The organism is Amycolatopsis sp. NPDC043887 (assembly GCF_056435665.1).
In genome coordinates, this window is record NZ_JBWKEB010000003.1 from 1 (window position 1) to 56932 (window position 56932).

The 56932-nt window shown below is 69.2% G+C and carries 50 protein-coding genes and 2 pseudogenes (1 of these 52 cut by a window edge); 32 read left to right on the forward strand and 20 right to left on the reverse strand.

Features of this window, described 5'->3' with window-relative positions; genetic code table 11:
• On the reverse strand, positions 1 to 906 hold a 906-nt coding region (locus tag AC069H_RS09550; RefSeq protein ID WP_478231949.1), incomplete at its 3' end, for a DUF222 domain-containing protein.
• A gap of 243 nt (positions 907 to 1149) precedes the next feature.
• Between AC069H_RS09550 and AC069H_RS09555 the strand changes: the two genes are divergently transcribed.
• From AC069H_RS09555 to AC069H_RS09565, 3 genes are all read left to right on the forward strand, one after another.
• Positions 1150 to 1938 (forward strand): tyrosine-protein phosphatase, encoded by a 789-nt coding sequence (locus tag AC069H_RS09555; protein WP_478231950.1) that lies wholly within the window; start codon positions 1150 to 1152, stop codon positions 1936 to 1938.
• A gap of 85 nt (positions 1939 to 2023) precedes the next feature.
• On the forward strand, positions 2024 to 2800 hold the full coding sequence (locus tag AC069H_RS09560; protein WP_478224801.1) for a cyclase family protein: 777 nt from the start codon (positions 2024 to 2026) through the stop codon (positions 2798 to 2800).
• On the forward strand, positions 2797 to 4407 hold the full coding sequence (locus AC069H_RS09565) for a thiamine pyrophosphate-binding protein (protein WP_478231951.1): 1611 nt from the start codon (positions 2797 to 2799) through the stop codon (positions 4405 to 4407). Before AC069H_RS09560 ends, AC069H_RS09565 begins: the two co-directional genes overlap by 4 nt.
• A 5-nt stretch (positions 4408 to 4412) precedes the next feature.
• Here the strand turns inward: AC069H_RS09565 and AC069H_RS09570 are convergent, their stop codons facing one another.
• Genes AC069H_RS09570 through AC069H_RS09580 form a run of 3 tightly spaced genes read right to left on the reverse strand, consistent with a single transcriptional unit; the run spans position 4413 to position 8334 of the window.
• Positions 4413 to 5675: a class I SAM-dependent methyltransferase gene (locus AC069H_RS09570; protein WP_478224799.1), complete on the reverse strand. Its 1263-nt coding sequence runs from the start codon at positions 5673 to 5675 to the stop codon at positions 4413 to 4415.
• A gap of 26 nt (positions 5676 to 5701) precedes the next feature.
• On the reverse strand, positions 5702 to 7087 hold the full coding sequence (locus AC069H_RS09575; protein ID WP_478231952.1) for an FAD-binding oxidoreductase: 1386 nt from the start codon (positions 7085 to 7087) through the stop codon (positions 5702 to 5704).
• Positions 7088 to 7125: 38 nt separating this feature from the next.
• Positions 7126 to 8334 (reverse strand): SGNH/GDSL hydrolase family protein, encoded by a 1209-nt coding sequence (locus AC069H_RS09580; RefSeq protein ID WP_478224797.1) that lies wholly within the window; start codon positions 8332 to 8334, stop codon positions 7126 to 7128.
• A gap of 114 nt (positions 8335 to 8448) precedes the next feature.
• Between AC069H_RS09580 and AC069H_RS09585 the strand changes: the two genes are divergently transcribed.
• The 4 genes from AC069H_RS09585 to AC069H_RS09600 all read left to right on the forward strand — a co-directional run bounded on the left by AC069H_RS09585 (position 8449) and on the right by AC069H_RS09600 (position 13668).
• Positions 8449 to 8820, forward strand: a complete 372-nt coding sequence (locus AC069H_RS09585; protein WP_478224796.1) for an MmcQ/YjbR family DNA-binding protein — start codon at positions 8449 to 8451, stop codon at positions 8818 to 8820.
• 119 nt (positions 8821 to 8939) lie between these two features.
• On the forward strand, positions 8940 to 10106 hold the full coding sequence (locus AC069H_RS09590) for a sensor histidine kinase (protein ID WP_340685656.1): 1167 nt from the start codon (positions 8940 to 8942) through the stop codon (positions 10104 to 10106).
• Positions 10103 to 10765, forward strand: coding sequence for a response regulator transcription factor (locus tag AC069H_RS09595; protein WP_340685655.1), 663 nt, complete (start codon positions 10103 to 10105; stop codon positions 10763 to 10765). Before AC069H_RS09590 ends, AC069H_RS09595 begins: the two co-directional genes overlap by 4 nt.
• Positions 10765 to 13668, forward strand: a complete 2904-nt coding sequence (locus AC069H_RS09600) for an AfsR/SARP family transcriptional regulator (RefSeq protein WP_478224794.1) — start codon at positions 10765 to 10767, stop codon at positions 13666 to 13668. The genes AC069H_RS09595 and AC069H_RS09600 overlap by 1 nt, the downstream gene beginning before the upstream one ends.
• Here AC069H_RS09600 and AC069H_RS09605 read toward each other — a convergent pair.
• Together AC069H_RS09605 and AC069H_RS09610 are read right to left on the reverse strand one after the other, a co-directional pair.
• Positions 13640 to 14080, reverse strand: coding sequence for a hypothetical protein (locus tag AC069H_RS09605; RefSeq protein ID WP_478231953.1), 441 nt, complete (start codon positions 14078 to 14080; stop codon positions 13640 to 13642). The genes AC069H_RS09600 and AC069H_RS09605 overlap by 29 nt on opposite strands.
• A 190-nt stretch (positions 14081 to 14270) precedes the next feature.
• Positions 14271 to 15002, reverse strand: a complete 732-nt coding sequence (locus tag AC069H_RS09610) for a carbonic anhydrase family protein (protein WP_478231954.1) — start codon at positions 15000 to 15002, stop codon at positions 14271 to 14273.
• Between the two features lie 243 nt (positions 15003 to 15245).
• Here AC069H_RS09610 and AC069H_RS09615 point away from each other — a divergent pair, with 243 nt between their 5' ends.
• Positions 15246 to 15731 carry a hypothetical protein gene (locus AC069H_RS09615; protein ID WP_478231955.1) on the forward strand — a complete coding sequence of 162 codons (486 nt, stop codon included), beginning with the start codon at positions 15246 to 15248 and terminating at the stop codon, positions 15729 to 15731.
• A gap of 4 nt (positions 15732 to 15735) precedes the next feature.
• Here the strand turns inward: AC069H_RS09615 and AC069H_RS09620 are convergent, their stop codons facing one another.
• Positions 15736 to 16389: a TetR/AcrR family transcriptional regulator gene (locus AC069H_RS09620; protein WP_478231956.1), complete on the reverse strand. Its 654-nt coding sequence runs from the start codon at positions 16387 to 16389 to the stop codon at positions 15736 to 15738.
• A 116-nt stretch (positions 16390 to 16505) separates the two neighbouring features.
• Here AC069H_RS09620 and AC069H_RS09625 point away from each other — a divergent pair, with 116 nt between their 5' ends.
• The 5 genes from AC069H_RS09625 to AC069H_RS09645 all read left to right on the forward strand — a co-directional run bounded on the left by AC069H_RS09625 (position 16506) and on the right by AC069H_RS09645 (position 23542).
• Positions 16506 to 19202, forward strand: a complete 2697-nt coding sequence (locus AC069H_RS09625) for an MMPL family transporter (protein WP_478231957.1) — start codon at positions 16506 to 16508, stop codon at positions 19200 to 19202.
• On the forward strand, positions 19202 to 21319 hold the full coding sequence (locus AC069H_RS09630) for a YhgE/Pip family protein (RefSeq protein WP_478231958.1): 2118 nt from the start codon (positions 19202 to 19204) through the stop codon (positions 21317 to 21319). Before AC069H_RS09625 ends, AC069H_RS09630 begins: the two co-directional genes overlap by 1 nt.
• A 214-nt stretch (positions 21320 to 21533) precedes the next feature.
• A complete protein-coding gene (locus AC069H_RS09635) occupies positions 21534 to 22367 on the forward strand; it encodes a class I SAM-dependent methyltransferase (RefSeq protein WP_478231959.1) in 834 nt (277 codons plus the stop codon).
• Positions 22367 to 22978, forward strand: coding sequence for a TetR/AcrR family transcriptional regulator (locus AC069H_RS09640; protein ID WP_478231960.1), 612 nt, complete (start codon positions 22367 to 22369; stop codon positions 22976 to 22978). Before AC069H_RS09635 ends, AC069H_RS09640 begins: the two co-directional genes overlap by 1 nt.
• A 102-nt stretch (positions 22979 to 23080) precedes the next feature.
• Positions 23081 to 23542, forward strand: coding sequence for an ATP-binding protein (locus tag AC069H_RS09645; protein WP_340685645.1), 462 nt, complete (start codon positions 23081 to 23083; stop codon positions 23540 to 23542).
• Positions 23543 to 23548: 6 nt separating this feature from the next.
• Here AC069H_RS09645 and AC069H_RS09650 read toward each other — a convergent pair whose 3' ends face one another.
• The gene (locus AC069H_RS09650) at positions 23549 to 24904 is read right to left on the reverse strand and encodes an MFS transporter (RefSeq protein WP_478231961.1); all 1356 of its coding nucleotides are present in this window, start codon (positions 24902 to 24904) and stop codon (positions 23549 to 23551) included.
• 90 nt (positions 24905 to 24994) lie between these two features.
• A complete protein-coding gene (locus AC069H_RS09655) occupies positions 24995 to 25597 on the reverse strand; it encodes a TetR/AcrR family transcriptional regulator (protein ID WP_478231962.1) in 603 nt (200 codons plus the stop codon).
• Between the two features lie 88 nt (positions 25598 to 25685).
• Between AC069H_RS09655 and AC069H_RS09660 the strand changes: the two genes are divergently transcribed.
• Positions 25686 to 26735 (forward strand): NAD(P)-dependent alcohol dehydrogenase, encoded by a 1050-nt coding sequence (locus tag AC069H_RS09660; protein ID WP_478224781.1) that lies wholly within the window; start codon positions 25686 to 25688, stop codon positions 26733 to 26735.
• A gap of 69 nt (positions 26736 to 26804) precedes the next feature.
• On the opposite strand, the gene AC069H_RS09665 is transcribed toward AC069H_RS09660, so the two are convergent.
• Positions 26805 to 27674, reverse strand: coding sequence for a lysostaphin resistance A-like protein (locus AC069H_RS09665; protein WP_478231963.1), 870 nt, complete (start codon positions 27672 to 27674; stop codon positions 26805 to 26807).
• Positions 27675 to 27726: 52 nt separating this feature from the next.
• Positions 27727 to 28296: a TetR/AcrR family transcriptional regulator gene (locus tag AC069H_RS09670; RefSeq protein ID WP_378443468.1), complete on the reverse strand. Its 570-nt coding sequence runs from the start codon at positions 28294 to 28296 to the stop codon at positions 27727 to 27729.
• Positions 28297 to 28370: 74 nt separating this feature from the next.
• Here AC069H_RS09670 and AC069H_RS09675 point away from each other — a divergent pair, with 74 nt between their 5' ends.
• Positions 28371 to 30110: an ABC transporter ATP-binding protein gene (locus AC069H_RS09675; RefSeq protein WP_478231964.1), complete on the forward strand. Its 1740-nt coding sequence runs from the start codon at positions 28371 to 28373 to the stop codon at positions 30108 to 30110.
• 6 nt (positions 30111 to 30116) lie between these two features.
• Here the strand turns inward: AC069H_RS09675 and AC069H_RS09680 are convergent, their stop codons facing one another.
• Positions 30117 to 30872 (reverse strand): sigma-70 family RNA polymerase sigma factor, encoded by a 756-nt coding sequence (locus tag AC069H_RS09680; protein WP_478231965.1) that lies wholly within the window; start codon positions 30870 to 30872, stop codon positions 30117 to 30119.
• Between the two features lie 88 nt (positions 30873 to 30960).
• Between AC069H_RS09680 and AC069H_RS09685 the strand changes: the two genes are divergently transcribed.
• From AC069H_RS09685 to AC069H_RS09710, 6 genes are all read left to right on the forward strand, one after another.
• Entirely contained in the window at positions 30961 to 31641 is a 681-nt protein-coding gene (locus tag AC069H_RS09685; RefSeq protein ID WP_478231966.1) for a TetR/AcrR family transcriptional regulator, read from the forward strand.
• A gap of 55 nt (positions 31642 to 31696) precedes the next feature.
• Positions 31697 to 32377 carry a GNAT family N-acetyltransferase gene (locus AC069H_RS09690; protein WP_478231967.1) on the forward strand — a complete coding sequence of 227 codons (681 nt, stop codon included), beginning with the start codon at positions 31697 to 31699 and terminating at the stop codon, positions 32375 to 32377.
• A gap of 70 nt (positions 32378 to 32447) precedes the next feature.
• On the forward strand, positions 32448 to 33479 hold the full coding sequence (gene tdh / locus AC069H_RS09695) for an L-threonine 3-dehydrogenase (protein WP_478231968.1): 1032 nt from the start codon (positions 32448 to 32450) through the stop codon (positions 33477 to 33479).
• On the forward strand, positions 33479 to 34660 hold the full coding sequence (locus tag AC069H_RS09700) for a glycine C-acetyltransferase (RefSeq protein ID WP_478231969.1): 1182 nt from the start codon (positions 33479 to 33481) through the stop codon (positions 34658 to 34660). Before tdh ends, AC069H_RS09700 begins: the two co-directional genes overlap by 1 nt.
• Positions 34657 to 35571, forward strand: coding sequence for a LysR family transcriptional regulator (locus AC069H_RS09705; protein ID WP_478231970.1), 915 nt, complete (start codon positions 34657 to 34659; stop codon positions 35569 to 35571). Before AC069H_RS09700 ends, AC069H_RS09705 begins: the two co-directional genes overlap by 4 nt.
• A gap of 39 nt (positions 35572 to 35610) precedes the next feature.
• Positions 35611 to 36606 (forward strand): TerC/Alx family metal homeostasis membrane protein, encoded by a 996-nt coding sequence (locus tag AC069H_RS09710; RefSeq protein WP_478224772.1) that lies wholly within the window; start codon positions 35611 to 35613, stop codon positions 36604 to 36606.
• On the opposite strand, the gene AC069H_RS09715 is transcribed toward AC069H_RS09710, so the two are convergent.
• Complete coding sequence (locus AC069H_RS09715; protein ID WP_478231971.1) at positions 36603 to 37166, reverse strand: TetR/AcrR family transcriptional regulator; 564 nt, start codon at positions 37164 to 37166, stop codon at positions 36603 to 36605. The genes AC069H_RS09710 and AC069H_RS09715 overlap by 4 nt on opposite strands.
• A gap of 81 nt (positions 37167 to 37247) precedes the next feature.
• Between AC069H_RS09715 and AC069H_RS09720 the strand changes: the two genes are divergently transcribed.
• Both AC069H_RS09720 and AC069H_RS09725 read left to right on the forward strand, forming a co-directional pair.
• Positions 37248 to 38300 carry an FAD-dependent oxidoreductase gene (locus tag AC069H_RS09720; protein ID WP_478231972.1) on the forward strand — a complete coding sequence of 351 codons (1053 nt, stop codon included), beginning with the start codon at positions 37248 to 37250 and terminating at the stop codon, positions 38298 to 38300.
• Between the two features lie 286 nt (positions 38301 to 38586).
• Positions 38587 to 39804, forward strand: coding sequence for an HNH endonuclease signature motif containing protein (locus AC069H_RS09725; protein ID WP_478232269.1), 1218 nt, complete (start codon positions 38587 to 38589; stop codon positions 39802 to 39804).
• 567 nt (positions 39805 to 40371) lie between these two features.
• Here the strand turns inward: AC069H_RS09725 and AC069H_RS09730 are convergent.
• From AC069H_RS09730 to AC069H_RS09740, 3 genes and pseudogenes are all read right to left on the reverse strand, one after another.
• A pseudogene (locus tag AC069H_RS09730) lies at positions 40372 to 41587 on the reverse strand (MFS transporter).
• A 64-nt stretch (positions 41588 to 41651) separates the two neighbouring features.
• Entirely contained in the window at positions 41652 to 42434 is a 783-nt protein-coding gene (locus AC069H_RS09735) for an alpha/beta fold hydrolase (protein ID WP_478224768.1), read from the reverse strand.
• Positions 42431 to 43378: a LysR family transcriptional regulator gene (locus AC069H_RS09740; RefSeq protein ID WP_478232270.1), complete on the reverse strand. Its 948-nt coding sequence runs from the start codon at positions 43376 to 43378 to the stop codon at positions 42431 to 42433. Before AC069H_RS09740 ends, AC069H_RS09735 begins: the two co-directional genes overlap by 4 nt.
• An 86-nt stretch (positions 43379 to 43464) precedes the next feature.
• On the opposite strand from AC069H_RS09740, the gene AC069H_RS09745 reads away from it, so the two are divergent.
• The 4 genes and pseudogenes from AC069H_RS09745 to AC069H_RS09760 all read left to right on the forward strand — a co-directional run bounded on the left by AC069H_RS09745 (position 43465) and on the right by AC069H_RS09760 (position 47145).
• Entirely contained in the window at positions 43465 to 44613 is a 1149-nt protein-coding gene (locus AC069H_RS09745) for an acyl-CoA dehydrogenase family protein (protein WP_478224767.1), read from the forward strand.
• 17 nt (positions 44614 to 44630) lie between these two features.
• Positions 44631 to 45750: pseudogene (locus AC069H_RS09750) on the forward strand (CaiB/BaiF CoA transferase family protein); the annotation flags it as partial.
• On the forward strand, positions 45745 to 46098 hold the full coding sequence (locus tag AC069H_RS09755) for an HpcH/HpaI aldolase/citrate lyase family protein (protein WP_478232271.1): 354 nt from the start codon (positions 45745 to 45747) through the stop codon (positions 46096 to 46098). The pseudogene AC069H_RS09750 and the gene AC069H_RS09755, both read left to right, overlap by 6 nt.
• A 93-nt stretch (positions 46099 to 46191) precedes the next feature.
• Complete coding sequence (locus AC069H_RS09760) at positions 46192 to 47145, forward strand: helix-turn-helix transcriptional regulator (RefSeq protein WP_478224766.1); 954 nt, start codon at positions 46192 to 46194, stop codon at positions 47143 to 47145.
• A gap of 138 nt (positions 47146 to 47283) precedes the next feature.
• On the opposite strand, the gene AC069H_RS09765 is transcribed toward AC069H_RS09760, so the two are convergent.
• On the reverse strand, positions 47284 to 47916 hold the full coding sequence (locus AC069H_RS09765) for a TetR/AcrR family transcriptional regulator (protein ID WP_478224764.1): 633 nt from the start codon (positions 47914 to 47916) through the stop codon (positions 47284 to 47286).
• Between the two features lie 48 nt (positions 47917 to 47964).
• Here AC069H_RS09765 and AC069H_RS09770 point away from each other — a divergent pair, with 48 nt between their 5' ends.
• The 3 genes from AC069H_RS09770 to AC069H_RS09780 are packed head-to-tail and all read left to right on the forward strand — an operon-like array spanning position 47965 to position 51145.
• Complete coding sequence (locus AC069H_RS09770) at positions 47965 to 48912, forward strand: patatin-like phospholipase family protein (protein ID WP_478231973.1); 948 nt, start codon at positions 47965 to 47967, stop codon at positions 48910 to 48912.
• A complete protein-coding gene (locus AC069H_RS09775; protein ID WP_478231974.1) occupies positions 48909 to 49667 on the forward strand; it encodes an SDR family NAD(P)-dependent oxidoreductase in 759 nt (252 codons plus the stop codon). Before AC069H_RS09770 ends, AC069H_RS09775 begins: the two co-directional genes overlap by 4 nt.
• Complete coding sequence (locus tag AC069H_RS09780; protein WP_478231975.1) at positions 49664 to 51145, forward strand: flavin-containing monooxygenase; 1482 nt, start codon at positions 49664 to 49666, stop codon at positions 51143 to 51145. Before AC069H_RS09775 ends, AC069H_RS09780 begins: the two co-directional genes overlap by 4 nt.
• On the opposite strand, the gene AC069H_RS09785 is transcribed toward AC069H_RS09780, so the two are convergent.
• The 3 genes from AC069H_RS09785 to AC069H_RS09795 all read right to left on the reverse strand — a co-directional run bounded on the left by AC069H_RS09785 (position 51130) and on the right by AC069H_RS09795 (position 53444).
• Positions 51130 to 52008, reverse strand: a complete 879-nt coding sequence (locus AC069H_RS09785; RefSeq protein ID WP_478231976.1) for an alpha/beta fold hydrolase — start codon at positions 52006 to 52008, stop codon at positions 51130 to 51132. The two genes, AC069H_RS09780 and AC069H_RS09785, sit on opposite strands and share 16 nt — an antisense overlap.
• An 88-nt stretch (positions 52009 to 52096) precedes the next feature.
• A complete protein-coding gene (locus AC069H_RS09790) occupies positions 52097 to 52849 on the reverse strand; it encodes a hypothetical protein (RefSeq protein ID WP_478224759.1) in 753 nt (250 codons plus the stop codon).
• Between the two features lie 4 nt (positions 52850 to 52853).
• Positions 52854 to 53444, reverse strand: coding sequence for a papain-like cysteine protease family protein (locus AC069H_RS09795; protein WP_034316771.1), 591 nt, complete (start codon positions 53442 to 53444; stop codon positions 52854 to 52856).
• Between the two features lie 385 nt (positions 53445 to 53829).
• Here AC069H_RS09795 and AC069H_RS09800 point away from each other — a divergent pair, with 385 nt between their 5' ends.
• Together AC069H_RS09800 and AC069H_RS09805 are read left to right on the forward strand one after the other, a co-directional pair.
• Positions 53830 to 56661, forward strand: a complete 2832-nt coding sequence (locus AC069H_RS09800) for an ATP-binding protein (RefSeq protein WP_478231977.1) — start codon at positions 53830 to 53832, stop codon at positions 56659 to 56661.
• Between the two features lie 159 nt (positions 56662 to 56820).
• Positions 56821 to 56932: the 5' portion of a trypsin-like serine protease gene (locus AC069H_RS09805; RefSeq protein ID WP_478231978.1), read on the forward strand. Its footprint extends 1346 nt past the window's final position; the window shows 112 of its 1458 coding nt (coding positions 1-112); its start codon is at positions 56821 to 56823; its stop codon lies beyond the right edge, outside the window.

Here is a 56932-nt window from a genome sequence, read left to right on the forward strand (position 1 = left end):
GATTTTGGCGTCGCAGGCGAGCATGCGGGCGTGGCGGGCGGTGATCTGGGAGATCTCGTCCACGCAGGCGGATCCCAGTCCGGAGGTCAGGGTCTCCAGGGGGATGGTGACCACGATGGTGGTGCGGTCTCCGGAGAGGGTGGGTGCTTTGTCGTTGGTCATGGCGTAGTGGATGGCGTCGAACAAGGCGTCGCCGTGGCGTTCGCCGGGGGTGCGGGGGTCGCGGTTGCCGTCTTGGTCGGCGGGTCTTCGTTGTCCCCAGGTTTCGAACAGGGCGTTGGCTCTCGCGCCGAATTCGGGGTCCAGGAGGCCGTTGAGCCGCCACCAGCCGTCGTCGCGTTTCCGGAGATGGACCTCACGCGACGGCGGCTTCAGGTCTTCGTCTTTGGGCTCGTTGCCGTCGGGATCCAGGTGCGCCATGAGTTCGGCGCCGCCGTTGACGATCTGCTGCGGCCCGGCGTGGCGGGCCAGGTTCACCAGGATCTGTTCTGCGCCGGAGCGGTCTTCGGCGGATGCGTCGGCGGGGATTTTCTTCAGTACCACCAGGAGTGGGTCGAGTTGCTGGTGCCCGAGGTCCCCGTCGGCCGCGGCGGCTCCGGCGATGGGGGCGAAAGCGGGGGCGGGGGTGCCGTCCAGGTTCCGGCTTTCGTTCAGTGCCAGCGCGCGGGTCACGGTGTCGCGGGCTTCTTTGGGGCTGATGCGGGCGGTTTCGGCGAACCAGCCCGCGGTCGATCCGTGCCCGAACAACTCCATCGGACCGCGGGACTCGATCTCGGCCAGGAACTGCCCGACCTCGGCCAAAGCCTGTCGTGCCACCGACAACCGCTCGACCACGCCGTGCGCGAGTTCGCGCGCACCGGCATGCCACAGCTCCTGCGGCGGTTCGAGGATTCGTTGGCTGGACACCCCGCAAGAATACCAGTGTTCGAACAGGTGTGCGAATGTGAAAGGTGCTCCAGAATTGCATTCGCATTCTGTGGTGTGACGTGCCGGTGATTGCTAACTGGCCCCTCGGTCCGCGGCTCAGGTTTGATTCGCTTGAGCCCGGTCGGGGTCGTGGCCGACCCACTGTGACGCTGCTCTGCACGAGTGGTCTGGTCAGGTCACGGGCGTGTTCTAACCGGCGGGCCGAGGGAAGAATGCTCGACCATGAGCACGAGCAGAGCAGTGACCTGGGAAGGCTTCTACAACACCAGAGATCTTGGCGGCTTGCCGACCAGGTCGGGCCATGCGACGCGCTACGGCGCCTTCTTCAGGGCGGCTGATCTTCGTTTTGTCACCGACGAGGGCTGGTCCCAGGCGCGACAATCCGGTGTCCGCACCATCGTCGACCTGCGCAATGCCGACGAGATCCGGCCCGCGACGGCAAAGTCCCCGACAGCGCTGGCGGGCTCGGCGCACTTCGCCGCCACCACCGCAGGCGCGACCACACCGACCGGCGTCGACCGCATCGAGGTACCCCTCGACGATGTCGAGGACATCGAGTTCTGGCAGCACATCAACAGTGAGCAACTCAACGGCAGTCCGCTCTACTACCGTCTCTTCCTCGAACGGAAAGCCAGCCGGTGCGCCGCTGTCATCACCGCGCTCGCCCACTGCAGACCCGGCGGTGTCCTGTTCCACTGTGGCGCGGGCCGAGACCGCACCGGCCTGATCACCCTCCTGCTGCTGGCGCTGGCCGACGTCCGACCGGAGGCCATCGCAACGGACTACGACCTGTCCACCGAGGCCCTGAAACCCCTGTTCGCCGTGATGGGCACCGAGGACCAAGGACCGATCATCCAGTCCGTCCTCACCCATCGCGGCACCACGACCCAAGCCACCATCCTCGGCACCCTCGAGGACCTCGACGTCGAGCACTATCTCCTCGCTGCCGGTGTCAGCAACACCGACCTCGACGGCATCCGCGGCAGACTCCTGGGATCACGCTCCCGCTGACACCGATCGAGAACGAGCCATCCCGCCACCCCCGAAACCCGCCTAAAGTGACCCAGGACGCCGCAGTCACTCCCGGGAGGCACGCATGTCGTTGTTGGCCCAGCTGAACACCGCGATCACCACGGGCACGATCGAGGTCGTCGACCTCACCGCCCCGTTGAGCGCGAGCACCCCGATCCTCCAGCTGCCGGAGCCGTTCGCGAACACGATCCCGTTCGGCCTGGAGGAGATCAGCCGGTACGACGAACGCGGGCCGCGCTGGTACTGGAACAACATCCACACCGGCGAGCACACCGGGACCCATCTCGACGTTCCCGTGCACTGGGTGTCGGGAAAGGACGGCCACGACGTCTCCGAGGTGCCGCTGCGCACGCTGGTCGCCCCGGCCGTGGTGCTCGACGCGACGGCCCGCGCGGCCGAGGATCCGGATTTCCTGCTCTCCACGGAAGACATCCGCGAGTGGGAACGTGAGAACGGGCCGCTGCCCGAAGGTGGTTGGCTGCTCTACCGCACGGGCTGGGACGCCCGTTCGCATGATCAGGAAGCCTTCCTCAACAACGACGAGAACGGTCCGCATTCGCCGGGCGTCTCCGCGGAATGCGCTCGCTGGCTCGCGGAGGAGGCACCGATCACCGGGTTCGGGGTGGAGACCGTGGGCACCGACGCGGGGCAGGCGCTGGCACTCGAACCGGCCTTCCCCTGCCATGAACTCCTTCTGGGCGCGGGAAAACACGGCCTGACCCAGTTGCGGAACCTGGCGAGCCTGCCGCCCACCGGATCGCTGCTCGTCGTCAGCCCGCTCCCGATCGTCGGCGGTTCCGGCAGCCCCGCCAGGGTGTACGCGCTGGTCGAACGGGCATGAACGTCGCGGAGCTGGTCGGACGCACGCTGGCGGAACTCGGCGCGGGTGCCGCGTTCGGGGTGGTGGGCAGCGGCAATTTCGAGGCCACCAACGGATTACGTTCCGGCGGGGTGCGGTTCGTCGCCGCTCGGCACGAGGGCGGCGCGGCGAACATGGCCGACGCGTACGCGCGGATGAGCGGCCGCGTGTCGGTGCTGAGCCTCCATCAGGGGTGCGGGCTCACCAACGCGCTCACCGGGATCACCGAGGCCGCCAAGAGCCGGACACCGATGGTAGTCCTCGCCGGGGACACCGCGGCGTCGGCGGTGCTGTCGAACTTCCGGGTGGACCAGGACGCGCTCGCGGCCGCCGTCGGCGCCGTGCCGGAGCGCGTGCACGGCTCGGCCACCGCGGTCGCCGACACGGTCCGCGCCTACCGGACGGCGGTGCAACAGCGCCGCACCGTCCTGCTCAACCTGCCGCTCGACGTCCAGGCCCAAGAAGCGCCAGAAGCGGTCCCGGTCCCGAAGATTCCTGGCCCGGCGCCGATCCGGCCTAACGCCGAGGCGGTCGCGAAACTGGCGGACCTTCTCGTCGAAGCACGGCGGCCGGTATTCATCGCCGGCCGTGGTGCCCGGGCCGGTTCTGCACCGCTCAAAGAACTCGCGGAGGTTTCCGGGGCGCTGCTGGCGACTTCGGCGGTGGCGCACGGCCTCTTCCACGACGATCCCTACTCGATCGGGATCGCGGGCGGCTTTTCGTCGCCACAGGCGGCGGAACTCATCAGGGACGCCGACCTCGTGATCGGCTGGGGCTGCGCGCTGAACATGTGGACCACCCGGCACGGCACGCTCCTCTGCCCGGAGGCCCGGCTCGTCCAGGTCGACGTCGACCAGGCCGCGCTCGGCGCGCACCGGCCGATCGACCTCGGCGTCGTCGCCGACGTCGCCAGCACGGCCGTGGACGTTCACGCCGAACTCGAGAGGCGTGGCCACCGAAGGAGCCGCGAAGCCCTCAAAAGCACACGGTGGAACGACGTGCCGTATAACGACCTATCCGGCGACGGGAGGATCGATCCGCGCACGCTCAGCCGGCGTCTCGACGAGATCCTGCCCGCCGAACGCGTGGTCTCGATCGACTCCGGCAATTTCATGGGCTACCCGAGTGCGTACCTGTCCGTCCCCGACGAGAACGGCTTCTGCTTCACCCAGGCGTTCCAAAGCATCGGGCTCGGCCTCGGGACGGCGATCGGCGCGGCGCTGGCCCGTCCGGAGCGCCTGCCGGTAGTCGGGGTCGGTGACGGTGGCTTCCACATGGCCGTTTCCGAGCTGGAAACCGCCGTGCGACTGGGTATCCCGCTCGTCGTCATCGTCTACAACGACGCGGCGTATGGCGCTGAGATCCACCATTTCGGCGACGCGGACATGAGCACGGTCAGGTTCCCCGACACCGATATCGCGGCGATCGGACGAGGTTTCGGCTGCGCCGGGATCACCGTGCGGTCGGTCGAGGATCTGGCCGCCGTCACGGAATGGCTCGGCGGGCCACGGGACGCGCCGCTCGTCGTCGACGCCAAGATCGCCGACGACGGCGGCTCGTGGTGGCTCGCCGAAGCCTTCCGGCATTGAGCCCGCTAAACGCCCCAGTCCGGCCTCAAGGGCATGCCCGAGTCACCGTCCGGGCCGACTTTCACCCCGAGCACCTGGTGCAGTTCGATCTCTCGCCGCTCGAAGGCGAGACGGCACGCGGCCATGTACAGCGCCCAGACGCGGCTTCGCCCGGCGCCCGCTTCGGCGACGGCCGCGTCCCAGTTCGCGTCGAGGTTGGCGCACCACGCGCCGAGGGTGGTGGCGTAGTGCTCGCGGAGGTTCTCCGAATGCCGCACCTCCAGCCCGCTGTCGTGCATCGCGGTGGCGATCTCCCCGACGGACTCCAGCTCCCCGTCGGGGAAGACGTATCGGTCGATGAACCCGCGTGACCGGTGCGCGACGGAGGTGTCCGGGTTGGTGATGCAGTGGTTCAGCAGACGCCCGTGCGGCTTCAGTTTCCCGGCGAGGAAACGGAAGTACGACGGCAGGTTGCGGGCGCCGATATGCTCGGTGAGCCCGATCGACGACACCGCGTCGAAACCCGTTTCTGTGACGTCGCGGTAGTCGAGATGCCGTACTTCGGCCTTGTCCGCGAGCCCCTTGGCCACGATGTCCTTCTGCGCCCATTGCGCCTGCTCACGCGAAAGGGTCACGCCCAGCGCCTCGACGCCGTAGTTCGCGACGGCGTGCTCCACCATCCCGCCCCAGCCGCAGCCGACGTCCAGCAGTCGCATCCCCGGCCGGAGGCCGAGTTTCCGGCACACCAGGTCGAATTTGTGTGCCTGCGCCTCTTCCAATGACGCGTCGGCGGACGGATACGCGGCGCAGGTGTAGGCCATCGACGGCCCGAGCACCATTTCGTAGAACCGGTTCGAGACGTCGTAGTGGTTGGAGATCGCGTTGCTGTCCCGCGCTTTCGAGTGCCGCAGCCCGTCGACCGTGCGCTTGAGGCGGCTCGGCAGTTCCTCCGCGGGCGGGGCGACGCGGCGCAGATGCGTGGGACCGAGTTTGCGCAGCAGCCACAGCCGGTCGGCGGCGCTGAGCTGATCGACCTGGGAGACGAGCGCGCGCAACGCCGTGTAGAGATCGCCGTCGACGTCGAGCGCGCCGGCGACGTAGGCACGCGCGAGACCGAGGTCCCCTGGGGACGACATCAGGTACGTCAACGCCAGCGGCGACCGCACCTCGATCGACACGGGTGCGCCCGCGGGCCCGCTCGTGCTGCCGTCATAGGCGGTGATGGACACTTCGGTGCTCGGGCCGAGCAACCGCTCGAAGATCTCGCCGACGGTCGTCGTCTCAGCCATGGTCGTCTCTCTTCTCCAGGCCCGGGTCACCGCCGCCGCACGCATTTCGCGTACAGGTCGAGCAGGCGGCCGTCGGGGTCGTAGGCCGTCTTCAGTTTCCGGTAGGCGTCGCCGTTGTACAGCCGCCAGAACTCGTCTTCGGTATAGAAACTGTCGGAATACAGAGACTTCCGCCCGCCGAGCCGGGTCACTTCGGCCTCGATCAGCCGATTGTGCGTATCCGGCGCCTCGCCGGGGTCCAGCGGGACCGCGGACCAGAACCCGAAGTTGACGTACAGCGTTTCGGGGTCCATTTCGTACAGCGGCGAGTTCACGCCGCCCGGCCGTTGCTTCAGCGGGCAGATCCACACCGGGCTGATCGGGATCTCGCGGCGGAAGAAGTCCAGGAACTCCGCCGCCCGCGAGAGTGGTACTTCGATGTCCTGGACGATGGTCTCTTCAGGGGGAAGCCCGCGCAGCTTGATCAGTTTCGCGGCGATCCCGAACCGGCGGTCGAGCGCCACGACCTTCCAATAGACCGAAGACCGCAGCAGCCGCCTTCCCAGCAGCAGCCTGGGGAGCCGGTGCTGCACGCCGAACGCCCGCGAGCACCAGAACCAGTCCGTGTCCCAGCGCCACAGGTAGTCGCGGACGCTCAGATGATCCGTCTCGCGGGAGCGGATCGACTTGTAGTAGATGTCGAGCCAGGTGTAGTCGCTGGTCGCGGGCGCCGAGGCGGTGAACGTGCCGAGCGTCAGGTACTGCTCGCCCGGCCCGAAGACCGTTCCGTCGACGAAGTCGGCCGACCCGTTACGACAGGCTTCGCCGAGTGCCGCGAAGTACTCCTCGGTGTCTTCGTAGCGGACGTGGTCGAGCCGCACATACGGTTTGACCGGCTCCAGTTCGATCTTCAGCCGCAGCGCGTAGCCGAGCGTCCCGTACGAGTTCGGGAAGCCGTGGAACAGGTCGCTGTGCTCGTTGTCCGGCCGCGCGACGACGATCCTGCCGTCACCGGTGAGCAACTCCATCTCCAGCACCGACTCGTGCACGAGCCCGTTGCGGAACGAGGACGACTCGATGCCGAGGCCGGTGACCGCGCCGCCGAGCGTGATCGTCTTGAGCTGCGGCACGACCAGCGGCATCAGCCCGTGGAGCAGGGTCGCGTCCACCAGTTGCTCGTAGGTGACCATGCCTTCGACGTCGGCCGTACGCGCCAAGGGATCGACGTCGAGGACATGCGTGAATCCCGAGACGTCCAGCCCCGGAGTGCTGGTCGCCTTCCGTGCCCGGAACAGGTTCGACGTCCGCTTCGCCAGCCGGATCGTGCCGTGGAGATCGGCGAGCTGCGCGCGGAGCGTTTCCGCCCGCGCTTCGTGTTCGGCGAACCGGACCAGCCGCGCCGTCTCCCGGATACCGCTGTCGCCGCTCGCCATCTGTTCATCGTGCCCCACGGAACCGCCTGGCGCAGCCCTTATTCGTGCCGGAGCCGGTGCAGCGGGACGGCGTCCGCCATGGCGGTGAAGCCCTTGTCACCGGGATGGAGGTGATCGCCGGAGTCGTACTCGGGTTTCATCCGCTGCGGATCGGCGGGGTCGCGGATCGCCGCGTCGAAGTCGATGTATCCGTCGAAGTGCCTGCTGGTCCGGATGAACCGGTTCACCGCCTGCCGGGTCTCTTCGAGCTGCGGAGTGTACGAACCCCAGCCCTTCCACGGCGTGATCGTCGCGCCCAGCACCCGCAGGCCGCGGTCGTGCGCCCTCGTCGCGATCTGTTTCAGCGCCGAGATGATCTTGTTCGGATCGGCCTGGTGCGGGGTCTGCTGGATGTCGTTGATGCCCTCGAACACGATCGCCGTCCGCACGCCGGACTGGTTCAGGACGTCCCGGTCGAGCCTGGCCAGCGCGTTGACCCCGTAGTTGCCGCCGTCGAGCAGCAGGCGGTTCCCGCTGATCCCGGCGTTGAGCACGCCGAGGCGCGCGCTGATCTTGTCGGCGAGCTGGTCGGGCCAGCGCAGGTTCGCGCCCCAGGTCGAATTCGCCCCGTCGGTGATCGAGTCGCCGATCGCCACGACGCTGCCCCGCAACCCGGTGCCGCGGACGTCCACACCGGACACGTAGTGCCAGACCGCGGTCTTCTCCGGGAACGCCGCCGCCGACTCGTCGGCCGCCTTGTCGCCGTTCCGGGTGAAGTACGAGTTCTGCATCGCGAGCGGATGGTAGGTGACCGGACCCGACGGCGTCGGGGTGTAGGTGGTCACCAGGAGGTCGCCGTCCCTCGGCACGGTCAGCGCCGCGCCGTCGCTGACGATGTCGGCGCCCGGCGGCACGGTGACCTCGCGATCTCCGCCGAAGGTCAGCGTGCGCATCGTGCCGGGCACGGCCTGCGGGGTGTCCGGGCCCGCGGCGACCGCGACCGTCACGCGGCCGAACAGCACCGGAGTCCGGCCGAAGGCGTTGGACAGCCGCACGCGGACCTCGTGCCCGCCGGCGCTGGTGTGGACGATGTTGCGGATCGAGAAGTTCGGGTAGCCGTTGTCGGTCCCGGCGACCCCGGCCGCGGGCGCCGCCGCCCAGGTGCCCACCCAGCCGCTGCCGGCGGGGCTCCGCACTTGGGCTGCCGCGGCACCCGGCATCAAGCCCAGCACCAGGATTCCCGCGATGGCGAGATACTTCACGCGCATGTCGGTTCCGCCTCCACCCAGTCGGCTCCACTCATCGTCAAGGAATCACCGACAACCGGTCAACGCCCTGGACAGGACAGGTTTCTGTCGGAGGGGGCGGTTAGCCTGAACGCCATGACACCTGCCGCTCTCCGGAAGATCTGCCTCGGCTTCCCCGGCGCCCGGGAGGAGTTCCCCTTCGGCGAGGACATCAGCGTGTTCAAAGTCGCGGGCAAGATCTTCGCGCTCGGCCCGCTCAAGGCGAAGCCGCTGCGGATCAGCCTCAAATGCGAGCCGGATCTGGCGGTCCGGCTGCGTGCCGAGCATCCGGCCATCGTCCCCGGCTACCACCTGAACAAACGGCACTGGAACACCGTCGAGCTGGACGGCTCGCTGACCGACGACTTCGTACGGGAGCTGACCGAGGACTCCTACGACCTCGTCGTCGCGGGCCTGCCGAAACGAGAACAGGAGAAACTGAACTGGGTCGCGCTCAGCCAGGAATGAGTGCCGGGGTTTCATCCGGATTTCATCCGACCGTGCTCGTCCGGCCTCCTACCGTGGGCGGAGACGGGTGCCGCCCGCCGCACGATGACGCGCTCAGCGGGACTTCCTAGGCTGATGCCGTGCTGGAGATCTTGCGGGACCGGTTCCGGGCACGGGTGCAGGCGAGTCTCACCCGGGCCGGGCTGACCCTGCCGTGGTGGGGGGCGTTGTGCGCGAGCGCCGTGAGCTTCGTGTTCACGGTGGTCGCGTTGGTGCAACGGGACGCCCTGCTACCGCCCGAGCCGATCGCGCTGGCCGGTCTGATCGTGATCGCGCCGTCGGTGATCTGGGTGGTCACCGACTGGATCATGCCGTGGGTGCGGATGACGGCGCTGATCATCGCCGCCTCGGTGCTGCTCATCGAGCCCGTGCTGCCGGATTTCGCGCCGTTGCTGCTGCTGGTCGCGGCCACCGAAGCGGGCAGTGTCCTGCGGACGACGTGGGGCATCGCCCTCGTCACCATCGTGGGCGAAGCGGTCTTGGTCGTGGCGGGGATCTGGGGCGGGCTGATCGGCGGGCCGGTGTACATGGTCGCGATCCTGCTCGGCCTCAGCGGCGGGCTCATGGTCCGCTGGTACACCAGGGTGCTCGACGCCGAACGCGGCAACCGTGACGCTTCCCGTGACAAGGCCCTGCTCGCCGAACGCCAGCGGATCGCGCGTGAGGTGCACGACGTCGTCGGCCATTCGCTCAGCATCACGCTGCTGCATCTGACCGGCGCCCGGCACGCGCTGCAGCAGGACCGCGACGTCGACGAGGCGATCGAAGCGCTCACCGAAGCCGAGCAGGTGGGACGGGCCGCGATGGCCGACATCCGCCGCACGGTCGGTCTGCTCGCCGATTCCCCGTCCGGCAGCGCCCCGCTGCCGGGGGTGGAGGACATCGCGACGCTGGTGGAACGCACTCGCAGCGCCGGACTGGCGGTGCGCTATACACAGGAAGGCGACCTCGGCCGGGTAGGCGCCTCGGAAGGATTGGGCCTCTACCGGATCGTGCAGGAATCACTTGTCAACGTCGTCAAGCATGCCCCCGGCGCGACCGCGGAGGTCCGGCTGAACGCCGGCCGTTCGGGGTTGAAGCTCATCGTCAGCAACACCCTCCCCGCGACCGTCCGGCGCGCGGCGGAGGACGGTTCGGGACTGGCGGGGATGGCCGTCCGCGCGGCCCAGCTCGGCGCCGATCTCAGTGCCGGGCCCAGCGGCAGGCAGTGGATCGTGCAGGTCACCGTGCCGGGCGGCAAGCCGTGACCGCCGCCGAGATCCAGGTGCTGCTGGTCGACGACCAGGAGCTGGTCCGGTCCGGGCTGCGGCGCATCCTGCGGCGCCGCGACGGGTTCGTCATCGCGGGGGAATGCGGCGACGGTTCGGAAGTTCCGGCGGCGCTGGCCGCGCACGAGGTCGACGTCATCGTGATGGACCTGCGGATGAAGAACGTCGGCGGCGTCGAGGCGACCAGGCGGCTGCGGCGGTCCGGCGGGCATCCGCCGGTGCTCGCGCTGACCACCTTCGACGACGACAACCTCTTGGCCGACGCGCTGCGGGCGGGCGCGGCCGGGTACGTCCTCAAGGATTCCCCGGCCGAGGACCTGATCCGGGCCGTGCGGGCGGTCGCCGCGGGCGACGCGTGGCTCGACCCCGGTGTCACCGGGCGGGTGCTCGCCGCGTACCGGCAGGCCGCCGGGAACGGCAGTGGCGGACGCTCACCGGAGCTGCTGACCCCGAGGGAGCAGGACGTGCTCAGGGCGATCGGCCGCGGGCTGACCAATGCGGAGATCGCCGCGACGCTTGTCATTTCGGAGGTGACCGTGAAAAGCCATATCGGCCGGATCTTCACCAAACTCCAGTTGCGGGACCGGGCGGCGGCGATCGTGTACGCGTTCGACCACGGGATCGTGGTGCCGGGCTGATGCGCAACGATGGGGGGATCATGCCGGACTCGCGACTTCGCTTCGAACTGCTCGGCCCGTTGCGGGCCTGGCACGGGGAGACCCGGCTGGATCTGGGGCCGGTCCGGCAGCAGGCCGTGCTGGCCGCGCTGCTGCTGCGCCCGGACGTGACCGTCAGCCACTACGAACTCACCGACGGGCTCTGGGAAAAGCCGCCGGAGTCCAACGTGCTGCCGGTGTACGTCCGGCGGCTGCGGCAATGCCTGGACACCTCGGGCCAGAAGCCGCGGGACTCGGTGATCGTGTCCGATCGCGGTGGCTACCGGTTCGCCAGCGGCGGGGTCCGGTTGGACGTGGTCCGGCTGGAGGAGGTCGCCGCCGTCGCGGCCGCCGCCGAGGAGTCGGGCGACCTCGTCGCCGCGGTGGACACCTTCGCCGACGCGCTCCGGCTGTTCCACGGCGAGCCGCTGACGGGGCTGCCCGGCGCGTTCGTCCAAGGCGAGCGGCGACGGCTGGAGGAACGCAGACTTCTGTTGCTGCGCCGGAAACTGCGGGCCCAGCTGAAACTCGGGCGGTTCGACGAGGTGATCGGCGAGCTGTCGGCGCTGGTGTCCGCCGACCCGCCGAGCGAGCCGCTGGCCGCGTTGCTGATGCGGGCGCTCTACGGCGGCGGGCGGCAGGCGGAGGCGCTGGAGGTGTTCACCGACGTCCGCGAGCGGCTGATCGAGCAGCTCGGCGTCGAGCCGGGTGAGGAGCTGCGGCAGGTGCAGGATGCGGTGCTGCGCGGCGACGAGACGCTGCTCGGTGTCGCGCCGCGCCGCGAGCCGTCCCGGCGGATCCGCAACGAACTGCCCGCCGTCAACGGCGAACTCGTCGGCAGGGACCGGGAACTCGCGCTGCTCGTCGAAGAGGGGGATCCGGAGTCGGTCTCGGTCGACGCCGTCGACGGTGTCCCCGGTGCCGGGAAGACCACCCTCGCGGTGCGTGCGGCCCACCGGCTCCGTGAGTCCTATCCGGACGGTGCGTTGTTCGTGGATCTCCACGGTTACACCGAAGGCCGTGAGCCGGTGGCGCCGGAGCGCGCGCTGCGGCGGTTGCTCCGCGCGGTCGGGGTCGAGGACGGGGCGATGCCGGACGATCTCGACGAACTGGCCGCGTCGTGGCGGGCGGCGACCGCGCAGCTGCGGTTGCTGCTGGTGCTCGACAACGCCGAGTCCGCCGGGCAGGTGCGGCCGCTGCTGCCGTCCGGGCCGGGCAGCCGCGTGCTGGTGACCAGCCGTCGTCGTCTGTCCGGTTTGGACGCCGACCGCCGTATTTCCCTCGGCGCGCTGGGCCTCGATGCGGCCGAGCGGCTGCTCAGCCGCATCGTGGGGGCGCCGAGGGCGGAAGGGGAGCGGTTCGCCGTGCGCGCGCTCGCCGGGCTGTGCGGTCGGCTGCCGCTCGCGCTGCGGATCGCGGGTGCCCGGTTGCAGAACCGTCCGATGTGGACGTTCAAGGATCTGGTCGACCGGATGTCGGACGACGAGCGCAGGCTCGGCGAACTGACGGCCGAGGATCGCAGTGTCGAGGTGGCGCTGCGTCTGTCGTACGACCAGCTGCGGCCCGCCGAGCAGACCGCGTTCAGCGTGCTCGGTCTGTCGCCGACGACCGAATTCGACCGGCTGTCGGTCGCCGCCCTGCTGGACTGCTCGCCCGCCGAAGCCGAGCGGCGGCTGGAAAGCCTGGTCGACGCCAGCCTCGTGCAGGAGCCCGCGAGCGGACGCTACCGGCTGCACGATCTGGTGGCGGTCTATGCCCGGCGGCTCGCCGGGGAGATGCCCGAAGGCGCCGCCGAAGCGGCTCGGAAACGGGTGTACGGGCTCTACCTCAGTGCCGCTCGACGGGCGAGTGAGTGGGGTGTCGCGCGATTCCCGGTGGAGACCGGAGGCCCGTTCACCGGGCAGCGTGACGCTTCCGCCTGGCTCGACGCGGCCGGCGACCTGCCGGAGGTGGTGTCACAAGCGGCCGAAGCCGGGCTGGCCGACCTCGCCTGCTCGGTCGCCGAGGGCCTGGTCGACTATCTCGCGCGTCAGCAGCGGTACCACGAATGCCGGACGGCGTTGCAGGTCGCGCTGCCGCTCGCGGAACAGGCCGAAGACGAGCGCCTGGTCTCGTCGTTGCGGTTCTGCCTGGGCTACGCCTATGCCATGCAAGGGCAACTCGACCGGGCTCGTGGCTGGTTCGACGACGCGCTGCGGGCGGGCCAGGCATCGGGCGACCGCGGAGTGGAGGCGCGGGCGCTCGGCGGGCTCACCATGGCGGATCTGATCGCCGGGCGGCACGATCTCGCCATTTCCGGGATGCGGCGGGTGATGATCCTCGCCGAGGAGGTGGGGGACCGCTGGCTCGCCGAACGGTCGCTGTCCGCCCTGGGGTATCTCGCCTACCTGCAGGGCGAGCACGAAGAGGCGCTCGTCCACCTCGGCCGCGCTCGTGAGCTGAGCGAGGAGATCGGCAGTCCGGGGATGCTGGCCAGGGTGCTGTGCCACTGTGGCACCGTCCGGCTGGAGACCGGCAGGTTCGCCGAAGCCGCGCTGGATCTCCGGCGCTCCGTCGAACTCGCCGAGGAGACCACGGACGGGCTGCTGACCGCGACCGCTCTCGCCCGCCTGGGCGCCGCGGAACTGGAGCTGGGGAACCTCGACGCGGCGTTCGAACTCCAGCGGCGGGCGCTGACGGCGGTCACCGAGGAGACGATCGTCGGGATGGAGTCCGAAATCCGCAACCGGCTCGGCCGCACCCATCTCGCCGCGGGTGATCCGGTGGCGGCCAGGGAACACTTCGAGTGGGTGCTCACCACCATCGGACCCGACGGCGATTCCCTCCAGCGCACTCTCGCGCTGGAAGGTCTGGACCTCACCAGACAGTCGGTACGCCGCCGTTGATGATCGTGAAGCGGTGCCCCGCCATGCTCGTCCGCCAGCGCGCGAAGTAGGCGTCGGCCGCGTCGGCCAGGTGCACCCCGGCGCGGACCTCGTGGACGACGCAAGCCCATTCCGCGCCGTCGCACAGCACCAGTTCCCGCGGTGCCCCGCGCTTGCGGAGCACGGAAGAGCAGAGGGCGCCGCGCCTGCCGACGTTGCCGTCGTCGAGGCAGCGACGGAGGTCTTCGACGGCGTGGGCGGCCGTCTCGAACAGCGTCCACCGGTACTTCGGCGACGGGCGGCCGTCGGCCCACGGCGTGGAGAACGCGGCCCAGCTCCAGCCCGGTCCGACGAGCCGGTCCCGTTCCCCGGGACTCGGCGAGTCGTCCCTGGGCAGCACCATGTTGTAGGGGGTCCGGCTCGCCGGGCTCATGCACGTCTCCTCGTGGACCACCGGTCCGCGGCCGCGGATCCGTGCCCGGAACCGTAAAGCGGAGCCATGAAATCCCGATGAAACGAGACCTGCCCCGATCGGTACTCGGACCCGCGTGACCTGCTGGCGTGGCCGGTCACCAAGGTGGTGAAGGCCTCCTTCCCTACCCTCAAGGTAGGCAAGGAGGCCTTCACGGTACGACGGTCAACTTCCGTCCGTTGAGCGGCTGTGGCTCGCGGGCGTTGCCGTCGCCGAACAGCCCCCGGAACCGCGCGATCGTCGACGGCGAGACGGTCTGCTCGGACATCAGGAACCACTGCACGCCTTCGGAGAACGGCGCCGTGGTGAGCGAGCCTTCATACCGGAGTGTGCTCCTGTTCCGCGGCAGGAGCGTGTCGAGGTCGAAGTCCGCCAGCGCCACCGGTTCGCCGCATTCCGGTGCGAGCGTCGCCAGGACGCGATCCACCGGCGACCCGGTGCCCGCGCGCAGGGGAACGCCGATCACCAGCAGTTTCCCGGCGGCGCCGCGGTGCACGAAATGCATTTCCAACGGATCGGCGCGGCCCTGGAAACGGTGCTCCGACGGAGTGTGTAAATGGAACTGTTCGAGTTCGTAGCGGACCCCGGCGAGCGTGACGTGCCCGGTGCCCGGCCGGACCACGGCCTCTTCGGTTTCTTCGTGATTCCTCGTGCCGCAGCCGTTGGTGTCCGAGGTGTCCTTCCGGATGTATTCGAGGTCGAGATCCGAATGGCCGTAGGAGATCTCCAGCCTCGGCTGAGCGGGATCGAACCTGATGGCGCCAGGGGAGATGTCGACCGGGCTCTGCGACGGCTGACGCGATTGGGCGGTACCGCCCGCGGCGAGCAGGAATCCGGTGAGGACGAGGGGAACGACGAATGCGGTAAGGCGCCTGCGCGTCACGCTCTGAACCTTTCGAGGACCCGGACGAACTATGATCATCCGGACAAATTCGGCCGCACCCGATGTAGTGGCACGGACGAGAAGAACACATCTTTTTCCTGTGCCGAAGAACGCGCAAGCCCCCTGATCGGGCCAATTTCCGACATATTCTCTCCTTTCGTGCGAAACGGAATGTGATTCGTGTCGGCGTTCCCCGAGGTGGTCACTGTGCGCATATGGCCGGACACCCGTAGTCTTTGGCAAGTGTCGATCTTGTCTGTGCTTCTCGCTCTGGTGACCCTTTTTCCCGCAGTGGACCCGGTTTCGCGAACCGGTGCCTGTGCGGGAACCGAAGGGGTGACCGTCGCGGTCGGCATGGCGGCCGGAGTGCTCGTGCGATGCGTGCCCGGCTCACCCGGTGACGCGCGGACCGCGCTCGAGCGTTCCGGGCTCGCGGTACGGCTGGGGAGCGGAACCGGACCGTATGGGGATTCTCGCTACGTCTGCGCCATCGAAGGTCTTCCTGGCGACGATGCCTGTGCCGGTCATCGGCGGGGCGCGCCGTTCTGGAAGGTGTGGCGCGTCGGGCTGGATCCCGTCGCGTGGCGCGAATCCGGCACCCAGGGCGGGCCCGGCGCGGTGCGGGTCTGCCCCGGTGGGCTCGTCGGGTTCGGTTTCGGGACTTCGCAACCGACGGTGGCGCCGGAGCAGGTCGTGACCACGCCCGGCTGGCTCCCGCCCCGGTGCTGAAGGATCAGTTCGCCGGGACGATGAGCGAGGCCATCACCTTCGGGATCAGCTCGCTGACGAACCGGCCGTCGGCGGGGAGTTCGCTGCCGTCCAGCAGGTAGTTCTGCAGTCCTTGCTCGTAAAGGGCGACCAGGACGAGCACCGCGTCGTCCGCGGAGATCGTCAGCCGCCTGCCGATCCGGTCGAGCGTGCCGACCAGGATCGCGCCCAGTTCGGTGTGGAAATGCCGGAACGCCGCGCCGATCCGGTCGCGGATCTCCGGCTGTCGCAGGCCCTGCGTGCGGAATTCCGCGCACAGCAGGTACCAGTCCTTGTCCGCGTTGAGCGCGACCATGAACAGTTCGGCGATCCGCCCGAGGGTGGGGGAGAGGTCTTCGTGCGCGCCGACGGCGGCCTCGCCGAGCACGCTCTCGGTGGCCTCGCGGAACCGTTCGAGCCGGAGGGTGTTCTCCTCCTGGAACAAGGCAAGGAAGAGGTCTCCCTTCGAGCTGAAGTTCGAGTAGAAGGCGCCGCGGGTGAAGCCGGCGCGTTCGCAGATCAGCTCGACCGGGGTGTCCCGGATGCCGCGTTCGGAGAAGGCCTCGTATGCCGCGTCGATCAGCCGTCGGCGGGTATCCGCCCGGCGCCTGGTCATGGTGGCGCCCCGCTCCTCGGTCATCTCGCCATTCTTTCGCATCGGCCCGGTTCACCCGGCTGTGGGACAGGATACATCGTGAATCGGATACACCGTGCATTACGATACGCCATGTATCCAACGACTGCCGGGAGCCGATCGTGTCGTCATTCCTCTACCGCCTCGGCAGGCTGGCCGCTCGCGGACGCGTGCTGGTCACCGCGTTATGGCTGGTCATGCTGTGTGTCGCCGGCGGCGCGGCGTTGCTGTTCGGCCAGGGGACCGACGACACGTTCGCGATCCCGGGCTCGGAGTCCCAAGAGGCACTCGACCACCTCGGCCGGGTTTTCCCGCAGGTGAGCGGGACTTCGGCACAGTTGGTCGTGCTCGTTCCCGAAGGGCAGCGGGCGGATGCCGCCGTCGTGCGCGACTCCGTCTCCGCCGCGGTGCCCGAGCTGAGCGGGGCCCCACAGGTCGCGACGGTGGTGAACCCCTTCGACCCGAACGTGCACGACGCGGTATCCAAGGACGGCCGCGCCGCGTTGGTCACCGTGCAGCTCGACGTCGGGCTCGCCGACATCCAGCCGTCGACGAGGACCGCCCTCGCCGGTATCGCGCAGGACCTGGAGAGCCGGATCGGCCACGGCACCGAGGTGCTCACCGGCGGCGACGCGTTCTCCGACAAGGTGCCGAAGCTCAGCCCCACCGAGGGGATCGGTCTCGTCATCGCGCTCGTGGTGCTGCTGATGGTGTTCGGTTCGTTCATCGCGGCCGGAATGCCTTTGCTGACGGCGATCCTCGGCGTCGGGGTCTCGGTGGCGCTGGTCTACGCGGCGACCTCGGTGGCGACCGTGTCCTCCACGGCGCCGATGCTCGCGGTCATGCTCGGGCTCGCCGTCGGCATCGACTACGCGCTCTTCCTGCTTTCCCGGCACCGGGATCAGCTCGCCGAGGGACTCGAAGTCGAAGAGTCCATCGCGAGGGCGACCGCCACCGCGGGATCCGCGGTCATCTTCGCCGGGCTCACCGTGGTGATCGCCCTGCTGGGCCTGTTCGTCGCGGGGATCCCGTTCCTGACCACGATGGGTGTCGCGGCGGCGGGCGGTGTCGCCGTCGCGGTGATCGTGGCCATCACGCTGATCCCCGCGCTGCTGGCGTTCGCCGGCGAGCGGTTGCGGCCCAAGAAACCGCGCAAGGCACGGAAGATCAAGAAGAAGCCGCGTTTCAGCCTCCGCTGGGTCCGGCTCGCCACGAAATCGCCGTGGGTGACGATCGCGCTGATCGTCGGGGTGCTCGCGGTCGCGTCGGCGCCCGCGCTGGATCTCCGGCTCGCCTTGCCGGACAACGGAACCGACGAGGACGGCACGCCTGCCCGCGTCGCCTACGACGTAGTCGCCGAGCATTTCGGGCCCGGCTTCAACGGCCCGCTGGTCGTCACCGCGGACATCCTGTCGACCACCGACCCGATCGGGATCACCAACGGTATCGCCGACGACATCCGCGGGGTGCCCGGCGTCGCCGTCGTCCCGCTCGCCACGCCGAACCCCAAGGGCGACACCGCCATCATCCAGGTCGTGCCGACGACCGGCGCGTACGACGAGGCGACCGACGACCTCGTCGAACGACTGCGCGCGATGGAAGGGCAGTTCAAGGAGCGGTACGGCGTGCAGACCGCGGTCACCGGGTTCACCGCGGTCGGCATCGACGTGTCCACGCAGCTCGGCGACGCGTTGCTGCCGTTCGGCATCCTGGTCGTCGGGCTTTCGCTGGTGCTGCTGGCGATGGTGTTCCGCTCGATCCTCGTCCCGCTCAAAGCCACCTTCGGGTACCTGCTGTCGATCGGCGCCGCGTTCGGCGCCACGTCGTTCGTGTTCGGGCAAGGACATCTGGCCGAGGCGCTCGGGGTTACCCGCACCGGCAGTGTGATCAGCTTCCTGCCGATCATCCTGATGGGTGTCCTTTTCGGACTCGCCATGGACTACGAAGTGTTCCTGGTGTCCCGGATCCGCGAGGACTACGTCCACCACGGCGACGCGCACAAGGCGATCGAGACGGGGTTCGTGTCCGCGTCGAGGGTCGTGACCGCGGCGGCGGTGATCATGCTGGGCGTGTTCGCCGCGTTCGTGCCCGACGGCAGCGCCACGATCAAACCGATCGCGTTCAGCCTCGCCGTCGGGGTGTTCGTGGACGCCTTCCTCGTGCGGATGACCCTCGTCCCGGCGATCCTCGCGCTGCTGGGCCCGCGCGCCTGGGGGCTGCCGCCGTGGCTGGACCGCAAACTCCCGGTGTTCGACGCCGAGGGCGACGGTCTCGTCCACGAACTGCGGCTCGCCGACTGGCCCGCGCCCGGCTCGGCCGAAGTGATCAGCGCCGCCGGTCTCCGCGTCGACGACGACCGCGGGCGCACCGTCTTCCGCGACGTCGAACTGCACCTCGGCCCGGGGGAGATCCTCGCCGTGCACGGTTCCGGCCCGGCGGGCAAGAGCGCCCTGCTCTACGCGCTGGCCGGCCGTGTGCCGCACATTCGCGGTGACCTGAAGGTCCTCGGCCGGGTGCTGCCACAGCACGCGCACGCGGTCCGGCGGAAAGTCGCTTTCATCGCCTGCGAGGAGACCGACGACCCGGCCGGGGAGGTCCGCCGCGCGCTCGACGACGGCGTCGGCCTCGTCTTCCTCGACGACCTGGACACCGTCGTCGCCACCGCGCAGCGCGCCGGGTTGCGAGCGGCGTTCGCGAGCAGGGCCGCGACGTTCGCCGTGTCCTGCCAGAGCCTCGCGATCGTGCGGGATCTGCTGCCCACCACCGCCGTCGCGGGCCTCGCCATGGCGCCCGCCCCCGTCCCCGCCGAGGTCCGCTGATGCCCCGCTTCTTCACCGGCTCCGCCCGTGCCACCGCCTTCGGCCCGCTGACCTGGAAGACCTGGCTCGGGATCGTGCTCGTCCCGGTGATCGTCGCACTCGGTCTGACGTGGGCGTTCTGGTCGCCCGACGGCGACCATGGCGCGGCCAAGGCCGCCGTGGTCAACAACGACGAGCCGGTGACCGTGAACGGCCAGGTGATCCCGCTCGGCCGCGAGCTGGCCGGAAATCTCGTGCATGGCGAGGATTCCGCGTACACCTGGGTGCTCACCGACGCCGAGGACGCGAAGGAAGGCATCTCGGACGGGACGTATTCGGCGGTCGTCACCATCCCGCCGGACTTCTCCGCGCAGGCCACGTCGACGGCCGGGAAGCCGCTCGACGCGAAGCAGGCGATCATGCGCGTCGAGACGTCACAGCGCACCGGCCTCGTCGACCCGGTGGCGAGCCGGGAAGTCGCGAACGCGACGCTCACCGCGCTGAACCGTCAGATCGTCGAGACCTATGTGGACAATCTGTACGTCGGATTCTCGTCGATTCACCAGCAGCTCGTGGCCGCGGCCGACGGCGGCGATCAGCTCGTCGTCGGGCTGCGCCAGTTGTCCGACGGAACCGGGAAACTGGCCGCGGGAGCGGGAGAACTCGCCGGTGGGGCGGGAAAGCTCAGCGGTGCGGCCGGTCAGCTGGCGGACGGCGCCCGTAAGCTCGCGAACGGCACCGGGCAGCTCGCCGACGGCTCCGGCCAGTTGTCGTCGGGGCTGACCCAGGCGGAGAAGGACACCGCGCAACTGCCCCGGCTGACCAGAGAACTGGCCGACGGGGCGCAGCAGGTCGCGAACGGCAACAAGCAGCTGGCCGACAAGATCTCGCCGTTGGCGGACAAGGTCGTGCGGATCATCGACGCGCTGCCCACGGCGGGCGATTCGGCGCGGAAGTTCGCGGAACTGGCGCAGAAATGCGATCAGGACACCAAGTTCTGCGCCGATCTGAAGGCCGCTTCGGAAAAGCTCACGGCCGATGCCGCGATCCTCGACGGCAAACGCGCCGAGATCCGCGACGCCGTCGTGCAGACGAAGAAGGCGGTGCAAGACCTCTCGGCGGGCTCCCAGAAGGTCGCCGACGGCAACAAGCAGCTCGCGGACAGGTCGAAGGACCTCGCCGGCGGCATCGGCACGGCGGCCGCCGGTGCGCGGAAACTCGACGCCGGCGTCAAGGCCGCCGACTCGGGTGCGCGGCAGCTCGCCGACGGGTCCGGCCAGCTCGCCGGTGGCGCGACCACCCTGTCGACCGGCGCGGGTGAACTCGCCACCGGTGCCCGCACCGCCGCCGATGGCGCCGAGCGCGCCGAATCCGGCGCGTCCGAGTTGGCCAAGGGCCTCAACGACGGCCGGGGCAAGGTGCCCGACTACACCCAGGCCGAACGCGATCACCTCAAACAGGTCGCCGCCACGCCCGCGATCGCCGACACGGCGGGCTCGGGAACGTTCGGCGAAGGCGTGGTGGCGCTGATCCTCGTGCTGGCGCTGTGGGTGTGCGCGCTGGCGACGTACCAGGTGATCCAGGCGGTGCCGCCGAGCGTGCTCACCACCCGCGAACCGAGCTGGCGGATCATCCTCGCCGCGGCCCTCCCCGGTGCGACGCTGGCGGTGCTCACCGCCTTGATACTGACCGGGGTGTTCTGGGCGTTCCTCGGCCTGAGTTTCGGAAAGGCCGTGACCCTGCTGGTGCTCCTTGTCCTCGCGGCGGGGACGTTCACCGTGGTGAACCAAGCGCTGGTGGCGATCTTCAAACGCCCTGGCCGTTTCGCCGCCCTCGCGATTCTCGTGCTCACTGTCGGCGCTTCGCTGATTTCGACCGTGCCCGGCTTCTTCGGGACCGTGCTGGGGATCCTGCCGACCAACGGCGCGCTGGTCGCGCTGCGATCGCTGCTGACGGGGACGGACGGCCTGGCGTCGGGGATCGTGCAGCTGGTGGTGTGGCTGGGAATCGGGACGCTGGCGATGATCCTGGTGACGGACCGGCGGCGCTCCTTGCCGGGCAGGGAGCTTCGGCAAGGTGTGAAGGTCGAGTTTCCTCGGCTGAGCCGAGGGAAGGGGGCCTTCACGCGCGGCCGCTGACCTGAATCGCCGCTCACGACCTCTGTGCCGAGACGCCACTCAGCCTTACCCCTACCCCGTATGTGACGCACGTCGCTGCTTCATGCCCCCTCCAGGTATCCGCAGGCCCTTGCGGTACACCCCTGGGGTATGTGCCGCTTGACGAGCGAACCAGACCTCCTCCAGTATGAACACGTGTTCATGAACGCACGTTCATAACGGAGGAGGTTCTGGTATGTCCGGCATCGTCAACACCGCGCAGTCGGAGGCGTGGAACGGGTACGAGGGACGGCACTGGGCCGAGCACGACGAGCGCTACGACGCGGTGAACAGCGGATTCAACGAATTCCTGTTCGACGCCGCCGGAATCGGCGAGCGCGACCGGGTGCTCGACATCGGCTGCGGCAACGGGCAGGTCACCCGGCTCGCCGCCGTCCGCGCTCCGCTCGGGGGCGCGACCGGGATCGACCTGTCCGCGCCGATGCTCGCCACGGCGCGGGCGCGCGCGGAGGCCGAAGGTGTCGCGAACGTGGTGTTCGAGCAGGGCGACGTCCAGGTCTTCCCGTTCGGGGACGGGGTTTTCGACGTCGCGCTCAGCCGGTTCGCGGTGACGTTCTTCGCCGATCCGGTCGCCGCTTTCGCGAACGTCCGCCGGGCGCTGAAACCGAGCGGCAGGCTCGCCTTTCTGTGCATGACCGCGCTCGCCGGAACCGATCTCGGTGCGGTTTTCGGCGCACTGGCGCCGTTTCTGCCGACCCCGACCGGCGAGGACGGCACGGGCCCGACGGCGTTCGCAGACCCGGCGCGGGTTCGCTCGGTGCTGACCGGCGCCGGGTTCCGCGATGTCGCCTGCGACCGTGTCGAGGCGGACCAGGTGTGGGGAAGGGATGTTCCCGACGCGGCCGGATTCATCGCGGACTGGGGGCCGGTCAAGTACCACCTCGATCTGGCCGGCGCCGAAGCGGCGAAGCGGGCGCGGGAGGCGCTTTCGGTCGCGCTGCGGCCCTTCGAGGGTTCCGGCGGTGTCCGGTTGCGCGGCGCCGCCTGGCTGGTCAGGGCGAAATCCTGATGTCACCGCGAAAAGCGGCCGCCCTGCGCCACGCGGAAGACGGCCGGAGCCTGCGCGAGCACCTGATCGGCACCGCCGCGGACCTGATTTCCGCGCAAGGCACCGCGGAACTCACGGTGCGGGCGATCGCGCGTGCGGCTGGAGTCGCCGATGGCGTGCTGTACAACCATTTCGCCGACAAGGAGGAGTTGCTCGCCGACGCATTGGCCGAACACGTACGGAGAGTGGAAGCCGGACTCGGCGAGCTGCCCGACCCCGGTTCGGCTACGGTCGAGGCCAATCTCCGTGCCCAGCTGGCGTACGGGTTGGCTCTGCACAAGGAGATCCTGCCCGCGTTCGCCGGGCTGCTGGCCCGTCCCGTCGTGCTCGCGCGGTTCGGGGAACGGACAGGCGACGGCGAGACCTGGCGCGATCGTCTCGCCGGATACCTGCGGGCGGAAAGGGAACTGGGCAGGCTGGACGGCGATGTCGGCGCGGCGGCGGCGATGCTGGTCGGTGTCTGCCACGAAACAGTGCTCTCCGCTCTGCTTCCGCACGGCCCCTCGGTGACCGGTTCACCGGAGGTGGAAGCCGTGGTCAAGACGGTGCTGGAGGGTATCGCGGCCCGATGATCGGAGTGTCGGGTCCGACACGGGTTGATCGGCGGGCGTTCTGGGTAACCCGGATGTGCGACTTCAGCAGGGAGGCCGCGCGCGACGGGGAAGGGTGGCTCCATGATCAGTATCGCGGAGCATCCGGTGCCGGGAACCTGGGTGCTTGACCTGCGAGCCACGACGCCACGGGCGTTGCCGGACATGCGTGCCTGGGTGGTCAGATGCCTTCCCGATCTCGGCGAGAAGCATCTCGACGACGTCCTGCTGGCGGCGACGGAACTCGTCGCCAACGCGTACGTGCACGGGGGTGGCGCGCGCCACATCCAGTTGTGGCGTGGCGTGACACCCTGCGCGGTGCGCATCGAGGTCGCGGACGTCAGTGTCGAGCAACCCCGGGCGCGGTGTTCGCAGATCGAGGATCCCCGCGGCCGCGGGCTGCTCGTCGTCGACGGGGTGGCGGTGCAGTGGGGCGTCCGGCGCGAGCCGGTGCGGGGCGGGAAGATCGTCTGGGCGCACATCCGGTGCGACGGCCGTTGTCCGGAAGCGCCCCCGCGCGTGCGCACGAGGCGCTCCCGGAACTGACCGGACTCAGGCCGCGCGGCGTGCGGTGAGCAGGCCGAGCGCGGAGATGGCCGCGAAGCCGAACAACAGCCACCTCGCCGACGTGACCACCGAAGTGCCGCCGAAGTTGACCAGCAGACCGGCGACCGCCGCGCCGAACGCGGTCGACATCGTCAGGATCGTCGCGATCGCGGCCGCCGCCTGCCCGCCCTCGCCGTCCGGGGCGGAGGTCATCGCCGCGACGGACAGATGAGGCATCGCGATGCCGATTCCGGTGCCACCGAGGAAGAGCGCCGGCAGCCAGGCGAGTACGACGGGTAGCGACGGCTGCTCGGTCTGCAGCAGCCCCAGCAGCGCGAACCCGGCGGCGAGACAGACGGGCCCGGCCGGCACGAGCCGCCGTGTCTTGCGCGACGAAGCGCTGGCGAGCTGGCTCACCGACCAGCCCAAGGACAGCGCGGCGGCGAAGAATCCCGCCGCCGCGGGCGGAAGCCCGCCCAGCCGCTGGCCGAACAGCGGCAAGAACGTCTCCACCGCGACACCGGACGCCAGCACCATGATGGTCAGGTAGATCCACCGCAGCCGTGAGCCCCGCCGGTACACCGAACCGGACAGGACACTGGCCGCCGCACGGTTTTCCGTCACCAGGAACGCGCCAACGAGTGCGAGACCCAGCGCGATGAAGGCCGCCATCGCGAGGACGTCGGACAGGATCCCGGCCACGCTCACCGCCCCGGCGGAGCCGACGATCAGGGCCAGCGAAGCGACCGGGACCGGCGGCGACTGTGCCGGGGGTCCGACGGCGGGAAGCGCCCGGGGCACGAAGATCGCCAGCACTCCCGCGGCCACGGCGAGGATCGCGAACGCCGACCGCCATGAACCGAACTGTGCCGAGAAACCGCCAAGCGCGGGGCCCGCGAAGTTCCCCACTCCGAACATCGCGGAGATCAGGGCGCTGCCCCGGCTCCACAGCCGTGGCGGTAACGCCGAATGGATCAGGGCGAAGCCCAGCCCGGTCAGCAGGCCGGCGCCGAGTCCCTGTGCCCCGCGACCGATCAGGAGGACCGGCATCGACGGGCTCGCCGCGCACAGGACCGAGCCCGCGGCGAAGACACCGAAACCGAGCAGATAGGAAGCCTTGCCACCGAAGCGGGACAGGGCCCGGGCCACCAGCATGGTCGCGACTACCTGGGCGACCAGGAACGCCGTCATGGTCCAGGCGTACAGCGGCCGCCCGCCGATGTCCTGGACGGCGGTCGGCAGGAGGCTCGCCGCCACGTAGATGGTGATCGCGCCGACGAGCACACCACCCGCCAATACCACCGCGGTGCTCGTATGGCGGCCCAGTTCCCGCCACGATCCGACTTCTTGCCCGATGCTCACGCGATTCTCCCTGTTGTCGAAAGGAATTGCGCTTCGCATCCTGTCGGCGCGGGGAGGCCCGGTAATCGGACAAAACGGACGTGAAACAGGTCACATTTTCGCGCGGCCTTCGATGGCGGCGCGGGCGGCCTCTGCCGACTTCCGGACGACGACTTCCGTGGAGTAGCCCTGTTTCGTGAAGACGCCATCGAGATAGAACGTGCCGTAGCCGTGCGCCTGAGTGAACAGCTGCTCCATCAGTTCGAGCCCGTCCTGTGGCCGGTCCGCGACGGTCAGGCAGAGCATGACGAACTGGTCGGTCAGGCGGCGGGTCTGCTCGTGCAGGGTGGCGTGCTCGGGGCCCTGGAGGCCGTCCGAGTAGATGATGTTCATCCCTGCCCGGCGTTCGATGAGGTATTCCGTGTACGCGCCGGCGGCCGCGGCGAGTGCGGCGACGGGGTCGCTCTCGGCCTCGATGGCTTCTTGCACCCTGTCGGCCAGTTGGCAGGCGACGGTGGCCGCGATCGCGGCCAGCAGGCTCTCCTTGTCCGGGAAGTGTCGATAGGGCGCCCCCGGGCTGACTTTCGCGCGCCTGGCGACCTCGGCGACCGAGAACGCGCCGAGCCCCTGTTCGGCGATCAGGTCCAGCGAGACCCGCACGAGTTCGGCGCGGAGGTCGCCGTGATGGTACTTGCCGCCCATGTCGTGGATCACACCGTCCCGGTCGCGGAATATGTAAGAGCCCTCTTACGCTCGTTGTAAGTGACCTCTTACATGGTCTCACTGTTTCTCGGAGGGTTTCATGACGACGACCACGCACGCCATCGCCGCGCCGTCCCCGGGCGCCGCTCTGTCGCCGACGACGATCGAGCGTCGCGACCTGCGTCCGGACGACGTGCTGATCGACATCGCGTACGCGGGGATCTGCCACAGCGACATCCACCAGGTGAAGGAGGACTGGGGCAGCGCGATCTTCCCGATGGTCCCCGGTCACGAGATCGCCGGCGTCGTCGCGGCGGTCGGCTCCGGTGTGACGAAGTACCGGGTCGGCGACCGCGTCGGGGTCGGCTGCATGGTCGATTCCTGTGGCGAGTGCGAATACTGTCTCGCGGGCACCGAGCAGTTCTGCGTCAAGGGGAACATCCAGACGTACAACGGTGTCGGGTTCGACGGCGAGAACACCTACGGCGGTTACAGCAGGCAGATCGTCGTGAAGGACGCCTTCGTTTGCCGTATCCCGGAAGGGATCGGCCTCGACGTCGCCGCTCCGCTGCTGTGCGCGGGCATCACCACCTACTCCCCGCTGAACCGCTGGGGCGCCGGGCCGGGAAAGAAGGTCGCCGTCGTCGGCCTCGGCGGGCTCGGCCACATGGCGGTCAAGATCGCGGTCGCCATGGGCGCCGAGGTCACCGTGCTCAGCCAGAGCCTGAAGAAGCAGGAAGACGGCCTGAAGCTGGGTGCGAAGGACTACTTCGCGACCGGTGACGCGTCGACGTTCAAGACGCTGCGCGGCCGTTTCGACCTGATCCTCAACACCGTTTCCGCGACGCTGCCCGTCGATTCCTACCTCGGCATGCTGCGGGTCGGCGGGGCGATGGTGAACGTCGGTGCGCCCGGCGAACCGTTGTCCTACAACGCCTTCTCGCTGCTCGGCGGGAACAGGGTGCTCGCCGGTTCGATGATCGGCGGAATCGCCGAGACCCAGGAGATGCTCGACTTCTGCGCCGAGCACGGGATCGGCGCGGAGATCGAGACGATCTCGGCCGACCAGGTGAACGTGGCCTACGACCGGGTCGAGAACAGCGACGTCCGGTACCGGTTCGTCATCGACGCGGCGACCATCGGCGCCTGATCCGCCGACCGGCTCGTGAGTGGTAAGGACGGTTCTAACCGTCCTTACCACTCACGAGTGGCCGCGGGCTCACATCAGCAACAGGGGCAGGGTGTTCATCGCCGTGTGCGCGGCGATCGGCGCCCACAGGTTGCGGTAGCGCGACCACAGATAGCCGGCGAACAGGCCGAAGAACCCTTGGAAGGCCACGATCGCGCCCAGGGTGAGCGGGAGTGAGCCCTGTCCGTGCGTCGGCAGGTGCAACCAGGCGAACAACAGGGCCGACAGCAGGATTCCCGGCCACCGCCCGAAAAGCGCCTCCAGCCGGGTCTGCAGCATGCCGCGGAAGAAGACCTCTTCGAGTACGTTCGCGGTGAAGAAGGTCAGCGTGGCGCCGACGGCCAGGTACACCGGATCCGGGTAGTCCTCCGCGGTGGGGAGCGGCGGCGCGAGCGGGCCGAGGACGGAGAGCCAGCCGAACACGAGCACCGCCGGAATCGGCGCGAGCCATCGCCAGGTCTGCCGGGGCAGCCACGTCAGCCGGAACGGATCGGGTTCCCCTCGCGTACGCAGGAGAAGCAGCGGCAGCACCAAGAACACGAACGGCTTGGCGAGTGCCCAGATGTCGCGGACCAGCGCCTGTTGACCCGCGGCCGAAACCAGGAACAACGCCGGCGGCCACAGGAAAGCGATGAGCGCCAAGGCCGTCGCCTGCTTCCGGAGTCTGCCCCGGTCGGTCGCGTCGGGGAGCAGTTTCGGCGCGTGGAGCGGGATCCCGTGGGTCAGCAGCATCCCGGCCAGCGCCGGAATCATGGCTCCGGCAAGGGAAAGCGCCTTGTCCGAATCCGCGGACGGCTTGATCGTGCCGTGCCCGGTCGCCAGCAGCAGCGCGGGTGCGGCCACGAACACCGCGAGCCCGCCGAAGAGGATTCCCCAGGCGCGTACCGGTTTTTCTGTCACGGGGACAGGATCTTCGAAGCGGCGTGAGTCCGCGTCATCACTTCGGAGGACTTCAGCCGACCGCGATGACCTTTTCCAGGCTGCGCAGGCACAACGTGAGCGCCTCGTGCTTCGGCGTCTTCTCGCGCACCAGTTCCCACGCCGTGTAGAGCAGGCTCCAGAGCAGTTGCAGCAACCACTCCTTCGTCATCGCCGGATCGATCGAGCCTTCGGCGTGCCCGCGTTCGATGAGCCGCAGCAGGCGACGGTCGTCGTCGCTCTCCTCCGCCCATTCCGGCCGGGTCACCAGATCCGGCATGGTGAACAGCAACTGGAAGATGTCGGCGTGCTCGAAGTACTCCTGGCACAGCCGGGCGAGCACCGCCGGAACCGGGCCGTCGTCGAGCCGGGCCCGTTCGGTGCTCTGGGAGATCTTGTCCAGCGCGTCGTGACTGATGGCGTCGATCAGGTCCGAACGCTCCGCGAAGTACCGGTGCACCGTGGTGCGCCCGACGTTCGCCGCCGCCGCGATGTCGGCCAGCGTGGCGCTCGGCTGCTTGGTCAACGTCTCGATGGCCGCGTCCAGGATCGCGCGCCGGGTCCTCGCCCGGACACCCGTCTCGGTGACCACACCCTCACTCATGGCCGGTACCGTACCTCGCTCCCGATATGGAACTCGTTTGACGATTTTAGAACACTCGTGTTCCATTGAGAACCATGAACACTCCACGATTGAAGGTGCTGTGGTCGTTCGCGCGACCGCACAAGGGGGCACTGGCGATCGGCCTGCTACTCGCCCTGCTCGGTTCGGCGGCCGGTCTCGCCACACCCATGGTCACGAAGTGGGTGCTCGACTCACTCGGTTCGTCGGCGTCGCTGGCGGGCCCCGTGCTGGCATTGGCGGGCCTGATGGTGGTCGGCGCGGTGATCTGGCTGGGGCAATGGATCCTGCTCGGCACCGTCGGCGAGCGGGTGGTGTTGAAGGCGCGGGAATCGATGGTGCGGCGGTTCTTCCGCGCGACGATCCCGGCGATCACGAAGCGGCCGACGGGGGAATTGGTCACCCGCGTCACCTCGGACACGGTGCTCCTGCGCGAGGCGGCGTCGTCCAGCGTGATCGGCCTGATCAACGGCGTGGTGATGCTCGTCGGCACCCTGGTGCTGATGAGCGTGCTCGACCCGGTGCTGCTGGCGACGACGGTGGCGGCCGTGCTCGTGGTGATCGCGTTGTTCACGTGGCTCATGCCGGCCATCGCGAAGGAACAGGAGAAGGCGCAGGACCGCGTGGGCCGCCTCGGCGGCGTCCTCGAGGGCGCGCTGCGGGCGATCCGCACGGTGAAGGCCAGCCGCGCGGAAGCCCGGCAGTCCGAGCGGATCCTGGTCGACGCGGAAGCCGCCGCCGCGCACGGTGTCCGCGCGGTGCGACGGGAGGCCGTCGCCTGGGTGGTGGCCTGGACGGGTATCCAGGCCGCCACCCTGGTGATCCTCGGCCTCGGCGCCTGGCGGGTCGGCGCGGGCCTGCTCGAGGTGTCGAGCCTCATCGCGTTCCTGCTGTACGCGTTCGCGCTGATGGAGCCGATCACCGAACTGAGCCAGAACATGACCGCGTTGCAGGCGGGGATCGCCGCGGCCGGGCGGATCCGGGAGATGGACGCGCTCGAGGTGGAAGAGGACCGGGCGCCCGCCCGGACGGAGCCGTCGGGCGAGCAGGGCGGCCCGGTACTGGAACTGCGCGGGGTGACCGCGGGCTACGGCGGCGACCCGGCGCTGCGGCAGGTGTCGCTGAAGATCCCGAGGCGCGGGCACACCGCGATCGTCGGGCCGTCCGGCGCGGGCAAGACCACGATGCTGTCGCTGATCATGCGGTTCGTGCGGCCGGAGTCGGGTTCACTGCTGCTGGACGGACGCGAGTACGCGGACCTGCCGTACGCGGATGTGCGGACCCGGCTGGCCTACGTCGAGCAGGAGACGCCGATCGTGCCGGGGACGATCCGGGAGAACCTGCTCTTCACCCACCCCGACGCGACCGAGGAAGAGGTGCGGCGGGCGCTCGAAGAGGTCCGGCTGAGCGACAAGATCGCCGCGCTCGACGACGGACTGGACACGCCGCTTTCGTCGACCTCGGTATCCGGCGGGGAACGGCAGCGGATCGCGCTGGCCAGGGCGATCCTGCGCACGCCGGACGTGGTGCTGCTGGACGAGGCGACCGCGCAGGTCGACGGCCGGACCGAGAGCGCGATCCACGACTGCATCCGGCGGCTGGCCCGCGAGGGCGCCGTGGTCACCGTGGCGCACCGGCTGTCCACGGTGATCGACGCGGACACCATCGTGGTGATGGAGGAAGGCCGCGTCCGGGCGAGCGGTAGTCATGAGCACCTGCTCGCCATCGACACGCTGTACCGGGAGCTGGTGGAGGCGCTGCGGATCGCGGGGGAGGGCGCCCCTGTCCCCGGCTGATCGGGTTCAGGCGGAGACGGCGCGGACACCCGGCGGCATCTCGCGGTTGATCTCGTCGAGCCGGGTGGCGACGGTGCGGCAGGATTCGCAGCCCGCCAGATGCGCGGCGATCAGGTCCGCCCGGCGGCCCGGCACACCGCCGCGGAGCCACGCGCCCATCCGGCGCCGCGCCTCCTGGCAGCACGGCGTTCCCGTTTCGGGGACCTGCGCCTGCAAGAAGGCCTGTCGGAGTCCTTCGCGGGCACGCAGGGCCAGGACGGAGGCGCCGTTGGGCGAGACTCCCAACAGCGGAGCGACCACCTTCGGCGAGTCGCCTTCGGCTTCGGTCCGCCAAAGCACTGTCCGCCAGCGGCCCGGGAGTGCGCAATAGGCGGTCCAGGCCAGCCGGGCGTTCGAGCGGAGGATGAGGAGTTCCTCCGCGCCGATCGTCCCGGCGGCCTCTTCGACCGCAGGGGTCGTGCCGTACAGCTCGACCCGCTTGTGGTGGTGGCTCCATTTGGCCGCGAGATTCCGGATGGTGACCGCGAGATAGGGGCGGAGGTTCTCCCGCGGGCCGCCGCCGTCGCGGATGACGCTCAGTACACGCACGAACGCCTCGGCCACGAGGTCGTCCCGTTCGGCGGGCTCGGCGACCCAGCCCGCGGCGATCCGGCGCAGCGGCTCGGCGTGCCGCCGGAAAAGGGTCTCGCCGGCGGCGATGTCACCGGCGCGGAAGGCATCGAGCAGCGTTGCGTCCGCCGTGGTGTCGACGTCTTCCCTCATCGCGGTCTCCCGGACGGGCCGATCTGCATACCCGAAGTAACGGGTACGGCAGTGTACCGGTTAACCGGCCGCCGATAAACTCCGGGGGATGACGCCTGAAGCCGACGCGCCGAGGCCGGACGGCCGCGCGGCGCGCTGGGCGGGACAGCGTGAGCGCCGTCGACGGGAGTTCGTCGACGCGGCGCTGCGCGCGATCGCCGCGCACGGTCCGGAGGTCTCCACCGAGCAGATCGCCGACGAGGCGGGGGTGGCGAGAACGCGGGTGTACAAGCATTTCGACGATGCCGCCGACCTGCAGCGCGCGATCGCCGACCGCGCCGTCCGGCTCATCACCGCCGAACTGGCCCCGCTGTGGGATCCTAGCGGGACGCCGATGCAGCTGATCACCGTCGCGGTGGGCGCGCACACCGGCTGGCTCGCCGAATACGGGAACCTCTACCGCTATCTCGCCAGGCATTCCCAGGCCGGGCGGCGCGGCGACGCCATCACCGACGTCAAAACGGCGATCGCCCGGCAGCTCACCATCCTGTTCGAGCACTACCTCGACACCTTCGACCTCGACGGCCGGATCGCCGAACCGCTCGCCTTCGGGCTGGTCGGCCTCGTCGACGCGAGTGCCGCGCGCTGGCTGGAGAACCCGGGTGGCATCGAGTTGCCGGAGCTCGCGGCCCTGCTGGTGCGATGGATCTGGCGGGTCATCGACGACACGCTCCGTGAACGCGGGATCGAACTCGATCCCCACTCGCCGCTGCTGGTGCCGGGTACCTGAGCGCTCAGGATGTGGAAGCGGGAATGAAAGCCCGCCGTCCGCTGTCGGAGCGGTCATGGTCACCCCTTTCGACGACCCGGCCTGGGCTTCGCTGACCGGGCCGCACGCCCACTTCGCGGAGCGTTTCGGACAGGTGCTGCGCTATCAGGTCGACGTCGCGCCCTTCTACGCCCTGCCGCCCGAGCCGGACGACGGTATGTGGGCTGATGTCGCCGTGCTGGCGGGTCCCGGCCAGACGGTCACCGTCCACAACGCGCTGCCCGTCCCGGTGGACTGGGAAGTCCTCGGCAGGATCGCCGGAGTCCGGCTGGTCGACGTCGCGCTCGAAGCCGCCGAAGATCCCGAAGCCGTCGTGCTGGGGCCGGACGACGTCCCGGAGATGCTCGACTTCGTGGAGCGGACCAAGCCGGGACCGTTCCGGAAACGGACCATCGAATTGGGGACATATCTGGGCATCCGGCGCGACGGCGAGCTGGTCGCGATGGCGGGGGAGCGGATGCACCCACCCGGCTGGACCGAGATCAGCGCGGTCTGCACCGATCCGGCGTATCGCGGCCAAGGGCTGGCGACCCGGCTCATCCGCGCGGTGGCGGCCGGGATCCGCGCTCGCGGCGAACGCCCGATGATGCACGCGGCGGCGGCGAACACCTCGGCGATCCGGCTTTACCGGTCGATCGGTTTCGAGGTGGTGCCGCGGCCGGACTTCGTGTCGGTCCGGGTGCCGGGCTCCTTGTGAAGACCCGCTAACGAGGGATTTCAGAAACTCGCGATGGACTGAACAGCACGGGCGGGCCAGACTTCGCGCCATGAAGGCATTGGTCAAAGCCGACCGAGCACCCGGGCTGGAACTCACCGACGTGCCGGACCCCGCCGTCGGCCCCGGCGACGTCGCCGTCCGTGTGCTGCGCGCCGGGATCTGCGGCACCGATCTGCACATCGACTCCTGGGACGACTGGGCGGCGCGCACCATCGCCGCGCCGCTGGTCATCGGGCACGAGTTCGTCGGCGAGGTGGTCGAGATCGGCCGCTCGGTGACGACGGTCAAGGTGGGCGACCTGGTCAGCGGCGAGGGGCACCTGGTCTGCGGAAGCTGCCGCAACTGCAAGGCCGGGCGGCGCCACCTGTGCGCCAGGACCAAGGGCCTCGGCGTGCACACCGACGGCGCGTTCGCGCAGTACGCCGTCCTGCCCGAGCAGAACGCCTGGGTGCACCGCACCAAGGTCGACCTCGACATCGCCGCGATCTTCGACCCGCTCGGCAACGCCGTGCACACCGCGCTGTCCTTCCCCGTCATCGGCGAGGACGTGCTGGTCACCGGCGCCGGCCCGATCGGCATCATGGCCGCCGCCATCGCGCGCCACGCGGGCGCGCGCAACGTGGTCGTCACCGACGTCAGCGAGCACCGGCTGGAGCTGGCCCGCAAGGTCGGCGTCGATCTCGCGCTGGACGTCTCCTCCGCGACGATCGCCGACGCGCAGAAGCGGCTCGGCATGGCCGAGGGCTTCGACGTCGGTATGGAGATGAGCGGGCGGCCCGAGGCGCTGCGCGACATGATCGCGAACATGTCGCACGGCGGGCGCGTGGCACTGCTCGGCCTCCCCGCTTCCGACGTGTCGGTCGACATCGCGTCCGTGGTGCTCAAGATGATCCAGCTCAAGGGGATCTACGGGCGCGAGATGTTCGAGACGTGGTACTCGATGTCCGTCCTGCTGCAGGCCGGGCTGGACATCTCGCCGGTGATCACCCACCGGTTCGGTTACACCGAATACGAGAAGGCGTTCGCGACGGCCAGGGAAGGCCGCTGCGGCAAGGTCATTCTGGACTGGACGGAGAACTGATGTACGGCGCGATGCGCGACGACCTCAAGGCCGGGCTCGCCGAGATCCGGGAAGCCGGGCTGTACAAGGGCGAGCGGGTGATCCAGGGACCGCAACGGGCTTCGGTCAGCGTCGGCGACGGCGACGTCCTCAACTTCTGCGCCAACAACTACCTCGGCCTCGCCGACCACCCCAAGCTGATCAAGGCCGCGCAAGAGGCGCTGGACCGCTGGGGCTTCGGCATGGCGTCGGTGCGGTTCATCTGCGGGACCCAGCAGCCGCACAAGGAGCTCGAAGCGAAGCTGTCGGAGTTCCTCGGCACCGAGGACACGATCCTCTACAGCTCCTGTTTCGACGCCAACGCGGGGCTCTTCGAGACGCTGCTGACGGACCAGGACGTCATCATCTCCGACGAGCTCAACCACGCGTCGATCATCGACGGCGTCCGGCTGTGCAAGGCGAAGCGGATGCGCTACCGCAACCGTGACGTCGCGGATCTGGAAGCCCGGTTGAAGGAGGCGTCCGGCGCGCGGTACCGGATGATCGCCACGGACGGCGTGTTCTCGATGGACGGCTATCTAGCGCCGCTCGACGAGATCTGTGAGCTGGCCGAGCGCTACGACGCGCTGGTGATGGTCGACGACTCGCACGCCGTCGGTTTCACCGGGCCGACCGGTCGCGGCACGCCCGAGCTGTTCGGCGTCCAGGACAAGGTCGACGTGCTGACCGGCACCCTCGGCAAGGCGCTGGGCGGCGCGAGCGGCGGTTACACCTCGGGTCGTGCGGAAATCGTCGAGATGCTCCGGCAGCGTTCGCGGCCGTACCTGTTCTCGAACTCGCTGGCGCCGTCGATCACCGCGGCCGCGCTCGCCACGCTGGAGCTGCTGGACGAGTCGAGTGAACTGCTGGGCAAGCTACGCGCCAACACGGAGCTGTTCCGGCGACGGATGACCGAGGCCGGTTTCGACCTGCTCCCGGGCGAGCACCCGATCATCCCGGTGATGATCGGCGACGCCGCGAAGGCGGGCAAGATGGCGGATCTGCTGCTCGACCAGGGCATCTACGTGATCGGGTTCTCCTACCCGGTGGTGCCGCACGGCAAGGCCCGGATCCGGACGCAGATGTCGGCGGCGCACTCGGCCGACGACGTCAACCGGGCCGTCGACGCGTTCGTGACGGCAAGGTCCATGATGGACGAATGATCGATCCGCGACGGCTGCGCGTACTGCGCGTCCTCGCCGACCACGGCACCGTGACGGCGGCGGGCCAGGCGCTGCACCTGACGCCGTCCGCGGTCTCCCAGCAGCTGGCCGCACTCGAAGCCGAGTGCGGCCAGCAGCTGCTTCGCCGCCGGGGCAGGCGGGTTTCGCTGACCCCGGCGGGTGAACTGATGGTGGTGCACGCCAACGCCGTCGCCGCCGAACTGGAACGGGCGCGGGCGACGCTGGCCGCGCTCGATTCCGGCGTACAGGGCCTGGTGCGGCTGGCGAGTTTCGCCTCCGCCATCACGATGGTCGTGGCGCCGGCGATCGCCTCGCTGCGTGCCGGGTCGCCAGGGGTCACCATGCAGGTGCAGGACGTCGAGGGGCACGCGAGCATCCCGCTGCTGCTCGACGGCGAGGTCGATCTGGCGATCACCGAGGAGTATCGGCTCTCGCCACGGACGGATGAAAGCAGGCTCACCCGGTTCCCCCTGTACGTGGAGCCCTTCGACGTCGTGCTGCCCACAGCGCACCGGCTCGCGGAAGCGTCCGAAGTGGACATCGACGAACTCGCCGACGACGAGTGGATCGCGCCGAAACCGGGGAATCCGTGCCGCGACGTGCTGATGATCGTGTGCGCCAACCCGGAGATCCGGCACGTCTCCGACGATTTCCACGCGATCACCACCCTGGTCGCCACGGGCGAGGGCGTGGCACTGGTGCCGCGCAACGCTTTCGCCGCCGTGCCGGGCGCTGTCGCCGTCCCGTTGCGCGGTGAGCCGCCGCTGCGCCGCGTGTTCGCCGCCGTCCGGCGGGGGAGCGCCGACCACCCGCTGCTCAAGACCGTGCTCGCCGCGCTGCTGGACGCGGCGCCTGGCCATGCGAATGCGGACCGGGGTAGTCGCACTTAGGATCTTGGTACCTGCCGTCCACGGAAAGACAGGGTGCGGATGCTCCAGATCGATGGCCTCACCTGGATCGTCACGATCGGGCTGGTGCTCGGGCTCCTGGCACTCGATCTCGTTCTCGCGGCGGTGCGCCCGCACAAGGTCGGCTTCGGCGAGGCGGTGGCCTGGTCGATCGGCTACATCCTGGTCGCGGTGGCGTTCGGTGTCTGGCTGACGCTCGCGCACGGTGGCGACTTCGGGCAGCAGTACTTCGCGGGTTACATCGTCGAGAAGAGCTTGTCCGTCGACAATCTCTTCGTCTTCGTGATCATCATGAGCACCTTCGCGGTACCCGAGGAACATCAGCACAAGGTGCTCACGTTCGGCATCGTCGTCGCGCTGATCATGCGCGCGATCTTCATCGCGCTCGGCGCCACGCTGCTTTCCTTGTTCTCCTTCATGTTCCTGCTGTTCGGGCTGTTGCTGATCTATACCGGCATCCAGCTGTTCCGGCATCGCGACGAGGATCCGGACGTCGAGAACAACGTGGTGGTGCGGTCCGCGCGCCGTCTCCTGCCGCTGTCCACCGAATACGACGGCGGCAAGCTGCTCACTCGCCTGGACGGGAAACGGGTGGGCACGCCGCTGGTCGTGGTGCTGCTCGCGATCGGCGGGATCGATCTGCTGTTCGCGCTGGACTCGATCCCCGCGGTCTTCGGCGTCACCGACGAGCCGTACCTGGTCTTCGCGGCCAACGCCTTCGCTCTGCTGGGCCTGCGGGCGCTGTACTTCCTGGTGAAGGGCCTGCTCGATCGCCTCGTGTACCTGTCGGCCGGGCTCGCGGTGATCCTCGGGTTCATCGGGATCAAGCTGATCCTGCACTGGGCACACGTCGACATCGACGAGAGCGTTCCGGAGATCTCGACGCCGGTCAGCCTCGCGGTGATCATCGGCATCCTCGTGGTGGTGACGGTGGCGAGTCTGCTCAAGACTCGCAAGGATCCCTCCGCCAAGGCGCATCCGGGCTCGTTGCGCGGCTCCCGCCCCGAAGAGGACTAGCGCCAGCCGCGTTCGAGGAGGTCGAAGATCCTCTCGACGTCCTCCCGCGGATCCGGGCGGCCCCTGGTGAGCGCCGGGATGTCCAGCACGAAACGCGCGAGCGCGCGGCAGGCGATGTCGTCGGGGCCCACGCCGGTCTCTTCGGCGATCGCGGTGCCGAGGGCCGCGGCGTGCCGGGTCCACATGCGCTCGCCGTACTCCTGCAGTGCCGGGGTGCCGCTCACCAGCGCGGTGAACTCGGCGTACTGGGGATGCGTCGTGATCGGAAGCCACGTCGCGAGCACGTACTCGCGCAGTCCCTCGACGATGCTCTGGCCCTTTTCGCGCTCCCGGACGGCGGCGACCAAGCGTGCTTCGCGGTTCTGCGACTCGTCGAAGACCAGTGCTTCCTTACCGGGGAAGTGCTTGAACAGCGTCGTCGTCGAGACGTCGGCCGCCTCGGCGATGTCGCGGATGCTCACCTGGTCGTAGCCCCGCTCCAGGAACAACTTCAGCGCGGCGTCCGCCAGCGCTTGGCGGGTGGCCGCCTTCTTGCGTTCACGCCGTCCTGGTGTCTCCATGAGCGCACCCTACCGTATGAGTTGTCATGGTCAATAAGTTGTCTCATTGCACTTTTTGACTCGTTCTGCTTTTCTGGGCTCATGACGATCAGCATCATCGGAGCGGGCCCTGGTGGGTTGACCTGCGCCCGCATCCTGCAGAAACACGGCGTCCCCGTGACGGTCTACGACCGCGATCCGCATCCCCGGGCCCGCAACCAGGGCGGCACCCTCGACCTCCACGCGGACGACGGGCAGCTGGCCCTGCGTGAAGCCGGCCTGCTCGACGAGTTCTTCGCCCTCGCCCGCCCGGAAGGGCAGGAGATGCGCAAACTGGATCCCGCCGGACGTCTCCTGGAGCATCACGTTCCTGCCGAAGGGGAGATGTTCAAACCGGAGATCGACCGCGGTCAGCTGCGCGGCCTCCTGCTCGACTCGCTGGAGCCGGGCACCGTCCACTGGGGACGGACCCTGGATCGGGTCGAGGCTCCCGGGCGCTTGCTGTTCACGGACGGAACGGCGGTCGAGACGGATCTGGTCATCGGTGCCGACGGCGCGTGGTCACGGGTCCGCCCGGCGGTTTCGGCCGCCGTGCCCGAATACGCCGGGATCACCTTCCTGGAGGCATGGTTCGACGACGTCGAGAACGCGCACCCCGAACTCGCCGAACTCGTCGGCAAGGGCAGCGCGATGGCGGCCGACGGCGAGCGGTGCCTTTTCGCCCAGCGCAACAGCGGGGACCACATCCGGGTCTACATCATCCAGCGGCTGCCCGCGGACCGGCTCGGGTCGACCTCGGATGTCCGCGGCCGGCTGCTCGAGGCGTTTTCCGGCTGGTCGCCGTCGATGCTGCGGATGATCACCGACAACGACGGGCCGTACGTCGATCGCCCGTTGTACGTCCTGCCCGTCCCGCACACGTGGGAGTACACGTCATGGGTGACCTTGCTCGGCGATGCCGCTCACCTGATGCCGCCGCTCGGTGTCGGCGTCAATCTGGCCATGGTCGACGCTTGTGAACTCGCCCTCGCGCTGGCTGGTTCTGCCTCTGTCGGCGAGGGTGTTGCTCTTTACGAGAAGACCATGTTGCCGCGATCGGAGGAAGTCGCACGGCGGTTGGAGAACGGTGCTCAGGGGTTGCTCGATGTCGATTAGTGCTGGTGTGTAAGGGAAAACTCCTGGGTTTGGGAACTTTCGGTCGGTTGGCGTTCTTTATGGTTGCTTCCTGAGGGGCATGCCCGAGAACGCTTGGGGGCGAACACTTTCGGTTCATGTCGGCCGGGTCGGCGCTGCTGCTCTTCGTGGGGATATCCTGTTGTCGAAGCCCGGAGATTCGTGCGGCGGTTGGAGATTAACGTTGTCGTTTAACGGAAACTCTCGCCGGTCCGAAATTGTCGGTGGTCGGTTGTAGCTTCTGTGTGTGGACACGCGCAACGCCACTGTGGCGCTACTCAAGGAAATCACTGCTTCTGATGTGTTGAAGGAGGTCAATGCGGCGCTGGATTCTATGGAGGACAAGGATGCTGTCGACGCTGCTGTCGCGGCCTCGGAGGGGATCGCGCGGTTGGAAGCGGTCCGGTTCCGCGCGCTCGCGCAGCTGAACCGGCACCGTGGCGGGGCGTCGAGCGTGGTACAGGAGGTCGCGTTCACTCTGTCCGTTGTGGACGGTCACGCAGGTGCCTTGGTGTCCACGGCGGCGGCGTTGACCACCCGCCTGCCCCGCACACTCGGGCTGCTGGACCGTGGGCAGGTGGGTGGCTACGGGGCGATGAAGGCCGCCACCGCGACCGCGTGGCTGTCGGATGAGGACGCGCGCGCGGTGGACGAGGTACTGGAGGACCGGCTGCCCGGCCGGAATTCCGAGCAGATCCGGAAGGCGGCGAATCACGCGGCGGTGATGGCCGACCGTGACGGTGCTGCTCGACGCGCGGAGCGACATCGTGGCGGGCGTCGGTTGTCGATCCGGCACGGCGAGACGGGGGTCGCCTCGATCGAGGTCGAAGACGGCCCGGTCGAGAAGGTGGCCGCCGCGTACACGCGGATCGATCGTGAGGCACGCGCCCTCAAGACCGGGGGCGAGACCCGCACCCTGGATCAACTGCGCGCCGATGTCGCCTTGGACCTGCTGTTGGGTGGGCAGGGAGGGAAGCGGGAACGGTGCGAGGTGTTCCTCTACCTGGACTTGAACACCTACCTGGGGATCAACGAGGACCCCGCCGAACTGGCCGGCCACGGCCACATCCCCGCCTCACTGGCCCGGCAGATCGCGTCCGGCCCGGACACGGTCCTGCGGCGGATCATCACCGACCCGCTCTCGGGGCAGGTCCTGGATTTGGGTCGGGACCGGTATCGGCCGACGGCGGGGTTGGGTGAGTTCGTGCGGGTACGGGACCGGGAATGCCGAAGACCGGGCTGCCACCGTGTCGCCCAGGCCTGCGACCCCGACCATTCGGTGCCGTGGCAGCACGGTGGCCACACGAGTGATACTGAGCTGGTCGATCTGTGCCGCCGCGACCACCGCCTCAAGGACGAACCCGGTTGGGTCTATCGGCTGGCCGAGGACGGCACCCTCACCGTCACCACACCTACGGGGCACAGGTACGACAGCACACCACCACCACTGCACGAACCCCGCACCGAGGAACCACCACCGTTCTGAACCGTCGCCGAAAAACGGCAACGTGTACACAACGAGCGGCGCCGGGCCTGGTCGCCGAAATACGACGACGGTTGAGCGCGCGGACGGGACTCCGTACGGATCGGTGCCACGGCAACTGTCGCTGTGGTACTCACGCTTCCAGCTGGGGAGTCGCTGTGACCGCTCGTCGCCGGAATTCGGCAACGCACGGGCCGCGGGGGCGAGATTCCGCGAGAATCGGCGCGATGCCGACTGTCCCGCGGGACCCATAGCGTCGCAACTCTCCAGCTGAGGAACCCTGCAACTGCCGTCGCCGGAATTCGGCCACGGCCTGTTCGGGCGGCGGCTTCCCGTGCAGATTTGCGGAACAGTGCGCTGCCGCAAACCCCAGTCGCTCCTGCGTCTCTTGCGGAGATCTGTGGCCCATTGCCGGAATTCGGCTACGGCTCATCGCAAGAGGCGGGACTCCCTGCTCGCCCCCGAAACGGCAACCGTCGTCGCTGCGGTACCCATCCCGCCGCGAGCACCCGGCAGTGTTCCCACTCAAGGGTTCGCGGAACGGTGACCGCGGAAGCCCCACCAAACCGCCTACCTCACAACAGAATCCCGTGCAGGCACCACGTCGATCTCCAGAGAAGAGTCACGCGAAGGTTCCCGCACCACCAGAGTCGCCACGAAGGTCAGCGCGATGCAGCCGGTGACCCACCAGAAGAACACGCTCTCGTGCCCGGCCTGCTTCAAGGTCAGCGCGATCGGTTCCGAGAGTCCGCCGAAGACCGCGGTCGCCAGGGCGTGCGGCAGTCCGACTCCCAGCGCGCGGACGTTGGTGGGGAACATCTCCGCCTTGATGATGGCCGACAAAGCGGTGTAGCCGATGAGGAAGACCATGGCGGTGATCATGAGCAGGAAGGCGACCCACGGATTCCCTGTCCTGCCCACGAGCGTCATGATCGGGACGGTCAGCAGCATGCCGCCGACGGAGAAGCCGAACATGACCGGGCGGCGGCCCCATCGATCGGAAAGGGCGCCGGCGACGGGCTGCATGAAGATGAACAGGAACAGGGCGGCGAAACCGATGAGTGAGGCGGTCGGCTTGGGGATTCCCGCCGTGTTCACCATGTACTTCTGCAGGTAGCTGGTGAAGGTGTAGAACGCCACCGTGCCGCCGCGGGAAGGCGAGCCGGCAGTTGCGGTGCGCTGGAAGTGCTCCGATTCCACCATGCTTCGGCGGAGGTACATCACCACGAGCCCGGCGAGCGCGCCGAGCACGAACGGGACCCGCCAGCCCCACGCGTACATCTGCGCTTCGGTGAGCAGCGACTGCATCACGATCATCACCAGCAGGGCCGAAAGCTGCCCGACGGTGATCGAGACGTACTGGAAGCTCGAGTAGAACCCGCGTCGCCGCGGAGTGGCGATCTCGGACAGGTAGGTCGCGCTCGAACCGAACTCGCCGCCCACCGAGAGACCTTGCGCGAGCCTGGCGACCACGAGGATCACGGGCGCGAGGATACCGATCGACGAATAGCCGGGAGTAAGAGCGATGGCCAGCGAGCCGAAGCTCATCAGCGTCACGGACGGGGGCAGCGCGGCCCGGCGGCCGAACTTGTCCGCGTAGAGGCTGGGCCGTCAGATTTCCTTCGGGGAAGAAGCTGGCCGCGAAGTAGATGCTGAACGAGGCGTAGACGAACCAGTCGTACCACTCGACCAGGTCGCCGAGGCAGCCGCGGACCACGTTCGCGACGACGCCGGGTTTCTTGTGCGGCAAGGGAAGCTCCTTCGCTCCGGGAACGCCGACCATCATGAGCTGTGATCCCTGCGGTGGAGAAATAGAAATCCGCGATGGGCACGTACCCGGTCGGCATGGTCTACCCGAGGAAGTCGCTCACCAGCTCGCTCGATTCGGGACGGCACTCGTCGAAGTAGGCGTGGCGCGCCCCGGCGAAGAGATGCATCCGCGCGTCGGGGATCCGCTCCGTCAACAGCGGCGCGTTCGCCACGGGTGCGAGCAGATCGTCGTCACCGTGCAGGACCAGCGTGGGCGCGGTGATCTCGGGAAGCACATCCCAGGCGTCGTGCGTGTTGCTCGCGACCAGATGTCCGCGCACCGCGTGCGGCGGCATGCCGTGCGCGCCCAGCACCCGGTACGGACCGGGATTGGCCGCTCGCCAGACGGGTGTGTACATCAGGTTCTCCAGCGTCTCCCGTGCTTCCAGGGAAGACCGCCGGGCCAAGGCCAGCCGCACGTCGTTCGACCGCTCGACACCGTGCGTGCCACCGGGCGAGGTGCAGCCGAGCACGAGCCGCCGTACCCGATCGGGATACCGCGCGGCGACCCACTGGGCGACGCGGCCACCCATCGAGGTGCCGTAGACATCGGCTTCACCGACTCCGAGTTCGTCGAGGACCGCGATCACGTCGTCCGCGAAACCCGTTGTGGAGTAAGCGGAATCGGGTGCGTCGCTGCCACCTGTACCGCGGTAGTCCATGGTGATCGTGCTCGGGAAGTCTTCGCGCGTGCGATCCCACCACGTGTGGTCGTTCGCCTGCCCGGCCAGCAGCACGAGCGGCCTGCCCGTGCCGTGCCACTGATAGGCCAGCCGGGTGCCGTCGGCGGCGACGGCGTGGCCGGTGCGGGGGAGCGTGCTCATTCTTCTCCTGTTCGGTCTTCCCAGAGCCGTGCCGAGGGCCAGTCGCCCTCCCGCACGGTCCGGTGGATCTGCCGGACCAGCGCCCGCGCGACGGCGTCGACGGCGGGTGTGACGCGCCCCGTCCTGGGCGTACCGAGGACGACGGTGCGCCAGACCTCCGGTTCGCACACCGGAGCCGCGCTCAGGGTTCCGTCCGCGACATCCGCCGCGATGCCGATGCCGGGCAGGATCGTCCAGCCGTGCCCGCCGAGCACGAGGCGTTTCTGCAGTGTCATGGCGTTGGTCTGCACGGTGACCTCCGCCTCGGCGCCCGCCTCGCGGGCCGCGCCGTCGATGAGGGTGCGCAGCGCGTGCCCCTCGGAGGGCATCACCAGCGGATGCGCGGCCACGTCGGCGAACGGGACGGGCTGTGCGGGATCGAGCCCGGCAGACGGGGGAGCGACCGCCCACAGCCGTTCGCGGACCAGCGGACGGACGTTGAGCGACGGCGTACTGGTCAGGTTGTGGAGCAGGCTCAGGTCGACGTCGCCGTCGTCGATCCACCGCTGGAGATGCCCGGAGTACGCGGTGAGCAGCCGCAGTTCGATCCCCGGATGCTCGCGGAACACGTCCGTGGTGAGCGGCGCGGCGAGCCGTTCGGCGGCGCTCTCCAGCAGGCCGACCGTGACGATCCCGGTGACCACCCCGGGTTTCGGGGCCAGCTCGGCACGGGCCCGGTCGAGTTCGGTGAGCGCCCGCCGGGCACGTTCGACGAGTGTCGCGCCCGCCTCGGTGGGGCGCATCCCGTGGCGGGTCCGCTCGAACAACGGCACCCCGAGTTCCTGTTCCAGGGTGCGGATCTGCCGGGTGACGGCGGGCTGGACAAGGTGCAGCAACTCGGCCGCGCGGGTCACGCTGCCGACCTCGGCGACCGTCACCAACGCCTTGAGCTGCTTGAAATCCACCTTCACCCCTGCTCATCGCGGTCCGGTATGCGGCCATCATGATTCGGTATTTCACATACCGTCTCATCAACGCTCATGATAACCATATGACCGAGGAAGAGACCGCCATCGTCGCGCTCGTGGCCGAGTTCGTGGATCGCGAGGTCCGGCCCGTCGCGCGGGAGCTCGACCACACGAACACCTATCCCGAGAAGCTCATCGACCAGATGAAGGCGATGGGCGTCTTCGGGCTGGCCGTGCCCGAGCCCTGGGGCGAGACCCAGGTCTCCGCCCAGTGCTACGCGCTGGTGACGGAGGAGCTCTCGCGCGGCTGGATGAGCCTCGCCGGCGCGATGGGCGGACACACCGTCGTCGCGAAGCTCCTTGCCACGTATGGCACTCAGGAGCAAAAGGACACCTATCTGCCGAAGCTGGCGACGGGTGAGATCCGGGCGACGATGGCGCTCACCGAACCCGGTGGCGGCTCGGATCTGCAGGCACTCCGCACCACGGCGCGGCGCGAGGGCGACGAGTACGTGGTCAACGGCAGCAAGACATGGATCACCAACGCGCGCCGGTCCCAGCTGGTCGCGTTGCTGTGCAAGACCGACCCCGCCGCCGAACCCGCGCACAAGGGGATCTCGATCCTCTTGGTGGAGAAGGGGCCGGGCTTCGAGGTCTCACGGGATCTGCCCAAGCTCGGTTACAAGGGTGTCGAGAGCTGCGAGCTCTCGTTCGACGACTTCCGCGCGCCGGTCACGGCACTGCTCGGCGGGGTGGAGGGACGCGGATTCGGCCAGATGATGCGGGGCCTGGAGATCGGCCGGATCCAGGTCGCCTGCCGGGCACTCGGCGTCGGCCGGGCGGCGCTGGAGGATTCCCTGCGCTACGCCCAGGAACGCGAGAGCTTCGGCAAACCGATCTGGCAGCACCAGTCGATCGGCAACCATCTCGCGGACATGGCGACCAAACTCGAGGCCGCCCGCCAGCTGACGCACCACGCGGCGCGACGCTACGACTCGGGTGAACGCTCGGACATGGAGGCGGGGATGGCGAAGCTGTTCGCCTCCGAGGCCGCGATGGAGATCGCGCTCGACGCGGTCCGCATCCACGGTGGCTACGGCTACTCGACGGAGTTCGACGTCGAGCGGTACTTCCGTGACGCGCCACTGATGATCGTCGGCGAGGGCACCAACGAGATCCAGCGCGGCGTGATCGCACGCCAGCTGATCGAACGGCACCGCATCCCTTCCTGAACACCGAGGAAGGCAGTATGCGCCAACCACTCGAGGGAATCACCGTCGTCGCGCTGGAGCAGGCCGTCGCCGCTCCGTTCTCCTCCAGTCAGCTCGCCGACCTCGGCGCGCGCGTCATCAAGATGGAACGCCGCGGCGTCGGCGACTTCGCCCGCGACTACGACCACACCGTCCACGGACAGTCGAGCTACTTCGTCTGGCTCAACCGGGGGCAAGGAAAGCATCGAACTCGACATCAAGGAGCCGGCGGACCGGGCGCTGCTCGGCGCGATGATCGGCAGGTCGGACGTGTTCCTGCAGAACCTCGCGCCCGGCGTGGTGGAACGGCTCGGCCTCGACGCCGGGACGCTGCGCGCGGAACGTCCGGAACTGATCCACTGTTCGATCTCCGGCCACGGCCCGGAAGGTCCATATCGGACGAAGAAGGCCTACGATCTGCTGGTGCAGTGTGAAACCGGGCTCGTGATGTCCACCGGCACCCCGGAGACACCGGCCAAGGCGGGGATCTCGATCGCGGACATCGCCACCGGGATGTACGCCTACAGCGGCGTCCTCACCGCGCTGTACGACCGCGAGCGCACCGGCGGGGGAGCGAGCCTGCACGTCGCGATGATCGACTCACTCGGTGAATGGATGAGCCAGCCCGCCTATTTCTCCCGTTACGGCCAGGAACCACCGCGGCGCACGGCGGCGGTGCATCCGTCGATCTCGCCGTATGGCCCGTATCGCACCGGTGACGACAGAGTCTTCCTGAGTGTCCAAAGTGAACGGGAGTGGATCGTGCTGTGCCGGGACGTTCTGGGACGGTAGGCACTCGTCGAAGATCCGCGCTTCCGGACCAACGACGACCGCGTCGGCAACGACGGCGAGCTCACCACGATCCTGGAGGAGACCTTCACCGGCCTGACCGCGGACGAGGTCGGGGACCTCCTGGAACGCGCCGGGATCGCCAACGCCCGGCTGCGGTCGCCGGAGCAGTTCACCCGCCATCCACAGCCGGCCGCGAGGAATCGGTGGCGCGCGGTGGAAACCCCCGCCGGAACGCTGGAGGCGCTGCTCCCCCCGGTCGAGGTCGCGGGACGGGAACCGGTCATGGGGCCGGTGCCCGTCGACCACCGGTCGCACGAGGCGTTGCGGTACGCGCGGTCGGCGCTCGTCGTCGCAGCCGCGGCCGCGGGCAGGGCGGCTCCGATCGACGGTGTCACCACGGCACTCGACGACGAGGCCGCGCTCGCCGCGGATATCGGCCACGCCAAAACCCTCGGGTACACCGGGAAGCTCTGCGTGCATCCGCGCCAGGTCGCCGCCGCGAATCGTGGGCTGGCCCCGTCGGACAGCGAGATCGAGTGGGCGCGGGACGTGCTCGCGCACGCCCGAGACGGCTCGGTGGCCGTGGCGGGCGGCCAGATGGTCGACAAGCCGGTCGAAGCACGGGCCAGGGCCATCCTCGATCGCGCGGATGGTCCGTTCCGACCAGCCGGATGACGCCGATGTGCACCTGGTAGTGCCCGCCGGGTGGCGGTAACGTTCCGGCGGCTGACTTTTCGTTATAAGCGAACGGAAAGAAGACGTGATCCCATGTACGAACCGGTACTGACGGAGTTCGCGACCACCGATCCGGAGCAGGCGTGTGCCCTGATCGCCGAGGCCTACCGTGACAACCGGTTGCGGGTCCGGGGCAGCGTCGAAAACTACCGATTCGAGCACAACCGGTGTGATGTGGGGGACGTGCAGATCGACCTCCTGCACAACACGCTGACCACCGAGATCGTCATCCAGCCGCTGGGCAAAGTTGTGCTCCTGCGTGTGCTGGGCGGTGAAGTGCAGGTAGAGGACAGTTTCGGCGACCGAAGGCTGGCCGCCGGCGACGTATTCGTCGCCTCGCACCCCGGCAGCGGTTACCGGACGGGAATGCACGGCTCGCGGTTGCAGATAACCAGTATCGACCTGTCGCTGTTCACCGGGATCGATCCAGCGCAGGACGGCGCGGCGATCGAGCGGTTGCGCTACGAGCCGGTGAGCCTGGAGAAGGCGCAGCGATGGCGCCGGACTGTCGAGTACATGACCGGGCTGTTCTCCGAACCGGACGTGGAGAACGGCCCGCTGGTGCTCGGCGCGGCGGGCAGGCTGATGGCCGCCATGGCACTGGACACCTTCACCGCGGGCACGGGCGACGGTCGTCCTTGTGACCGCCGGGACGCCGTCCCGGACACCGTACGCCGCGGGATCGCCTTCCTGGAGGCGAATCCGGACCTCGACCTCGGCGTCGCCGACATCGCGCGCGCCTGCCGGGTCTCGGTGCGTGCCCTGCAATTGGCGTTCCGGCGACATCTGGACACCACCCCCATGGCCTATCTGCGCCGGGTCCGGCTGGACCGGGCCAGAGCCGAACTCCGCGACGCCGAGCCCGGCGGGGGCACGACGGTGACCGGTGTCGCGGCGAAATGGGGTTTCCTGGGCGGCAGCCGGTTCAGCGCGCAGTACCGTGCGGCCTTCGGCGAGTCGCCCAGTGACACTTTGCGTAAGCGGTGAAGTTCGTTTCCGTCGGTGCGGTTCTGCGTTTTCGCCGGTAGACCGCGGCCGCCGGGGCCGGTTCAATGGAGTCCGGCCCACCGGCAGTGCCCAGCCCCCGCCTACTGGTGCGCCAAACCGGGCCGGCCGGCCGGTTTCCTAGCGAGGTGCGGCGATCCCGTCGTACATGACCCGGCGGACCGCCCGGCTCATCGCGGCTTGCCGCTCCGGTGACGGGTCCCGCAGCTCGGACAGGATCGACGCGAGGATCATGCCGTTGATCGCGCGGGCGGTGGAGTCGACGTCCAGGTCCTCGTGCAGATAGCCGAGGCGGACGCCGTGATGCAGGTAGCCGGCGGTCAGCTCGGCGGCGGTCTCGTAGAAGTCCAGCACCCGTTCTCGCATCTCGGCGTCGATACCCGCCGCTTCGAGCAGGAGGAAGCGCGCCATCCGCGGGTCGCCGCCGAAGATCCGGGCGAGCGCGTCGCCGATCCGCGCGCTCTGCCTGCGGTACTCGGCGAGACTGTTGACCGCGTCCGGCGCGTTGTCCGCGGCCAGCGCGCCGACCACCTTCTCGACCAGGTCCGTGATGACGTGGTCGACGATGTCCCGTTTGTTCTGGAAGTACCGGTAGAAGGTGCCGTGCCCGATGCCCAGCCGGGCGGCGATGTCGGCGATCCCCGTCGCGTGGTAGCCCCGTTCGGCGAAGCAGTCGAACGCGGTCTCCACGATCTCGCGCCGTAGTTCCTGCTTCTTCCGTGCGGCCCTGCTGACCGGGGTCTCCGTCGTCATCCCGCCAGCTTATTGCCCGGCGCGTTCAAATGACATACGGTTCCGGAAATGATACGTCATTCCGCGAGGGCGCTGGTGCTCGGCTGCGGCGGGACCCTGGGGTTCGCCTGGACGGCCGCGGTCCTCGACGCGCTGCACGCCAAGTCGGGCTGGGACCCGCGGGAGGCGGACGTCCTGGTCGGGACGTCGGCCGGGGCCGAGGCGGTGGCCATGCTCGGGGCGGGCATCCCGGCGAAGGCGATCCTCGACGCGGTGGCCGGCGCGCCCGGTGGAGACGCCGTCGTCGCCGCGCACGTCCGGCGGGTGCCGGACAGGCTTCCCCCGATGCCGTCTCCGCGCTGGCCCACGACCGGCCTGGTCCGGGCCGCGTTGCGGCGGGACGTCGACACGCTCGCCGGTCTCGCGGGTCTTCTGCCTCGGGGAAGGGGCGACGCGAGCTGGCTTCGCGAACTCGGGGACACGCTGGCGCCCGGCGGCTGGGTCCCGCATCCCGCGACCTGGCTGATGGCCGCGGACCTGACCGGGAACCGAATCGCGCTCGGCTCCCCGGACGCACCGTCCGCTCGCCTCGGCGAGGCGATCGCCGCGTCGTGGGCGATCCCCGGCTGGTTCCCCCCGTCCGTTGTGGACGGACGGCCGCTGGTCGACGGGGGCACGGTCTCCCCGACCTCGGCCGATCTCCTGCTCGGCCACGACGTCGGCGATGTCGTGCTCATCGCGCCGATGAGCAGCGAGGGCGGAGCGCCGGCACGCGGTGCGGCCCGGCTGGAAAGGCTGCTGCGGACGGCGATGACCAGGAGGGTCGACGACGAGGCGCGGCGGTTGCGCGCGGCCGGCGTCCGGGTGGTCCGGATCGAGCCGGGGCCTGCCGATCTCGCCGCCATGGGCGCGAACTTCATGGACGGACGGCGGCGGGAGCACGTGCTCACCACGGCATTGAGGACGGCGCCCGGCCTGGTCGCCGAAGCCTTCGAACGAGAAGGGGTACGCGCATGACCAAGTACCCGGACCTCGATCTTGACGGGGCGCATGTGGCGATCACCGGTGCGGGGCAGGGCATCGGCCGCGCGACCGCGGAACGCATGGCCGCGCTCGGCGCGCGCGTCTCCATCGGCGACCTCGACCTCGAAGCCGCGAAACGGACCGCCGCCGATATCGGCGGCACCGCCCATCACCTGGACGTCGCCGATCCGGGGTCGTTCGCCGCGTTCCTCGGCGAGGCCGAACAGGCGAACGGACCGCTCGCGGTGCTCGTCAACAACGCCGGGATCATGCCGAACGGTGGCTTCCTCGACCTCTCCGACGCACTGAACCGGGCGACCATGGAGGTCAACGTCTTCGGCGTCGTCCACGGTATGCGGCTGGCCCTGCCCGGCATGCTGGAACGCGGCCGCGGCCACATCATCGACGTCGCGTCGCTGGCCGGGAAGTTCCCCGTCAAAGGCGCCGTGCTGCCGTCGGCGGTCGACACCGCGCTCGCCTCCGGGCTCGACATGCGGCCGATCCCCAAGGTGAAACCGGGCCGGATCGCCGACGCCGTCGTGGCTTCCGTCCGCACACGCGCGGCGGAGATCGCCGTGCCCGGCTACGTCGGCGCGCTCGCGACCCTCGCGGCCGTGACACCCGAACCGGCGCTCAACGCGTTCCGCCGGCTGAGGCGGGACGACCGGGCGCTGCGCCCCGATTCACCGGAGCGGGACGGCTACCGCGCCCGCCTGGACCAGGACACCCACCGGGAGGAAAACGCATGAACGCGCAATACGACGCCGTCGTCGTCGGGGCCGGTTTCGGCGGGATGGGCGCGGCGATCCAGCTCAACCGGCTCGGCTACGGCAACCTGCTCATCCTCGAACGCGAGTCCGACCTCGGCGGCACCTGGCACGTGAACCGCTATCCCGGGCTGGCCGTCGACATCCCGTCGGCCACCTACTCGTATTCGTTCGAGCCGAATCCGCACTGGTCGCGTCTCTTCGCGCCGGGCGCGGAACTCAAGCGGTACGCCGAGCACGTCGCGGACAAATACCGGCTGAGGCGCTACATGCGTTTCGGTTCGGTGGTCACCGGCGCGGTCTGGGACGAGGCGAACGCGCACTGGACGGTCTCGCTCGCCGAGGGCGGGCCGGTCACCGCCAAGTATCTCCTCACCGCGACGGGTTTCCTTTCCCAGCCGAAGAAACCCGACATCGCCGGGATCGACACGTTCGGCGGCAAGATCATCCACACCACCGCCTGGGACGACGAGTACGACCTCGCGGGCAAGCGGGTCGCGGTGATCGGCACCGGCGCGACCGCGGTCCAGTTGATCCCCGAGATCGCGAAGATCGCGCGCGAGCTCACCGTGTACCAGCGGACGCCGATCTGGGTGAGCCCCAAGCTGGACTTCCCGGTGCCCAAGGCGGTCCGGCGCGCGTTCGCCGCTGTCCCGTTCACCCAGCGGGCCGCCCGGCTGACCGGGACCGCGCTGCTGGAGTTGATGATGGTGTCCGGTGTCCTGCACTACAGGCAACTGCCGATGGCGAACCGGCTCGGCAAGCTGTGGTGCCAGGCGCATCTGCGCCGTCAGGTGCGGGATCCGCGGCTGCGCGCGGAACTGACGCCGCGCTATTCGTTCGGCTGCAAGCGCCCGACGTTCTCCAACGAGTACTACCCGGCCTTCACCAAGGACCACGTGCACCTGGAGACGACGTCGATCGCGAAGATCGACGAAACCGGGATCGAGACCGCCGACGGAGGGCGGCGGGAGATCGACGTCCTGGTGCTGGCGACCGGATTCGACCTCTGGGAGGCGAACTTCCCGGCGATCGAGATCATCGGGCGCGACGGCCGGAACCTCGGGAAATGGTGGCGGGAGAACCGTTTCCAGGCCTACGAGGGGGTGGCGATCCCCAAGTTCCCCAACTTCATCTCGCTCAACAGCCCGTATTCCTACTCGGGACTGTCCTATTTCACCACCATCGAGACCCAGATGCGGCATATGGACCGGCTCTTCGGCGCCATGCGGCGGCGCGGCGCGACCGAGTTCGAGGTCACACGGGAGGCCAACGACGCGTTCCTCGACCGGATGACCGAACGCCTCGGCGACTCGATCTTCACCCTCGGCGACTGCGCCCCGGCGAACAGCTACTACTTCAACCCGCACGGGGAGGCGACCCTGCTCCGCCCGTCCTCCACGTTGAACGCCATCAAGGAGGCCGGGAGCTTCCCGCTTGAGGACTACACCTTCGCCTGACCGTCCCTGCCGAGCAGCGTGCGCAGGACCTCGGCGGCGTGCGTCCACAGGACCGCGCCGCCGATGCCGGGGACGATCCGGAGGGTGGCATCGGGAAGGCGACCGGCGAGGGTGACCCCGTTGTCGGGAGAGTGGCTTCGGTCCTGTCCGCCGTACCAGAGATCGACGTGACCGGTGATCGAAGACAACGCGAACGGCCAGCGGCCCATGGCGAGGACGGTGTCGCGGGCGTACCCCGCCGGGCCCTGGCCGAACGCCTCGGCCATCGCCCGACGGTAGGCGGACTCGAACGACGGAGCGGTGTAGACCGCCAGATCGGCGTCCGGGGCGGAGCGCGTCACCAGGTTCCACATGGCGTCGGCGTCGAAACCGGTGAAGACGGCTTCCGCGCGGGCGGCATCGGAAGCGACCAGAGCGACCAGTCCCGCCAGCTCTTCGGGCAGCTTCCCGGTGAACTCCGGCCCGCTGATCTCGTCCGCGCCGGACACGATGGCGAGCGGACCGGCCGCTCCCGCCGCGGCGCAGGCGAAGGCGAACGGGGCACCCTGTGAGTTGGCGATCATCGGCGGGATCCCGAAACCCCGTTCGCTCGCGAGACAGGCGATGTCCGCGGCGAAATCGGCGAACGTGCGATCCGCCAGCGGGCTGGAAGAGCCGAGCCCCGGCCGGTCGACCGTGACCAGCCGGACGTTCAGCGACTCCACCACTCCGGCGGGCAGCCCCAGCCGACGGCTCGTCGCCGCGCCGGGGATCAGCAGCACGACTTCGCCGTCTAGGGGGCCCCACTCGGCCCAGCCGAGAACGCGTCCGTCGGGTAGTCCGGTTTCTCCCAGCCTGGCCGGGTCATCGATCCTGAAGTCCACGCCGCCATGATCACAGCAGGTCCACCGGTCACGCATCCGAAAAACGCGGAGGTGCCGGGACCCCGCGCGGTCCCGGCACCCTTGGCGCTTACTGCCTGCGGAGCCGCAGAGTGACGGCCGCGCCCGCGGCGGCGAGGAAGACAGCGCCGAGCGCGTACGGCCACCACGGCACCTCGGTGCCGCCCACGGGGGCGGCACCGTAACCGCCGGCGGCACCGGTGCGGTCGTAGGTCGAGCCGGGCAGCTTGTCGCCGTAGCGGCTCTGCAGGGCCTCGCGGTAGGCGGCGAGCGTCATCGTCTCGCCGGTCTTCGCCACCGACGAGCCGTCGAGGACGGTCACGGTGTCCCCGTCGACGGCGTACCAGGCGCCCGCCTGAGGTTCGCTCAGGAGGTAGCCCTTGCCGGCCCGCGCCGCGAGGCGCTTTTCGACGTCACCCGAGGCGACGTTGTAGACCGACCACCCCGAGCCTTCGCGCTGCGACCACACGGTCGCGGCGTCGCCGTTGCCCAGCGTGGCGGGTGTGGCGACGTAGGCGAGTTCGGCCGGGACGGAGGAAGTACCGGCGATGAAGGCGGCGGTCGGCTGGTAGACCGCGACCGGTGTCCGCGGATCCGCCTTGGCGGTCCTGGCTGCGACGGCCGTGTCCGCCTTGGCGGCGCCGGGGAACTGCGCGTTGGCGAGCCGTTGGGTGGTCGCGTCACTGGTGACCACTGTGGACACCGCGGCGAGGTCGGCGGCGGTGGGCGCGCCGCTGGGGGCGTCGGCGGCGGAGGCGTGGCCGCCGAGCGCCAGTGACAGTCCGAGGGCGAGGATCGTGGCGCCGAGGAAGGTTCGCTTCATGGTTTCAGTCCTTGATCCCGTAGACGGTGTGGGTCCAGGTGAACGAGTTGTTGGACCGGTAGGCGTTGTAGCTCATCTGGTTGTAGCGGGGGCTCGAGCCCCACGGGTCGCCGTAGTACACCGTCGTCGCGCCGTTGGTGTTGTCGTAGCCGTAGAGCACGTGCATATGCCCGCCGCCGTTGCGCCAGCCGATCCGGGTGCCGATCGGCTGCCGCGCGTCGACCTGGCTCTTGATGGAGGCGAAGCTCAGCGTCTGGCCGGACGAACTGTAGGTGCCGACGTTGCTGAACCCCAGCCAGCGGAACACCCGCTGCTGATCACTCAGGTAGCCCTGGTTGTTCGCGCAGTCCGTTCCGGACTCGTTGTGCGCGATCTGGCAGAACTTCGTCTGGGTGAGGGAATGCCCCCACCACGCGGCGATCGTGTTGCCACTGGCGTCCCAGCACCAGTTGCTCTTCTCCTGTGCCTGCATCCTGATCGGGATCGTGGTGGCCGCCGTGACGGCGGGCGCCGCGGAGGCGGGCGCCTGCAAGGCGACCAACGCGGCGACACCGGCGAAGGCGGTGGCCAGCCCGCGCCTGAATGAGGTCTTCACCGTCGGAACACTCCTAACTGGATGGTCGAACGCGAAGCAAGCGCGGGTGGCTACCCGTAAGGGACAGGTGGGGACTTCGGCTACCCGGCTGGGTGACCGTCCGGCGCGAGCAGGGGGTGAGCGCTGTGGCGAGGTGACAGAGGGGCACTGCGAATAGTCTGAGATTCACCCTCTGGTGGCCCCGTGGCAAGGTTCGCGGCAATACCTAAGGGTCCGTATTGCCGATGCGGATGCCGGTGTCACCGCAGGTCGGCGTCGCCCGTTCGAGTTAACGGTGCGGAGACGTCGTGACTCCCGTGGTGTGGACCAGCGGAAAGCGTGCGGACCCCGGTCACTGTTCGTGTTCCCGCCTTTCGGCGGGTGTCCGATCGGTAGGGTCCCGAGCATGCCGACGATCGGTGCGGCACCGGTGTTCGTGGCCCGCGACACCGAACTGGCCGAACTGGTGCGCGTCGCCTCGCGCCCGCCGTCGGTCGCCGTCATCGAGGGCGGACCGGGTGTGGGCCGCAGCCGTCTGCTCGAAGAACTGGTCGCCCATCCCGGGATCGCGTCGCGTGTGGTCTGGTCCGCTCGGTGCGGCTCCTTCGCGCGGCCGGGCCGGCTGGCGCCGTTGGTCGACGCGCTGCTCGCGAAGAGCGACGTCGCCGCCGCCCACGCGGCCGGTTTCTCGCCGGTGACGGGTGTCCTGCGACGGCTGATCCCCGAATGGTCCCCGTGGTTGCCGCCGTTCCCGGAGAACGCGGACGCCGAGACCGTCCGGCAGCAGGAGTTCCGCGCCGTGCGCGAAGTACTGACCGGCTGCGGTCCCGCGGTACTGGTACTCGACGACGTCCACTCCGCCGACGACGACACGTGGGAGTTCCTGCGCGGACTCGCGGCCTCCCCGGTGCCGCCGCTGAGTGTGGTGGTGAGCGTGGCTGCGTGCGGCCCGCGGCGATTCCCGCCGCTGGGTGAGACCACCGCGCATTTCTCGCTCGCCGCGTTCACCGTGGTCCAGGCGCGGACGCTGCTGGACGCGTCCTTCGGCCGCTGCGCACCGGATTTCGCCGAAGCCGCGCACCGGCGCACGTCCGGGATCGCCGTCGACCTGACGGCTTTGGTCCAGAGCGTCGGCGACACCGCCGAGTCGCTTACGGCGGACAGACTGGCGTCGGCGACCGTGCCGCCGCTCGTGCGGAGCCGGGTCTCCGGCCTGATGGCGGCGATCGGTCCTGCGGCGCAAGACGTCGTCCGCGCGGCCGCGGTGCTGGGATCGCCCGCCGGGGAACCGGATCTGGGTGCGGTCGCGGCACCGTCGCCCGGGGAGATCTCCGGCGCGATCACCGAAGCGGTCGAGGCGGGACTGCTGCGTGACCTCGGCCGCGGCCGCTACGTCTCGGGGAGCCCGCTGATCGCCGAAGCGGTCTACGCGTTGCTTCCCGGACCTCAGCGGTGCGCGATGCACGGACGCGCCGCCGCCCGGCTCGCCGCGAGCGTCGAACCCCGCGCGTCCCTCATCGCCCGTCATGCGCGGTTGGCAGGTGACATCGCCGCGTGGACACAGTGGACCGGTGTGGCGGTCGACGACGCCATCGAAGACGGCCGGACGGAGGAAGCGAGCCGTCTGCTCGAAACGGCCTTGCGGGACACGGAACTCCCTCGGACCGCGCGCGAATCGTTCGCCGTCCGGCTCGGCAGGGAACTGCCGCGCAGTATCGCGCACGCCGGTACGGTCCGGCTGCTGCGGGAGATCCTGCGCGAATGGCCGCTGAGCAAGGCCGCGCGGGGCGAGATCCGGGTCCATCTCGGACAGGTGCTGATCAATCAGGTGGGCAAGGTCGAAGCGGGCAGGCTCGAGATCGAACTCGGCGCGGCCGACCTCGGCAGACGGCAGGCGCTGCTCGCCAGGGGATTGGTCACCCTGGCGCTCCCGCATATCGGCACCGTCCCGGTGGAGGAGAACTTCCGCTGGCTCGACGAGGCCGAACAGGTGAGCAAGGGGGAACACGACGCCGGCCTGCTCGCCGCGATCGCCGCGAACCGGCTTTCGGCGCGGATGCAGATCGCCGATCCGGAGGCCTGGGACGAGATCGCCGACCTGCCACGGGCCCCGGAGTCGGCCGAGGTCTGCCGTCAGGTGGCCCGCACCTACATCAACCTGGCCGACGCGGTGGCGTGGAACGGGCATTACCCGGTGGCGCGGGCCTACCTCACGACGGCGCGTCGACTGATCCGTGACGACCACCAGCCCTATCTCGACGCGTTGGCCGACGGTACGGAACTGCGGCTGGACCTCGCGATGGGGGAGTGGGCGAGTGTCGCGGAGAAGGCGCGGGCGATGCTGACGCGGGTCGACAAGGACGGTTCGCTGGCGGCCGAGCCGCTGCTGGTGCTCGGCTGGTACGAGTACGGGCAGCACCGGCCGACGGCGGCACTGCGCAGTTTCGACGCGGCGTTCGCGCTTTCCGCGGGCAGCGTCCCGGTGCAGGCTTCGGCGTACGCGGGCCGCGTCGCGGTCCATCAGGCGGGCAAGGAACTGCAGGCGGCAAGGCGCCTCGCCGAGTTCGGCCTGGAAACCGTGCGGCGCAAGAACAATTGGGTCTGGGCGGCCGAACTGATGCCGTTCGCCGTGCGCACCATGCTCGGGCTGGGGCAGCACGTCGAGGCGAGGGAGCTCCTCGCGGAGTACCGGCAGGGTATCGACGGCAAGGACGCACCGGTCGCGAACGCGTCGGCGCTGCTGTGCCGGGGCATGCTCACCCAGGCGCGTGGCGAGACGCTCGCCGCCGGTGATCTGCTGCTCGGTGCGGCGCAGGCCTACAGTGCGCTGCCTCTCCCGTATTTCGCCGCCTACGCCGACGAACTCGCGGCCGGATGTTTCTCCGAAGCCGGGGAGCGGGCGCGTGCCGTCGCGTCCTTCACCACCGCGGAGACGACGTACGCGAGCCTCGGTGCCGCCGTGGACGCGCTCCGCTGTCGTCGTTCGCTGCGGCGGTGCGATCCGGAGATGCCGCGGCGCGGCCGCAAGGGCTACGGCGAAGCGTTGTCGCCGAGGGAACTCGAAGTCGCCCGGCTCGCCGCCCAGAACCTCACGAACCGGGAGATCGGCGAGCGGTTGTTCCTGTCGCCGAGGACGGTCGAGATCCACGTCGGACGGGCGCTCCGGAAATTGGGCCTGCCTTCGCGCACCGTCCTGACCGAGGACCTCCTCGGCGACGGTTCTCCAACCATTCCTTAAGGGTCCGTATTCCGCTATTCGCTGAGTACGTCGGGAGAAACCGCAGGTGAGAGGCGGTTTCTTTAAATAGTGGGCCATCCGCCGCGCTCCACTATTGTTCCGTTTCCGCCGCCGATCGACAGTTGTCGGGCAGTCGCGATTTCCCGGAAAGGAATCACCGTGAGCGGAAAACGGATCTTCGGCGTGGTCGCCCTGACCATGGCCGCCCTGGCGCCGGCGGCGGGCTTCGCCGGTGCGGCACCGGCCGATCCCCTGAGCGCCATCAGTCCCA

Coding starts and splice junctions, on each gene's coding strand:
- AC069H_RS09760 (WP_478224766.1), top strand. CDS start 46,192: ATGTACGAACCGGTACTGACGGAGTTCGCGACCACCGATCCGGAGCAG.
- AC069H_RS09635 (WP_478231959.1), top strand. CDS start 21,534: ATGTCCGGCATCGTCAACACCGCGCAGTCGGAGGCGTGGAACGGGTAC.
- AC069H_RS09555 (WP_478231950.1), top strand. CDS start 1,150: ATGAGCACGAGCAGAGCAGTGACCTGGGAAGGCTTCTACAACACCAGA.
- AC069H_RS09770 (WP_478231973.1), top strand. CDS start 47,965: ATGATACGTCATTCCGCGAGGGCGCTGGTGCTCGGCTGCGGCGGGACC.
- AC069H_RS09640 (WP_478231960.1), top strand. CDS start 22,367: ATGTCACCGCGAAAAGCGGCCGCCCTGCGCCACGCGGAAGACGGCCGG.
- AC069H_RS09600 (WP_478224794.1), top strand. CDS start 10,765: ATGCGCAACGATGGGGGGATCATGCCGGACTCGCGACTTCGCTTCGAA.
- AC069H_RS09575 (WP_478231952.1), bottom strand. CDS start 7,087: ATGGCGAGCGGCGACAGCGGTATCCGGGAGACGGCGCGGCTGGTCCGG.
- AC069H_RS09620 (WP_478231956.1), bottom strand. CDS start 16,389: ATGACCGAGGAGCGGGGCGCCACCATGACCAGGCGCCGGGCGGATACC.
- AC069H_RS09570 (WP_478224799.1), bottom strand. CDS start 5,675: ATGGCTGAGACGACGACCGTCGGCGAGATCTTCGAGCGGTTGCTCGGC.
- AC069H_RS09675 (WP_478231964.1), top strand. CDS start 28,371: ATGAACACTCCACGATTGAAGGTGCTGTGGTCGTTCGCGCGACCGCAC.
- AC069H_RS09710 (WP_478224772.1), top strand. CDS start 35,611: ATGCTCCAGATCGATGGCCTCACCTGGATCGTCACGATCGGGCTGGTG.
- AC069H_RS09800 (WP_478231977.1), top strand. CDS start 53,830: ATGCCGACGATCGGTGCGGCACCGGTGTTCGTGGCCCGCGACACCGAA.
- AC069H_RS09580 (WP_478224797.1), bottom strand. CDS start 8,334: ATGCGCGTGAAGTATCTCGCCATCGCGGGAATCCTGGTGCTGGGCTTG.
- AC069H_RS09715 (WP_478231971.1), bottom strand. CDS start 37,166: ATGGAGACACCAGGACGGCGTGAACGCAAGAAGGCGGCCACCCGCCAA.
- tdh (WP_478231968.1), top strand. CDS start 32,448: ATGAAGGCATTGGTCAAAGCCGACCGAGCACCCGGGCTGGAACTCACC.
- AC069H_RS09775 (WP_478231974.1), top strand. CDS start 48,909: ATGACCAAGTACCCGGACCTCGATCTTGACGGGGCGCATGTGGCGATC.
- AC069H_RS09690 (WP_478231967.1), top strand. CDS start 31,697: ATGGTCACCCCTTTCGACGACCCGGCCTGGGCTTCGCTGACCGGGCCG.
- AC069H_RS09645 (WP_340685645.1), top strand. CDS start 23,081: ATGATCAGTATCGCGGAGCATCCGGTGCCGGGAACCTGGGTGCTTGAC.
- AC069H_RS09700 (WP_478231969.1), top strand. CDS start 33,479: ATGTACGGCGCGATGCGCGACGACCTCAAGGCCGGGCTCGCCGAGATC.
- AC069H_RS09670 (WP_378443468.1), bottom strand. CDS start 28,296: ATGAGTGAGGGTGTGGTCACCGAGACGGGTGTCCGGGCGAGGACCCGG.
- AC069H_RS09565 (WP_478231951.1), top strand. CDS start 2,797: ATGAACGTCGCGGAGCTGGTCGGACGCACGCTGGCGGAACTCGGCGCG.
- AC069H_RS09735 (WP_478224768.1), bottom strand. CDS start 42,434: ATGAGCACGCTCCCCCGCACCGGCCACGCCGTCGCCGCCGACGGCACC.
- AC069H_RS09720 (WP_478231972.1), top strand. CDS start 37,248: ATGACGATCAGCATCATCGGAGCGGGCCCTGGTGGGTTGACCTGCGCC.
- AC069H_RS09780 (WP_478231975.1), top strand. CDS start 49,664: ATGAACGCGCAATACGACGCCGTCGTCGTCGGGGCCGGTTTCGGCGGG.
- AC069H_RS09680 (WP_478231965.1), bottom strand. CDS start 30,872: ATGAGGGAAGACGTCGACACCACGGCGGACGCAACGCTGCTCGATGCC.
- AC069H_RS09560 (WP_478224801.1), top strand. CDS start 2,024: ATGTCGTTGTTGGCCCAGCTGAACACCGCGATCACCACGGGCACGATC.
- AC069H_RS09745 (WP_478224767.1), top strand. CDS start 43,465: ATGACCGAGGAAGAGACCGCCATCGTCGCGCTCGTGGCCGAGTTCGTG.
- AC069H_RS09605 (WP_478231953.1), bottom strand. CDS start 14,080: ATGAGCCCGGCGAGCCGGACCCCCTACAACATGGTGCTGCCCAGGGAC.
- AC069H_RS09685 (WP_478231966.1), top strand. CDS start 30,961: ATGACGCCTGAAGCCGACGCGCCGAGGCCGGACGGCCGCGCGGCGCGC.
- AC069H_RS09585 (WP_478224796.1), top strand. CDS start 8,449: ATGACACCTGCCGCTCTCCGGAAGATCTGCCTCGGCTTCCCCGGCGCC.
- AC069H_RS09660 (WP_478224781.1), top strand. CDS start 25,686: ATGACGACGACCACGCACGCCATCGCCGCGCCGTCCCCGGGCGCCGCT.
- AC069H_RS09705 (WP_478231970.1), top strand. CDS start 34,657: ATGATCGATCCGCGACGGCTGCGCGTACTGCGCGTCCTCGCCGACCAC.
- AC069H_RS09765 (WP_478224764.1), bottom strand. CDS start 47,916: ATGACGACGGAGACCCCGGTCAGCAGGGCCGCACGGAAGAAGCAGGAA.
- AC069H_RS09790 (WP_478224759.1), bottom strand. CDS start 52,849: ATGAAGCGAACCTTCCTCGGCGCCACGATCCTCGCCCTCGGACTGTCA.
- AC069H_RS09630 (WP_478231958.1), top strand. CDS start 19,202: ATGCCCCGCTTCTTCACCGGCTCCGCCCGTGCCACCGCCTTCGGCCCG.